The organism is Rugamonas sp. FW305-51 (genome assembly GCF_058786935.1).
Genome location: NZ_JBYSZG010000012.1, coordinates 1 through 57671, shown reverse-complemented (window position 1 = coordinate 57671; position 57671 = coordinate 1). Strand labels below are relative to the sequence as shown.

Below are 57671 nucleotides of genomic sequence, written 5' to 3'. Positions count from 1 at the left end.
GAGGTGCACAGCGAGGTGGGCAAAGGCTCCGTGTTCCGGGTGGTGCTGCCGCTGGTGCGGGCCGCGGAGCCGGAGGATGTGGCGACGGTCCAATGATCCGAGACCGTCCTCCCGCACTGCCGTGCCACGTAGCGGAACATGGCCGGAATTGCTAACATTGCCAGCACCAACGTAACGGCAACGCCCCCGCCACGACCACCATGCTCACCACCACTTGCCACTGCGGCGCCGTCCGCATCGCCATTCCGCACGCGCCGGAGACGGTAATCAACTGCAACTGCTCCATTTGCCGCCGGCTCGGCGCCCTGTGGGCCTACTATCCCGTCGGCACCGTCACCATCAGCGGCCACCCGGAGCATACGACCGGCTATGTCTGGGGCGACCGGACGCTGAGCACGGTGCGCTGCCGCCATTGCGGCTGCGTCACCCACTGGGAACCACTGACGGACGAGGCCAAGGACCGGATGGGCGTCAACATCCGCAATTTCGAACCGGAGCAGATCGGCGACGTGCGCATCCGCCGCTTCGACGGCGCCGACAGCTGGACCTATCTCGACGACTGAGCGCCCGGCGCCGCGCACCACCACTGCCGCGGGCTCGCGTTCCCGTCGCACCGGGCCGCCGCCACGGCACTGGTCCGGCACGACACGCCGCGCACGGCGGCTCGCATTCCAGCGCCCGCCAGCCATTTTCCACCCGCAGAAAATACGTATAATCGGGCTGCCGGTTGAGCCGGCAAGTTATGTACGTCTTCAGGGCGGGGTGCAATTCCCCACCGGCGGTAAGGCCGGCGCATCGTTGCGATGTGTCCGGCCAAGCCCGCGAGCGCTTGCCATCGTTTCGTCAGGAACAACGGCAAGGTCAGCAGATCTGGTGCGATGCCAGGGCCGACGGTAACAGTCCGGATGAAAGACGATGTGCCCAACTTGATATGCCTGCTCCCTGCCGTTCGCGGCGGGCGCCGGGCCGCTGTCGCTTGGCCATGCACTTCTCCCCTGAAACGTCTTTTGCAACTTCACTTTGCGGAGCGTTTCTACATGTTCAATACCACCAACCCGACGATAGATCCCAACCATACCGTTGCGCCGCAGGCGCCGTTCGCCCAGCGCCTGCAACGGGCCCTGGCCGACTTGCGGGCCGGCCGCGCCGTACTGCTGATGGACGATTTCGACCGCGAGAACGAGGCCGACCTGATCGTCGCGGCCGAACACCTCAGCGTCGACGCCATGGCCAGGCTGATCCGTGATGGCAGCGGCATCGTCTGCCTGTGCCTCACGGACGAGCGCCTGCGCCAGCTGGACTTGCCGCCCATGGTGGCGCACAACGGCAGCCGCCACGGCACCGCCTTCACCGTCACCATCGAAGCGCGGCACGGCGTGACGACGGGCGTGTCGGCGGCCGACCGCGTGACGACGATACGGGCCGCCATCGCGCCCGGCGCCACGCCGGACGACCTGGCCCGGCCCGGCCACGTGTTCCCGCTGCGGGCCGTGCCAGGTGGCGTGCTGAGCCGACGGGGCCATACGGAAGGGTCGGTCGACCTGATGCGGCTGGCCGGCCTGCAGCCGGCGGCCGTGCTGTGCGAGCTGATGAACCCTGATGGGACGATGAGCAAGGGCACGCAGGTCGCACAGTATGCCGCCACCCACGACCTGGTGCAGCTGACCATCGCCGAACTGGCCGCCTATCTGCAACAGAGGCAATAAAGACGGCGCGCCGGACCGGGGGCGGCGCCATCCGGCTGGTCCTGTCGCCGGCGGGCCGGTCCTGATGCTGTCAGGCCGGGCGCGGCGCCATCAGCAGGCGCAGCGCGATGACGAGGGCGCAGGCGACGGCGATGCTGCCGCCCAGATAGACGGCCCCGATATCGCCGCCGTTGGCCAGCGCACCGGCCAACGGCCCCGTGACGCCGAGCGAGATGTCGAGGAAGGCCACGTAGGCGCCCATCGCCGCGCCGCGGCTTTGCGGCGGCGCCCGCTTGACGGCCTCCACCCCGAAACCGGGAAAGGCCAGCGAATAGCCAAAGCCGGTCAGCGCGGCGCCCACATACACCAGCGGCGGCGCCCCCGCCTGCCAGATGCACAGCTGGCCGGCGATTTCGATCAGCACGCACACCAGGGCCACTTTCGCGCCGCCGATCTGGTCGGGCAAGTAGCCGAACAGCAGGCGCGCGCCGATGAAGGCGGCGCCGAACGCGGTAAAGGCCAGCGCCGGGTTGCCCCACTGGCGCGCCGCGAACAGCAGCGAAATGAAGCCGGTGATGACGCCGAAGCCGACGCTGGACAAGGCCAACCCCATGCCGGGCCACCAGACGGCGCCCAGCACCTTGTAGAACGGCATGCGGCGTGTGCTGGCAGGCACCGGGCCGGCCCTGCCCAGCAACACCAGCATGGCGCACAGCGGCGCCGCCATGCCGGCCACGGCGATGCCTAGCAGACCGTAGCCGCCGTAGATGGCCACGCCGGCCGGCGCGCCGGCCGCGTAGGCGCCGTACATGGCGATGCCGACCCAGGCCATCACCTTGCCCGCGTGTTGCGGACCGACCAGGCCCACACCCCAGCTCAAGGCGCCCGTCACGATCAGGCTCTCGGCGCAGCCGAGCAGCAGGCGGCCGGCCAGCAGCACGCCCACCGACAACGCCGGCTGGCGCAGCAGCGCCAGCGAGACGGCGTAAATGAGGGCGGAAACGGCGGCCAGCGCGAAGCCGGTCACCACGGTGCGCCTGGCGCCGCGCGTATCGGCCATGGCGCCGGCCCAGGCACGGGTCAGCAATGCCGCCACGAACTGTGCGCCGGCCACCACGCCGACCAGCACGGTGCTCAGGCCCAGACGGTCATGCACGTGCAAGGGCAGCACGGGCAACGCCAGGCCGATGGTCATGAAACTGAGCAGCACCGCCGCCACGATGGGCAGGATGCGCGCCAGCACGCTGTGCGCGGCAGGCGGGGCCATGCCGGGCCCGCTGGCCGGGGCCGGGTGGGCAGGTTTTTTTTGCGGAATCATATTGCGTCTTTCGTCGATGGATGGGAAGCGCCGGCCGCCATCGTCAGTAACGGAACGGCCGGCCTCAAAATGCGAGCAATTGCTCACATATAGGCCATATTGTAAAATTAACATCCCGCCACGAAAACTCGCATCCGCCCGCCGCCATGCCCACCATCCCGCAGCCCCGCAAAGCGCCACGCCAGGCCCGTTCCCGGCATACCGTCGACACCATCCTGGAGGCGACGGCTCGCGTTTTCGCCGTCCACGGCTATGCCGGCACCAATACCAACCTGATCGCCGAGCGGGCCGGCATCAGCGTCGGCTCGCTGTACCAGTACTTCGACAACAAGGATGCCCTGATCGCGGCCCTGCACCAGCGCCATGGCGAGCACATGCGGCAAACGGTGGCAACCGTACTGGCGCACGCGGCCGCAACGACGCTCGAAGGACAGATCCAGGCCCTGATACGGGCCCTGCTGGCCGCGCACATGGTCGAACCGGCCCTGCACAAGATGCTGGAACGGGAGTTTCCCTATTTCGACGCGCCACAGGCGGACAACGCGGCCGACCAGGACATCTTCCTGCGGGTGCGGGCGCTGCTCGACGCGTGGCAGGACGCCATCGCGCCGCGCGACCTGGACCTGGCGACCTGGGTCATCCTGCACATCATGGAGTCGATGGTGCATGCGGCCGTGATCGACGCCCCCGGTTATCCGCTGGCCGACATCGAGCACGCCATCGTGGCCGCCGTCATGGGCTACCTGACGTTCGGGCGCGCGCGGCCCGCGTGAGCGCGACGCCGAACCTCCCCTGGCGGCGCCCCCGGCCGCGGGCGCGCACCGGCCCGGACGGGCGCCGCCGCCCCGCCGGCAAGCTCGCGCCATCTGCTGGCAAAACGGGCAAACTTGCATCGATGTCGCCCTTGCCTTAGAATCCAGAACTCTGTGGCCGCCGTGCGGGCCATCCCGTTCTGGCTCCGTGCCGTTGTTGGCCGGCCAGTTTCCCATGCAAGATTCTTTACGGTGACCCTTGGATACCGTGCCGTTCTGGGTGCAACTGCTTGCGCTCGCCCTCCTGATATTGTGCTCGGCCTTCTTCGCGATGGCGGAAACCGCCCTGATGGCGGCCAACCGCCACCGGCTGCGCCATTTGGCCAAGCGCGGCAGCCGCAGCGCCATCACCACCCTGTGGCTGCTCGACCGCACCGACAAGCTGCTGTCGCTGGTGCTGATCGCCAACACCCTGATCAACGCCATGGCCACGGCGCTGGTGACGGCGATCGCCATCGACACCTTCGGCCATGACGACAACGTGATCACCATCTCCACCAGCGTGGTGGCGTTCCTGCTGATCGTGTTCGCGGAAATCTCGCCCAAGGTGATCGGCGCCACCTATCCGGAAAAGATCGCACTGCCCACCAGCATGGTGCTCAAGCCGCTGATGGCCGTGGCCAAGCCCCTGATCTGGTTCGTCAACCTGTTCGTCAACCTGGTGCTCAAGCCGCTGCGCATCAAGGATGGCACCCACCAGCACGACGCCCGCCTGTCGCCCGAGGAGCTGCGCTCCATCGTGCTCGAAGGGGGCAACTTCATCCCGCAAAAGCACAAGAGCATCCTGCTCAACCTGTTCGACCTGGAAACCATCTCGGTCGAGGACATCATGACGCCGCGCTCGCAGATCGAGGCGCTGGACCTGGCCTTGCCGGTGGACGAGATCAAGCACGAGCTGACCACCTGCTACCACAACAAGCTGCCCGTCTACGAGGGCGAGATCAACCAGATCGTCGGCATCCTGCACGTGCGCAAGGCCGTGGCCCTGCTCAACCAGGAGGAAGAGTTGACCGTGGAGCACTTCCGCGCCCTGCTGACGACGCCCTACTTCATTCCCCAGGACACGGGCGTGTTCACCCAGCTGCAATACTTCCAGGAAAACCGCGAGCGGCTGGGCATCATCGTCGACGAGTACGGCGAAGTGCAGGGCCTGGTCACGCTGGACGACATCATCGAGGAAATGATAGGCGAGTTCACCACCTCCATGCCGGGCGCGGCCCGGGCCGACAGCTTCGGCTGGAACGAGCAGGGCGAATGCCTGCTCGAAGGGGCCACGGCATTGCGTGACATTAATAAGCGTCTGGGATTAAACTTCCCCCTGGACGGGCCGAAAACCCTGAATGGGATGATGCTGGAATTGTTGCAGGAAATTCCGGAAGCGCCCATCAGCGTCAAGATCGGCCAGTGCGTGATCGAGGTGGTGCAAGTGCAGCACCAGTCGATCAAAGTGGTGAAATTGATACGGCCGGGCAGCAAGCGCGCTTCCTGAGCAGATTCGCGGCAACCCCGCCGTTGCTGGCGTCCTGCCGCGCGGGGCGCACGGGTGCCGGTTGTGCGGAGACACATTGTTGCCGCACGGCAACGAATTGCTTTACAAACTTGATTCCTAAGGGCATTATCCGATGGCTAGTCGCGCGGCAGGCCACTGCTGTCCGCTCCACTTTCCCGATTGATTTCCTCACAGCGCGCTCCTATGGCAGCAGTCCTCCCCAACACGGCGCCCACGCCCCCCTTGCCGGGGCTGGCGCGGGCTTTGATGCAAGCCGGACGCCTGAACGCCCAGCAGGCGGAGGCGCTGCAAAAGAAGGCGGCCAACGACAAGCTGCCCTTCATCGACACGCTGCTGGCCAGCGGCACCATCGACGCCGCCGCACTGGCCACATTTTGCTCGGAAACCTATGCCTACCCCCAGGTCGACCTGGCCAGCCTGAACCTGGACGTGCTGCCGCCCAAGAGCATAGACAGCAAACTGATGTACGGCCAGCGCGTGCTGGCCCTGGCCAAGCGCGGCAACAAGATGTCGGTCGCCATTTCGGACCCGACCAACCTGCAGGCCCTGGACCAGATCAAGTTCCAGACCGAATCGACGGTCGAACCGGTGATCGTGGCCCACGACGCCCTGCTCAAGCTGCTGGCCGCGCTCAGCAAGAGCACCGAACAGAGCATCAACGACATGGTGGGCGAGGAACAGGATATCCAGTTCGCCGAGGACGACAGTCCCGTCACCACGGCCGCGGCCGACCAGGCCGCCAGCGAAGTGGAAGACGCGCCCATCGTGCGCTTCCTCAACAAGATGCTGATGGACGCCGTCAACATGGGCGCCTCCGACCTGCATTTCGAACCGTTCGAAAAGTTCTACCGGATCCGCTTCCGGGTCGACGGCGTGCTGATCGAGCACGCCCAGCCGCCCATTTCGATCAAGGAAAAGCTGGTATCGCGCATCAAGGTGCTGGCCAAGCTCGACATATCGGAAAAGCGCGTCCCGCAGGATGGCCGCATGCGCCTGATCGTGTCGCCCACCAAGACCATCGACCTGCGCATCTCGACCCTGCCCACGCTGTTCGGCGAGAAGACGGTGATGCGTATCCTGGACGCCACCCAGGCCCAGATGGGCATCGACGCCCTCGGCTACGACCCGGACCAGAAGGCCCTGCTGCTTGACGCCATCCACCGTCCCTACGGCATGGTGCTGGTGACGGGGCCGACCGGCTCGGGCAAGACGGTCTCGCTGTACACCTGTCTGAACGTGATCAACAAGCCCGGCATCAACATCTCGACGGCCGAAGACCCGGCCGAGATCAACCTGCCCGGTGTGAACCAGGTCAACGTCAACGACAAGGCCGGCCTGACCTTCCCGGTGGCCCTCAAGTCGTTCCTGCGGCAAGACCCGGACATCATCATGGTGGGCGAGATCCGCGACCTGGAGACGGCCGACATCGCCATCAAGGCGGCCCAGACCGGCCACATGGTGTTCTCCACCCTGCACACCAACGACGCCCCGTCGACCCTGACGCGGCTGATGAACATGGGGGTGGCGCCGTTCAACATCGCCTCGTCCGTGATCCTGATCACGGCCCAGCGCCTGGCGCGCCGGCTGTGCACCTGCAAGCAGCCGGTCGACATTTCCGACGAACTGCTCATCAAGGCCGGCTTCGGGCCCGAGGAGCTCGATGGCAGCTGGAAGCCGTACGGCCCGGTCGGCTGCGAACGATGCAACGGCGGCGGCTACAAGGGCCGGGTCGGCATCTACCAGATCATGCCGATCTCGCCGGCCATCGAAGCGTTGATCCTGGCCAGCGGCAACGCCATGCAAATTGCGGCCCAGTCCGAGGCCGAGGGCGTCAAATCGCTGCGCCAGTCGGGCCTGGTCAAGGTCAAGAACGGCCTGACCAGCCTGGAAGAAGTCCTCGGCTGCACCAACGAATAGGAAAGTGACCATGGCCACATCGAGCGGTACCCCGATCAAGGAATCCGTCTTTGCCTGGGAGGGCAAGGACAAGACCGGCAAGACCGTGCGCGGCGAACTGCGCGCCGGCGGCGAGGCCGTCGTCAACGTGACGCTGCGCCGCCAGGGCATCATGGTGACCAAGGTCAAGAAAAAGGTCTACCGCAGCGGCAAGAAAGTGACGGACAAGGACATTTCCCTGTTCACGCGCCAGCTGGCCACCATGATGAAGGCCGGCGTGCCCCTGCTGCAATCGTTCGACATCGTCGGCAAGGGCCACAGCAACCCGTCCGTGTCCAAGCTGGTGCTGGACTTGCGGGCCGACATCGAGACCGGTACCAGCCTGAACCAGGCGTTCCGCAAGTTCCCCCTGTATTTCGACCCCCTGTTCTGCAACCTGGTGGGGGCCGGCGAACAGGCCGGTATCCTGGAAGACCTGCTGACCCGGCTGGCGATCTACAAGGAAAAGACGCTGGCCATGAAGGCCAAGATCAAGTCGGCCCTGATGTATCCGGTCTCCATCCTGGCCGTGGCCTTCATCGTCACGGCCGTCATCATGATCTGGGTGGTGCCGGCCTTCAAGGAAGTGTTCAAGAGCTTTGGCGCCGACCTGCCGGCCCCCACCCTGGCCGTGATGGCGATCTCGGAATTTTTCGTCAAGTGGTGGTACGTGATCTTCGGCGGCCTGTTCGGCGGCATCTATTTCTTCTTCCGGGCCTGGCAGCGCTCGCTCAAGGTGCAGCGCTTCATGGACGTGGCCCTGCTCAAGGCGCCCATCTTCGGCGACGTGATCCGCAAGGCCACCATCGCCCGCTGGACCCGCACCCTGGCCACCATGTTCGCGGCCGGCGTGCCGCTGGTCGAGTCGCTCGACTCGGTGGGCGGGGCGGCCGGCAACGCCGTCTACCTGGACGCCACGCGCCGCATCCAGAGCGAAGTGAGCACCGGCACCAGCCTGACGGTAGCCATGCAGAACGCCGACGTGTTCCCCAACATGGTGACGCAGATGGTGGCCATCGGCGAGGAATCCGGTTCGCTCGACGCCATGCTGGGCAAGGTGGCCGATTTCTACGAGGAAGAAGTGGACGACGCCGTCGCTTCCCTGTCGAGCCTGATGGAACCGCTGATCATGGTGATCCTGGGCGTGATCATCGGCGGCCTGGTGATCGCCATGTACCTGCCCATCTTCAAGCTCGGCTCCGTGGTGTAACGCCGGGGGGGGCCGCGCGCCGGCCCCCGCCACTCAAAAAGCGCCGCAACGGCGCACCGGAATGCTTTAAACTCGACCCGTGACAATAACGACGCCCCCAGGGCGCATCACTCCATGCTGCAATCTACCCTGTTCTTCGCTGCGCCTTTCGACCTCCCCATCAGCCTGATCGCCGGCCTGTTCGGTCTCATGTTCGGCAGTTTCCTCAACGTCGTCATCTACCGCCTGCCGAAAATGATGCAGCGCGAGTCCGACAACTACGTGGCCACGGAAAGCGGCAAGGAGCCGCCCCACACGGACCGCTACAGCCTGGTCGTGCCCCGGTCGGCCTGCCCCCACTGCGGACACCAGATCACGGCCATGGAAAACGTGCCCGTGCTCAGTTACCTGGTGCAGGGCGGCAAGTGCCGGGCCTGCAAGGCGCCCATCTCGGCCCGCTATCCGGCCGTGGAATTGCTGACGGGCGCGCTGGCGGCCCTCATGGTGTGGCACTTCGGCAGCGGTTGGGCCGGGCTGGCGGCGATCGGCTTCGTGTGCGCGCTGGTGGCCATGACCTTCATCGACTACGACACCCAGATGCTGCCGGACGACCTCACGCTGCCCCTGCTGTGGGCCGGTTTGCTGCTCAACATCAACGCCACTTTCGTGCCGCTGCAGGACGCCGTGATCGGCGCCGCGGCCGGCTACCTGGCCCTGTGGTCGATCTACTGGCTGTTCAAGCTGGCCACGGGCAAGGAGGGCATGGGCTACGGCGACTTCAAGCTGCTGGCCGCGCTGGGCGCGTGGATGGGCTGGGCCATCCTGCCGGCCATCATCCTGCTGTCGTCCGTGGTGGGGGCCGTGGTCGGCATCTGCCTGATCGTGTTCGCTCGCCACGGCCGCCACAACCCCATCCCGTTCGGCCCCTACCTGGCCGCCGCCGGCCTGATCGCCCTGCTGTACGGCAAGCAACTGTCGGGCTTCACGTCCGGCCTGCTGGGCTGACATGGGCGGGCAGCCACGTTTCACGGTGGGCCTGACGGGCGGCATCGGCAGCGGCAAGAGCACGGTGGCCGACCTGTTCGCCGCGCGCGGCGTGTCCGTGATCGACACCGACCAGATCGCCCACCGGCTGACGGCGCCGGACGGCGCGGCCATGCCGGCCATCGTGGCCGCGTTCGGGCCCGCGTTCGCCGACGCCGCCGGCGCCCTGGACCGGACCCGCATGCGCCAGCTGGTGTTCGCCGACGCGGGCGCCAAGGCCAGGCTGGAAGCGATTTTGCACCCCCGCATCCGGGCCGAGACGGAGGCGGCCACGGCCGCCGCCACCGGCTGCTATGTGATGCTGGCCATCCCCCTGCTGGTGGAATCGGGCACATGGCGTGCGCGAGTGTCGCGCGTGCTTGCGGTAGACTGCGCGGAATCGGTACAGATCGCCCGGGTGATGGCGCGCAACCACTTGCCAGAAGCGCAAGTGCGGGCCATCATGGCGGCACAGGCCACGCGCCAGGCCCGGCTGGCCGCGGCCGACGACGTGATCGTCAACGACGCCGGGCTGGACGCGCTGGCGCCCCAAATCGAGCGTCTGCACCAGTTATATCTGGCATTTTCGGACAGAACGGCGTCAAACCCCGCACAACGTTTGTAATTTTGCTTCGCTTGCTTCAAAATCACGGGATTACCAGCGGGTCCACACATAAAGGGATGTTATTTTGATCGTCTACGAATATCCTTTCAACGAGCGCATACGTACGTTGTTGCGGTTGGAGGACCTGTACGAGAAATTCAAGTTCTTTGTACATCAAGAACATCCGATGCAGCACCATGTCGCCCTGGCCACCATCTTCGACATGCTGGAAGTGGCCGGACGGGCCGACCTCAAATCCGATTTACTGCAAGAGCTGGAACGCCAGCGCCAGAGCCTGCTGGGCTACCGCATGAACCCCAACGTCCAGGCCGAGACGCTGGACGCCATCCTGGGCGAACTGGACACCGTCAGCAGCGCGCTGGTGGCGGCCCAGGGCAAGACGGGCCAGAACGTGCGCGACAACGAATGGCTGATGTCGATCCGGGGCCGCACCATCATCCCCGGCGGCGCCTGCGAGTTCGACTTGCCGTCCTACTATGCGTGGCAGCAGCGCAGCGCCGAACAGCGCTTCAACGACATCGCCAACTGGTTCGCCCCGCTGGCGCCCCTGTTCGACGCGCTGGCCCTGGTGCTGCGCCTGCTGCGCGACTCGGGCGGCCCGGTCAAGATGATCGCCGTCGGCGGCAGCTACCAGCAAATGCTGCAAGGCAAGGTGTACCAGATGCTGCGCCTGACGCTCGATGAAACGCTGGGCGCCATCCCCGAAATTTCAGCCAACAAATACATGCTGTGGGTACGCTTTACCACCCAGGGCGGCGACCTCAAGCCCAAGCCGCTGGAAGACGATGTCCCCTTCGAGCTCACGCTCTGTAACTTTTGAAGTGAATGCCATGACCGTAGTCGATTGCCCCACCTGCTCCGCCAAAGTGGAGTGGAAGCCGGAAAACAAATACCGCCCGTTCTGCTCGGAACGCTGCAAACAGATCGACCTGGGCGCCTGGGCCGAAGAAAAATACGCCATCCCCGCCGCGCCGCCTGTCGATCCGCTGGACGAGGAATAAACTGCGCGCCCAGCGTCAGCCTGAGTCTCAGGCTCAGGCTCAGTCTCAGCCGTAACGCACCTGCTCCAGCCACTCCAGCAACGGTATGGTGGCCGGCAACAGCGGTTCCACTCCCACTGTCCCCTGCCAGGCAAAGGCCTGGCCTTCCAGCCCTTGCGGCTCGCCTTCCCAGTCGCGGCTGATGAAGAAATGCAGCCGCACGTGGGCGTGCGGATAGACGTGCTCGATGCCGCACCACTCCTGCGCGCTGCGGATGGTCAAGCCCAATTCCTCGACGAATTCGCGCTTGAGCGCCTCCAGCACCGTCTCGCCCGGATCGACTTTGCCGCCGGGGAATTCCCAGTAGCCGTCGTAAGGTTTGCCCACCGGACGCTGGCCCAGCAGCACGTCGCCGTTGGGCTGGATCAGGATGCCGACGGCCACGTCGATGGGGCGCGCTGCCACGCCGCTCATGCCGCCCCATCCTGCGGCAGCTTGCCCGCGTAATCCTTGGCGAACTGCCAGGCCACCCGGCCCGAGCGGGAACCCCGTTGCAGGGCCCAGCGCAGCGCGTCGGCGCGGGCGGCCGCGATGTGGGCCGCGTCGCAGCCGAAGGAGCCCAGCCAGTGGGCCACGATGTCGAGGTAGTCGTCCTGCTTGAACGGGTAGAACGACAGCCACAGGCCGAAGCGCTCGGACAGCGAGATCTTTTCCTCCACCGTCTCGCCCGGATGCAGATCGCCATCCTCGTCATGCTGGTAGCTGGCGTTGTCGGACATGCGCTCGGGCATCAGGTGGCGCCGGTTGGAGGTGGCGTAGATCAGCACGTTGTCGGACTGGGCCGCCACGCTGCCGTCCAGCGCCACCTTGAGCGCCTTGTAGCCGCTCTCGCCTTCCTCGAACGACAGGTCGTCGCAGAAGATGATGAAACGCTCGGGCCGGCCCGCCACCAGGTCGACGATGTCGGGCAGCTCGGCCAAGTCGGCCTTGTCCACTTCGATCAGGCGCAGGCCGTCGGCGGCGAACTGGTTCAGGCATGCCTTGATCAGCGACGACTTGCCGGTGCCGCGCGCGCCCGTCAGCAGCACGTTGTTGGCCGGACGGCCGGCCACGAACTGGCGCGTGTTCTGTTCGATCTGGGCCTTTTGCGGACCGATGTTGTGCAGGTCGGTCAGGGCGATGGACGAGGCGTGGGCCACGGCTTGCAGGTAGCTGGCGCCGCTGTGGTGGCGGCGCCAGCGGTAGGCATAGCCGAGCCGCCAGTCCGGCTGGCGCGGCGCTTGCGGCAGGATCGCTTCCACCCGCTGCAGCAGCGCCTCGGCCCGCACCAGGAACTGTTCCAGGGGCGTACTCATGTCAGGAACGGTAGTCGGCGTTGATGGTCACGTACTCATGCGACAGGTCGCAGGTGTAGACGGTGGCGGCGGCCGTGCCGCGCGCCAGCTTGACGCGCACCGTGATCTCGCTTTGCGCCATCACGCGCTGGCCATCCTCTTCCTTGTAGTCGGGATTGCGGCCGCCGTCCTTGGCCACCCACACGTCGTCCAGGTACAGGTTCAGGCGGCTCACGTCCAGGTCGTCCACGCCGGCGTAGCCGATGGCGGCCAGGATGCGGCCCAGGTTGGGGTCGGAGGCGAAGAAGGCCGTCTTGACCAGCGGCGAATGGCCGATCGAGTAGGCGATCTTGCGGCATTCGGCCACGTCCTTGCCGTCCTCCACCGTGACGGTGATGAACTTGGTGGCGCCTTCGCCGTCGCGCACGATGGCCTGGGCCAGGAACAGGGCCAGTTCCGTCACGGCCGCGGCCAGGGCGGCGTATTCGGGGCTGTCTACGGACGTCACTTCCAGCGTGCCGGCGCCGGTGGCGATCAGCATGAAGGCGTCGTTGGTCGAGGTGTCGCCGTCGATGGTGATGCAGTTGAAGCTGCGGTCGGCCACCTGCTTGACCAGCACGTCCAGCACGGGCTGGGCCACCTTGGCGTCCAGCGCCAGGAAGCCGAGCATGGTGGCCATGTTGGGCTTGATCATGCCGGCGCCCTTGCTGATGCCCGTCAGCGTGACGCTGTGGCCGGCGATGGTGACGCGGCGCGAAGCGGCCTTGGGCTGGGTGTCGGTGGTCATGATGGCTTCGGCCGCGTTAAACCAGTTGTCGGCCTGCAGGCCGGCCACCGCTTGCGGCAGGCCGGCCACGATCTTGGCGACTGGCAGCTGCTCGAGAATGACGCCGGTCGAGAATGGCAGGATCTGCTGGGCTTCGCAGCCGAGCAGGCCGGCCAGGGCGGCGCAGCTGGCGTTGGCGGCGGCCAGGCCGGCCTCGCCCGTGCCGGCGTTGGCGTTGCCCGTGTTGACCACCAGCGCGCGGATAGCCTTGCCGCCGGCCTGCACGGCCGCCAGGTGGGCCTTGGCCACCTGCACCGGCGCGGCGCAGAAGCGGTTCAGCGTGAACACCCCGGCCACCGTGGCGCCCGGCGCCACCTGCAACACCAGCACATCCTTGCGGTTCGGCTTCTTGATGCCGGCTTCGGCATAGCCGATGGCGACGCCGGCGACGGGCTGGAGGTCTGCTGCATGGGGCTTGGGGGAGTTGACGGCCATAGTATGTTCTCGTGCTAGGGATGGAAGGGAAAAAGGTAGCCGCTATTGTAATGCCTGGCGCGGGAAAGGGTACGGCCGGCGGGCAGGGCCGGCGTGCGCCGGGCCGGCAGGCAAGCACCAAAAGTTACAGACCGACAGCCGGCGGTTGGTGGTTGCGGCGATCACCGGCCCAGACCAGCAATGCTGTCAAAAAGACATTCAATAACAATAACTTATCGGATTGATATCGCTACCATTGTTGCGTTTTGGTCGCAAAACTACATTAATATTAGAACACTCGTTCTATTTCCTTTCCCGGCAATAGATGCCACCTGGAAATTCGTCTAAGGTGACGGCAGTGCGCCAAACGGGCGTGCCAAACAGACAGGCGTGCTGCGCCAACCGACAGAGCGCCGACAAAAATAAAGACTTGAACGGAATCCTACGAATGAAAAAACAACTGTTAGTAGCAAGCATCCTGGCCGCCTTCGGCGTGCTGCACGCGCAAGCTGGCACGCTGGACGACGGCAATCTGAGCATCAGCGGCTTCGGCACGCTGGGTGTGGCCAAGAGCAACACGGACCAGGCCCAGTTCGCCCGTTACAACCAGGCCGAAGGCATCTCCGACAAGGCGCGCATCGGCCTGGACAGCAACCTGGGCCTGCAAGGCACCTATAAATTCAACGAGCAGCTGTCGGCCACGGCGCAAGTGCTGACCCGCAAGAACACCAGCCCCACCTTCACCACGGACCTGACCTGGGCCTTTTTGAAGTACAAGCTCAACGATGAAGTGAACGTGCGCGTGGGCCGCGTCGTGCTGCCGACCTTCCTGATCTCGGACTACCAGAACGTGGGCTATGCCAACACGATGATGCGTCCGCCGATCGAGCTGTACGGCCAGTGCCCGATCGAGAACGTGGACGGCGCCGACGTCAACTACCAGCATGCCTTCGGCGACTTCAACTTCACCACCCAGGCCTTCGCCGGCGTGAGCCGCGGCAAGCTGTTCATCCCCACCGGCGCCGGTTCCGTGGCGACCTACCGCGCCCCTGCGGCCGGCGTCAGCTTCACCGGTGAATACGGCCCCTTCCTGGTGCGCCTGGGCCATGCCCGCGCCAAGCTCACCACCAATGACCTGACCCCGATCAACAACCTGACCAATATCCTGGCGCGCAGCGGCTTCCCCGACCTGGCCAACGACCTGAGCCTGACACCGGGCAAGAAGATCGCCTTCACCTCGGTCGGTGTGACGATGGACTGGAACAACATCCTGCTGCAATCGGAATATGCCCAGCGCCGCGCCAAGGAAGCCGTGTACGTACCCGACACCAACGCCTGGTACGCGCTGGCCGGCTACCGCTTCGGCAAGGTGCTGCCGTACTACGCCCACGCCGCCAACACCTACGCCGGCACGTCCGTCACCGTGCCGGCCACGCTGCCGGCCGCCCACCCGCTGGGCGCGGCCGTGCGCGGCCTGCTGCCGGCCACCGAGCAGAGCTCGGACCTGATCGGCGTGCGCTGGGACTTCGCCAAGTCGCTGGCCCTGAAGGTGCAAGTGGACCGCGTCAAACCCAAGTCGAAGTCCGGTTCGCTGATCTTCGTCCAGCCGGCCGCCGGCATCACCAACAGCGTGACCGTGGTTGCGGCAGCGCTTGACTTCGTATTCTGATCGGGAGCCCCTCAATGAAATCCAAGATGACTTCTTTGCTGCTGGCCGCCGCCCTGGCTGCTGCTGCGCTGCCGGCGTCGGCTGAAACCGTCGTAATCGTGAGCAAGCAGAACCCGGCCACCCGCATGTTCTCGGAACAGGCGGCCCAGTTCTTCCTCGGCAAGTCGGCCATGTTCACCCCGATCGACCAAGCCGAAGGCTCGCCCATCCGCGCCGAGTTCTACCACAAGGTGGCCGACAAGGATCCGGCCCAGGTCAAGGCCATCTGGTCCAAGCTGGTGTTTACCGGCAAGGGCACGCCACCGAAGGAGTACAACTCCGACGCCGAAGTGCGCAAGGCCGTGGCGGCCGATCCCAAGGCCATCGGCTACATCAGCAAGGCCGCGGTGGATGACAGCGTCAAGGTGATCCTGACGCTGCCGTAAGCACCGTCCGCCTCCCCTCAACAGCGCCCGGCCCCGTGCCGGGCGTTGTCATTTCCTGCCATTTGCGCGACGTTGTCACCTGTTTGTCCTGAACGTCGGTGAAAAAACCACAGTTTTCACCGCAGCAACTCAATTCTGGCCATTCTAGTTTTATGCCTCCAGGAAATTCGACTAAGGTTATGGCTAAGCGCGCATGGCTGCGGCAGCGATCCTGACCGCTACATGCCTGCAAGCACCGAATTTCTCGCAGGACAACAAGAGGGGACTATGAAAAAAATTATATTGGCAAGTGCAATCTTCGCAGCCTTCGGCGGCGCCCACGCGGGCGTGATGGACGATGGCAATCTCAGCATCAGCGGCTTCGGCACCCTCGGTGTGGCCAAGACGGATACGGACAAGGCCGAGTTCACGCGCTACAACCAGGCCGAAGGTGTCAAGGACAAAGCCAGGATAGGCCTGGACACCAACCTGGGCCTGCAGGCCAGCTACAAGGTCAACGAGCAGGTGTCGGGCACGGTGCAAGTGCTGACCCGCAAGAATACCAGCCCCACCTTCACCACGGACCTGACCTGGGCCTTCCTCAAGTACAAGATCAACGATGAGCTGAACGTGCGCGTGGGCCGGGTCGTGATTCCCACCTTCCTGATCTCGGATTACCAGAACGTGGGCTACGCCAACACGATGATGCGTCCTCCCGTCGAGATGTACGCCCAGGACCCGATCGAAAGCGCTGACGGCGCCGACTTCAATTACCAGCACGCCTTTGGCGACACCAACTTCACGGCCCAGGGCGTCGTCGGCGTCAGCCGCGGCAAGCTGGTGCTGGCCGGCGCTACCGCCGTGGCCACTTACCGCGCACCGATGGTGGCCCTGAGCATGTCCGTCGAGCACGGCCCCGTCACGCTGCGCGCGTCCTACCTCGAAGCCAGGCTGAGCAGCAACGACGTGGCCCCGCTCAACCAGTTGCAAGGCGTGCTGACCAAGGTCGGCTTCCCCACGCTGGCCGATGAGCTGGGCGTCAACCACACCAAGAAAGTGGCGTTCTCGGCCGTCGGTGCGCTGCTGGACTGGAACAACATCATCGGCCAGGCCGAATATGGCATGCGTCGCGCCAAGGATCCCGTCTACATCCCGGACAACAACGCCTGGTACGCCATGGTCGGCTACCGCATGGGCAAGGTGCTGCCTTACTACGCCCACTCGGCCGTCACTCAGCACGGCCGTTCGGTGACGCTGCCGGCCGGCTTCCCGCCCGCCGGCGCCCTGTTCAACAGTGTCAACGGCCTGCTGACGTCGTCCGAGCAGAGCACCGACCTGATCGGCGTGCGCTGGGACTTCGCCAAGAACGTGGACTTGAAGGTGCAGCTCGACCGCGTCAAGCCCAAGACCAAGACCGGCACCCTGATCAACGGCCCGGCGACGGGATTGACGGACACGGTCAACGTGGTGGCCGCCTCGCTCGACTTCGTATTCTGACCGGGAGGACGACATGAAACTGATCATCCAAGCCTCCCTGCTGTGCGCCCTGTCCGCCACCGCCTTCTCGGCCAGCGCCGAAACGGTCGTCATCGTCAACAAGGCCAATCCCGCCACGCGCATGTTCTCGGAACAGGCGTCCCAGTTCTTCCTGGGCAAATCGACCATGTTCACGCCCGTCGACCAGGCCGAAGGTTCGCCCATCCGCGCTGACTTCTACCACAAGGCGGCCGACAAGGATCCGGCCCAGGTGAAGGCGATCTGGTCCAAGATCGTGTTCACGGGCAAGGGCACGCCGCCCAAGGAATACTCCTCCAACGCCGAGGTCAAGAAAGCCGTTGCTGCCGATCCCAAGGCAATCGGTTATATTGACAAGTCGGCAGTGGACGATACCGTCAAGGTCATCCTGACCCTGCCGTAACGCTGGCGTTCCCCGCGCCCGCGGCCTGTTCCGGGTCGCGGGCGCTGTCTCGTCCGGCTCCGTCATGCTGGCATGGGAGACTAGTCTTGAGTTTATCGCTGCGCGCGAAATTTCTGCTGCTGAGCGCCCTGGTGCAGGCGCTGGTGGTCGGCTTGCTGATCTGGAACAGCCTGCGGCTGATGGACAGCGCCGTCAACAAGAATGCGCAACGGGTGGCCCATGAATACGCCGTCACCCTCAATCTTTCCCTCAGCCCCTACGCCACCCACGGCAAGCTGGCCGAGCTGAGCAACTACCTGGCCGAAATGCTGGCCGACCCCAACGACAGCTACCTGCGCTACATCGTCATCCTCGATGCCGAGCGCCACCCCATCATCGAAGTGGGCACGCGCGCCACCACCCTGCCGTTCGCGCTGGCGGCCGGCACCGACCTGGCCGGCCAGGCCGTACGCACCTACGACGACGGCCGCACGCTGCACGCGCGCACCCCGCTGCTGCTGCAGGATAACAAGGTCGGCTCGCTCAACTTCGGCCTGTCCACGCGCGACCTGCAGCAGGCGCGCGACGAAGTGATGTGGCAAGGCGGCTTCATTTCGCTGGCCGGCCTGGTGCTGGGCGTGGCCCTGTTCTACCTGTTCACGCATGGCATCGGCCGGCGGCTGCAGGCGTTGACGGGCCAGACCCGCCAACTGGCGCCGGGGCTGGACGTGGCCGAGCTGCCGGCGCCGCGCCGGGTGGGCGACGAGATCGACCAGTTCTCGCGTTCGCTCAACGCCATGAGCGCCGCGCTGCGCCAGCGGGTGGCCCAGCTGGAACAGTCGCAGCAGCGCCTGTCCGAATCGGAGGCCCGCTTCAAGACCCTGTTCGACATGGCACCGCTGCCGCTGAGCGTGACCGATTTCGACGGCCACATCATCGGCGCCAACCAGGCCCTGGCCCGCACCTTCGGCCACCCCGTCAACGAACTGGTGGGCCTGCGCTCGGACCAGGTGTCGTTCTGGGCCAGCACGCGCGAGCGCGACCGCATGTGGGACATCTTCCTGCGCGACGGCGCCGTGCAGGGCGACGTGGCCGGCGTGCTGCTGCCCGACGGCAGCGTGGGCAGCGTGGCCATCTGGTCCTCGACGCTGGTGCTGGACGGGCGCCAGGCCATCATCTGGGCCCTGCTGGACCTGACGGAGGAACTGAACGCCAAGCGCGAGCTGAAGGACTTGAACGTGTCGCTCGAGAGCCGGGTCAAGGAACGTTCGGCCGCGCTCGAGCGCGCCAACGCCGATCTGAGCGCCGCGCTCGACACCTTGCGGCGCACCCAGCACGAACTGCTGGCGGCGGAAAAGATGGCATCGCTGGGCTCGCTCGTGGCCGGCATCGCGCACGAGCTCAACACGCCGATCGGCAACAGCCTGCTGGCCTCGACGGCGCTGGGCGACCGGGTCCACGCCTTCGATGCGCTGGTGGCCGGCGGCAACCTGCGCCGCTCCGAGCTGCAGCGCTACCTGGAAGAGGTGCGGCTGGCCAGCGAACTGATTTCCGGTTCGCTGCGCAAGGCGGCCGACCTGATCTCGTCGTTCAAGCAGATCGCCGTCGACCAGACCAACGACCAGCGGCGCCAGTTCGACCTGGCCACGGCCGTGCACGACACGGTGGCCACCTACATGCCGCGGCTGCGGCGCAGCAACTGCGCGGTGCAGGTGGACATAGCCGACGGCATCAAGCTGGACTCCTACCCCGGCGGCCTGTACCAGATCCTCAACAACCTGTTCAACAACGCCCTGGCCCACGCCTTCGAGCAGCGCGCCAGCGGCACCGTGACGATAGGGGCCGCCGCCGCGGCCGACGACATGGTGGAGCTGGTATTTGCCGACGACGGCGCCGGCATGACGGAAGAAGTGCTGCGCCACGTGTTCGATCCCTTCTTCACCACCAAGATGGGCCAGGGCGGCACGGGGCTGGGCATGAACATCGTCTACAACATCGTCACGGGTGTGCTGGGCGGGCGCATCGCCATCGACTCGGCGCCCGATGCGGGCACCACGGTGCGCATCACCATCCCCCGCGTGGCCCCCCAGCGCGACCCGGCCCGCTAGCGCAGGCCCCGGGAAAGGGACGAGCAGGACGCGAAGAAAATGGGGACGGAAAATGGGGACGTACCCCTTTTCGAAAAATGGGGACGTACCCCTTTTTGGGCCCGCTAGCGCCAGCCCGGGAAAGGGACAGACCAGGACACGGAGAAAATGGGGACGTACCCCTTTTTTCAGGAAATGGGGTACGTCCCCATTTCCCCCATTGTTCGAAAAAAAAGCGGAAGCGCCGGGGCGCTTCCGCTTTTTTTGTCGCAGCCTGAGGAGAATCAGGCCAGCTTGCCGTGGCAAGCCTTGTACTTCTTGCCGCTGCCGCAAGGGCATGGGTCGTTGCGGCCCACTTTCAGGCCCATGTTGAGCAGGGGCTCGCCCGTGGCCGGTTCGGCGTTGGCCGTCGGCGCCAGCAAGTCTTCCGGCGCCGCGTTCGGGTTGAAGTCGGCATGCTGGTAGTGCACATTGCCCACATGCGGCTGCTGCATGGCCGCTTCGGCCGCGTCGATCTCTTCACGCGACTGGATGCGCACCGTCATGATCAGGCGTACCACTTCGTTCTTGATCATGTCCAGCATCTGGCCGAACAGCTCGAACGCTTCGCGCTTGTACTCCTGCTTGGGGTTCTTCTGCGCATAGCCGCGCAGGTGGATGCCCTGGCGCAGGTGGTCCAGCGCGGCCAGGTGCTCGCGCCAGTGGCTGTCCACGCTTTGCAGCATGACGTTGCGCTCGAAGCCGCCGAACGATTCCTTGCCCACGATGTCGATCTTGGACTGGTACAGCGCATCGGCCGCGGCCAGCACGCGCTCGAGAATGTCCTCGTCCGTCAGGTTCTGCTCGGACTCGAGCATGGCGCCCAGCGGCAGTTCGATCTGCCATTCGGCCGCCAGCGCCGCTTCCAGGCCCTTGATGTTCCACTGCTCTTCCACCGATTCGGCCGGCACGTATTCGCGCACCATGTCGGTGAAGGCGCCGTGGCGCAGCGACTGGATCAGCTCGGAGATGTCCACGCTTTCCAGCAACTCGTTGCGCTGCTGGTAGATCACCTTGCGCTGGTCGTTGGCCACGTCGTCGTATTCCAGCAATTGCTTGCGGATGTCGAAGTTGCGTGCTTCCACCTTGCGCTGGGCCGATTCGATCGAACGCGACACGATGCCCGCTTCGATCGGTTCGCCTTCCGGCATCTTCAGGCGATCCATGATGGCGCGCACGCGGTCGCCGGCGAAGATGCGCAGCAACTGGTCGTCCAGCGACAGGAAGAAGCGCGAGGAACCGGGGTCGCCCTGGCGCGCGGCACGGCCGCGCAGCTGGTTGTCGACCCGGCGCGATTCGTGGCGCTCGGTACCGACGATGTGCAGGCCGCCGGCCGCCACCACCTGGTTGTGCAGCGCCTGCCAGCCGTCGCGCAGTGCCTGCGCCTGGGCGGCCTTGTCGGCATCGCTCAGCTCGGCGTTCGCTTCGATGACCCGGATCTGACCTTCCACGTTGCCGCCCAACACGATGTCGGTACCGCGACCGGCCATGTTGGTGGCGATAGTGATGGCCTTGGGGCTGCCGGCCTGGGCGATGATTTCCGCTTCACGGGCGTGCTGCTTGGCGTTCAGCACGTTGTGCGGCAGGTCGCCCTTGGTCAGGATGGCCGACAGCAGTTCCGAGTTCTCGATCGAGGTGGTACCCACCAGCACCGGTTGGCCGCGGTCGTAGCATTCGCGGATTTCCAGCATCATGGCGTTGTACTTCTCGGCCGACGACTTGTACACCTGGTCGTGGCGGTCCTTGCGCTGGGATGGACGGTTGGGCGGAATGACGACCGTTTCCAGGCCGTAGATTTCCTGGAATTCGTACGCTTCCGTATCGGCCGTACCGGTCATGCCGGCCAGTTTGCCGTACATGCGGAAATAGTTCTGGAACGTGATCGAGGCCAGGGTCTGGTTCTCGTTCTGGATCTTGACGCCTTCCTTCGCTTCCACGGCCTGGTGCAGGCCATCGGACCAGCGGCGGCCCGTCATCAGACGGCCCGTGAATTCGTCGACGATGATCACTTCATTGTTCTGCACCACGTAGTGCTGGTCCTTGAAGTACAGGGCGTGCGCGCGCAGGGCCGCGTACAGGTGGTGCACCAGCGTGATGTTGGCCGAGTCGTACAGCGAGGCGCCTTCGGGCAGCAGGCCCATCTTGGTCAGGATGGCTTCGGCCTTTTCGTGGCCCGCTTCCGTCAGCAGCACCTGGTGCGCTTTTTCATCCTTGGTGTAGTCGCCGGGGACTTCGACCTTGCCCTTGCCGTCCGGGGTTTCCTCGCCGATCTGCTGGGTCAGCAGGCGCGGCACTTCATTGATCTTGTAGTACAGGTCAGTGTGGTTCTCGGCCTGGCCGGAGATGATCAGCGGGGTGCGGGCCTCGTCGATCAGGATCGAGTCCACCTCGTCGACGATACCGAAGTTCAGCACGCGCTGCACCCGGTCGCGCGACTCGAACACCATGTTGTCGCGCAGGTAGTCGAAACCGAATTCGTTGTTGGTGCCGTAGGTGATGTCGGCGTTGTAGGCAGCCTGCTTGGCGGCGTGCTCCATCTGCGACAGGTTAATGCCCGTCGTCAAGCCCAGCCAGCCGTACAGCTTGCCCATGGTGTCGGCGTCGCGCTGGGCCAGGTAGTCGTTGACCGTGACGATATGCACACCCTTGCCGGCCAGCGCATTGAGGTAGGCCGGCAGGGTTGCCGTCAGCGTCTTGCCCTCGCCCGTGCCCATCTCCGCGATTTTGCCGTAGTGCAGAACCATGCCGCCGATCAGCTGCACGTCGAAGTGGCGCATCTTGAACACGCGCTTGCTCGCTTCGCGGCAGACGGCGAACGCTTCCGGCAGGATCGCGTCGAGCGATTCACCGGCGGCGATGCGTTCCTTGAAGGCGGGCGTCTTCGCTTGCAGCTCGGCATCCGACAGCTTTTCAATGACAGGCTCGAGCGCATTGATCTCGCGTACCGTTTTTTGGTATTGCTTGAGCAGCCGCTGGTTGCGGCTACCGAAAATCTGGGTCAGTAATGACATGCTTGAATTCTTGAAAAAACGCCGTTAAAAAAAGCTCTGTTGGTGAAAGTTGCTTTACCGCACGGAGTTCGACTATGGCAAAAGACGATGATTTTATCATGCGCCGTCGCCAACATTGGGGTATTGGCCTATATAACAATAGCCCAAGGCAGAACAATGTCACAAAATCAATACATTTTACACGTGCGTAGCGGAATGCAGCGCGAAATTGCTGCGGGGCTGTGACAGCGACCGGCACGGATGGGCCGGCTTGTGCTATGTTTCGCCCATGCGATTCAACTCCTCCAACCTGTCCCTGAAGCGGCCGACGGCCGTCGTCGCCACCGATTTCCTGCGGCGTGACGACAAGATGGCCGCCCTGCTGCCGGCCATCGAACGCATGGCCTCGCTGCAGCGCGATTGCGCGGCGGCCCTGCCGGCCATGTTCAAGTTCGTGGAGATATTGTCGTTCGAGGATGGCCAGCTGCTGCTGGCCACGCCCAATGCGGCGCTGGCGGCCAAGCTCAAGCAGCAAGTGCCCAAGCTGCAGGAAACGCTGGCCCGGCGCGGCTGGCAGGTCACGGGCGTGAAGCTGCGGGTGCAGATGGTCAAGCCGGCCGCAATCAAGGAACAGATGCGGGCCTTGTCGCTGCCGGAAGCGGCCGTCGCCGCCTTCGACGAGCTGGGCCACACGCTCGAGCAGACGCCCCAGAACGCCATCCTGATCGAAGCCCTGCAGCGCATGGTCGCGCGCCGGCGCCAGGGCGGCGGCTAAAAAATGGGGACGTACCCCATTTTCTAGAAAATGGGGTACGTCCCCATTTTTGTTAAGTCAGTGCCCACTCTCGCGCCATCTGGCGCAGATACGAGGGCGGCGCCGCTTCGTTGGTGTCGAACGAGACGATTTCGTACGCTTCCGGATGCTTGAGCAACTCCAGCAGCAGCTGGTTGTTGAGCGCGTGGCCGGACTTGTGCGCCTCGTAGCTGGCCAGCAAGGGATGGCCTACCAGGTACAAATCGCCGATGGCGTCCAAAATCTTGTGGCGCACGAATTCGTCGTCGTAGCGCAGCCCGTCCGAGTTGAGGATGCGATATTCGTCCATCACGATGGCGTTTTCCAGCGAGCCACCACGGGCCAGGCCTATGCCGCGCAGCATTTCCACGTCCTGCATGAAGCCGAAGGTGCGGGCCCGCGCCACGTCGTGCACGTAGGACACGTCGCCGAAATCGACCTGGGCCCGCTGGCTGGTGCCATCGACGGCCGGATGGTTAAATTCGATGAAAAAGTCTAATTTGAAGCCGTTGTATGGCGACAACCTGGCCCATTTTTCCTTGTCGCCCACGCCGTCGCGGATTTCGACCGGTGCCAGCACGCGGATGAATTTCTTGGCCGCCGGCTGTTCCTCTACGCCCGCCTGTTGCAAAAGAAATACGAACGACGAGGCCGAACCATCCATGATGGGGATTTCCTCGGCGCTCACGTCGATGTACAGGTTGTCGATGCCCAGGCCGGCGCAGGCCGACATCAGGTGCTCGACCGTGGAGACGCGGGCGCCATCCTTGACCAGCACGGAGGCCATGCGGGTGTCGCCCACGGCCATGGCGCTGGCCGGGAAGTCGACGATGGGATTGAGGTCCACCCGGCGAAACACGATGCCCGTATCGGGCGCGGCCGGCCGCAAGGTCAGTTCGACCTTGGTGCCGGAATGCAGGCCCACTCCCGTGGTGCGGACCAGTTGTTTGATGGTGCGTTGTTTAAGCATGCCCCGATTATAGCGAAGTTAGCCCAGCCACGTTTCCGCACCGTTGCCTGCAGTTCAAGGATGTTCCGCCTCGGCATGCACGGCCTCGTGCCGCACCAGGTAGATGCCGCTGGCCACGATGATGGCCGCGCCCAGCACCGTGTAGCCGTCCGGCAGGGTGTGCCACAGCAGCCAGTCGATGGCCACGCCCCAGGCCAGGGCCGAGTATTCGAACGAGGCCACGGTCGACGCCTTGCCCTTGCTGAACGCTTCCGTGATGGCCAGCTGGCCGAAAAAGCCGCTCAGCGCCAGGCCCACCAGCACCGTCCAGTCTTCGCGCCGTACGGGCACCCAGCCGCTGGCGGACATGGCCAGGCCGCCGCCGGCCATCATCAGGAGGTACCAGAACATCATCGATTCGCTGTTGTCGGTGCGGCTCAGGATGCGGCTGGCGATGGCCGACACGGCGTAGGCGCCGGCCGCGCCCAGGATGGCCAGGCCGCCGATGGACAAAAAGCCCGTCCCTTCCGGGCGCAGCACGACCAGCACGCCCACCATGCCCGCGACGATGGCGGCCCACTGGGCCCGGCCCACTTTTTCCTTCAGCACGAACACGGACAGGGCGGCGATCAGCGAGGGCGCGATGAAGAAGATGGAATACGCTTCGGCCAGCGACAGGTCGCGCAGGCCGAAGGCGAACATGGTCAGCATGGCGATACCGAGCGCACCGCGCAAGATGTGCATGGGCCAGCGCACCTTGAGGATGCGCGCGAACGCACCCCGGTAAGCCATGTAGGCGCACAACAGCGGCAGCGAGCACAGCGCGCGCAGGGCCGTCACCTGCATGGCGGGATAGTGGGCCGACAGTACTTTCATGGCCGTGTCCATCAGCGAGAACATGGCGACGGCGATCAGCATGGCGTAGATGCTGTGCAGGTTTTCCCTGCGGGAGATGATGATGGCAGACAGAGCGTACCCCTGGGATAACGGTGGCCGCCAAGGTGGTGGGATGCGGCCGCATGGAACGTCATCATGGCGACGTCCAGAGCCAGCAGCGCCGGCGGTTGGCCGGTGCTCGGGGAAATTATAGCAAGATGGAAATATTTATGCTGGGCAGGCCAGCGCCTCGCCTGGCCCAGCCCGATATCACGCCACCGGCAACAACATCACCAGCTTCAAGTCCGGCCGTTTGGCCAGCTGCAAGGTGACCTGGCTGAAGGTGCGCTCGCCGCCAGCGGCATCGCGGAAGCGGCGCGCGCCCCCTTCCCGCCCGACCACGTCCTGCAAGGTCCACAGCTGACGGAATGGCTCGCTGGCGGCCACCAGTTCCGCGATCAGGCCGGCCAGCGGTTCCTGGGCCGCGTGCCGGCCGATGTCGGCCCGGAACTCGGCCACCAGGCGGCGCGCCCGTTCCGGCCAGTCCACCGTCAGGCTGCGCGCTTCCGGCCGCAGGAACATGAAGCGCAGCAGATTGGGCGCGTCCGCGCCTGGCCCATCGAGCCAGCCCCGCAGCAGGGCCGCCGCGTCGTCGTTCCAGGCGAGCGCATCCCACTGGCGATCCAGGATGTAGGCCGGGGCGTTGATGGCGCGCACCAGCGCGTCGAGTCCCTGCTCGTCCGATCCCGCATCAAGATCGTGCTGGGGATCGAGCCGGCCGGCCAGGCTGAAGAGATAGGCCCGCTCCGCCACGGACAGGCGCAGCACGTCGGCCAGCCGGGCCAGCAGGCGGGCCGAGGCCGCCACGGGGCGGCCCTGCTCCAGCCACGTCAGCCAGGTGGGACTGACGTCGCACAGCTGGGCCAGCTCTTCGCGCCGCAAGCCGGGCGTGCGGCGCCGTCCACCGCCGGGCAGGCCGGCGCTGGCGGGCGTGACGCGCTCGCGGTGGGCGCGGATGTAGTCGCCAAGAGTCGTTTGCATGGTAGTTGTTATACCAGGATAAGTGCTTGTCTTGTTACAGGATAGAAAATTGCCTATTCTGACGCATCCCCACCACCAGAGGAAGCCACCATGAAACAGCAAGCCGTCGTCGTCGAACAATTCGGCAATACCGCCCAGGCCTACCTGAGCAGCGCCGTCCACGCCCAGGGCGCGGACCTGGCCGCCATGCAGGACGTTGCCCGCCGCATGGCCCTGCCCCGCGTGCTGGACCTGGGCTGCGGCGCCGGCCACGCCAGCTTCGCCGTGGCGCCCGTGGCACAGTCGGTGGTGGCCTACGACCTGTCGGACGCCATGCTGGACGTGGTGACCGAGGCGGCCGCCGCGCGGGGCCTGGACAACATCCGCACCCAGCAGGGCGACGTGGGCCAGCTGCCCTTCCCCGGCGCCGTCTTCGACCTGGTGGTGACGCGCTTTTCCGCCCACCACTGGCTGGACGTGCCGGCCGCCCTGCAGGAAGCGTGGCGCGTGCTGCGTCCGGGCGGCAAGCTGGTGATCGTGGACATCGTGGCGCCCGCACAAGCCCTGTTCGACACCACGCTGCAGGCGGTGGAGTTGCTGCGCGACGGTTCGCACGTGCGCGACTACCGGCTGTGCGAATGGGCCAACAAGCTGGACATGGCCGGCTTTAGCCATCGCCTGGACAGCCAGTGGAAACTGGAGATGCGCTTTGCCGAATGGGTGGCGCGCATGCGCACGCCGGCCCTGCGCGAGCAGGCCATCCGCAGCCTGTTCGATTCGGCCCCGCGCGAGGCGCGCGACTATTTCGCCGTGCAGGCCGACTATTCGTTCTCGATCGACGCGGCCATGTTCGTGGCCTGCAAGCAGGAAGAAGAGATCTATTGAGCGGTCACAGATGGCGGCCAGCCATCGGCCTGGCCGTCGGAGAAAATGGCGAGCGCAACACCCGGAATAATCGTGTTACGTCCCCATTTTTTAAAAACCGTGTTACGTCCCCATTTTTTTCCTGCCCAAACAAAACGGCGCCGCGGCGCCGTCTTGTCTTGCTGCACAGCCAGAACGATTACAGCTGGCCCAGCAGCGTTTCCGCGTTCGACACTTCGAACTTGCCGCCCTGCTCCACGTTGAGCTGGGTGACCACGCCGTTGTCGACCAGCATGGAGTAGCGCTGCGAGCGGGTGCCCATGCCGAACTTGCTGAAGTCGGCGTCCAGGCCCAGCGCCTTGCTGTAGGCGGCGTTGCCGTCAGCCATCATGCGCACGATGCCGGTCGCTTTCTGGTCGCGGCCCCAGGCGCCCATGACGAAGGCGTCGTTGACGGAGATGCACCAGATTTCGTCCACGCCCTTGGCCTTCAGCTCGGCCGCGTGCTTGACGTAGCCCGGCACGTGCTGTGCCGAGCAGGTCGGGGTGTAGGCGCCTGGCAGGCCGAAGATGGCGATCTTCTTGCCCTTGACCAGGTCTTGCACGTTGAAAGTGTTGGGGCCCAGTGCGCAACCTTCGGTTTCGGTTTCGATGAATTCCGACAGGCTGCCTTCTGGCAGGGTATCGCCGATTTTAATGGTCATGTGTTGACTCCTCTGTTCTGAAGTTGAATGAAAAAAGCCGCGCTGTGCGCGGCTTGCCCCGGCATAGAACGTGCAGTATGCCCGAAGCTGGATGATCCTGCTGAAACCGCAAAAAAACGGCGCCCGCCCGTTGCCGGGCCGGGCGCCGCATCACAGCTCAGTCACCGATCACACCGATCAGTCAGCCTGCTTGCGCAGGAAGGCCGGGATGTCGTACGTTTCCATGCCGTTCTTCTGCAGCGCCTGCACCTGCTCGGACGCCGTTTCGCGGCGCCATACGGCCGGCGCCTTCATGCCGTCGTAAGCTGCATTGCCCAGGCCGCCAGCGGCGCCCATGGACACGGAGGTGGTGGCGGCGCCGCCGCCCAGCGCTGCCGATGGCATCAGCGGGCTGTTGTGGGTACCGGTGCGCAGCATCTGCTGCGGCACCAGCTGCACATGCTTCTTGGTCTTGCCCAGGCCGGTGGCCACCACGGTGACGCGGATGTTGTCGCCCATGTCGTCGTCGTAGGCGATACCCTGGGCGATCGACGCGTCCGGCGCGGCGAAGGCGCGCACGGCGGCCATGACTTCCTTGATTTCCTTACCCTTGAGGCCACGGCTGGCCGTCACGTTGACCAGCACGCCGCGCGCGCCCGACAGGTCCACGCCGTCCAGCAGCGGCGAGGCCACGGCCTGCTCGGCGGCGATGCGGGCGCGGTCCACGCCGGAGGCGGTGGCCGTGCCCATCATGGCCTTGCCCTGCTCGCCCATGATGGTCTTGACGTCGTTGAAGTCGACGTTGATGTGGCCCGGCACGTTGATGATCTCGGCGATGCCGGCCACCGCATTGTTGAGCACATCGTCGGCGTGCTGCAGCCATTCAATCAGCGATTCGTCTTCGTAGATCTCTTCCAGCTTCTCGTTCAGGATCACGATCAGCGAGTCGACGTTGGCCGACAGCTGCTCCAGGCCCTCGTCGGCGATGTCCATGCACTTCTGGCCTTCGTGCGAGAACGGCTTGGAGACCACGGCTACCGTCAGCGCGCCCAGCGACTTGGCCACTTCGGCCACGATAGGCGCGGCGCCGGTGCCGGTGCCGCCGCCCATGCCGGCGGCGATGAACACCATGTGCGCGCCGCGCAGCGAGTCTTCGATGCGCTGGCGCGATTCCTCGGCCAGCTTGCGACCGACTTCAGGCTTCATGCCTGCACCCAGGCCGGTCTCGCCGATCTGGATGATGTTGTCGGCCTTGGAGGTCGACAGGGCCTGGGCATCGGTGTTGGCGGCGATGAATTCCACCCCGACCATGCCCTTGTTGATCATGTGTTGAACTGCATTGCCACCTGCTCCGCCGACGCCGACGACCTTGATGACGGTTCCCAAAGCTGCGTTATCGACCATATCAAACTCCATGATGTGCTCCTATCAGAATGCGGTTTCCAAGCGCCAGGCCTCATATTTGTTAGGAGAACTGGAGATTGAAAACTGCGGTTGAATTATATAAATAGTTTAGTTAAATGTATTGGAATCGCCGTACTAAAACACACATTGCAACAACTCTTACTTCACTTAGAAATTACCGAGGAACCATTCCTTCATGCGCTGCCATACTGCCTTCACAGAACCGTCCTGGCGGGTCACGATGTGGCCGCGCAGGTATTGTTTTTTCGCCTCCAGCAGCAGGCCCAGTACCGTGGCGTAGCGCGGGCTGCGCACCACGTCGGCCAGCTGGCCGCGGTAGTCGGGCGTGCCGAGGCGGGCCGGCTTGAGGAAGATGTCTTCCGCCATCTCCACCATGCCCGGCATGATCGAGGTGCCGCCCGTGAGCACGATGCCCGACGAGAGCACGCCTTCGTAACCCGATTCGCGCACCACCTGGTGCACCATGGCGAACAGTTCTTCCACCCGCGGCTCGATCACGGCCGCCAGCGCCTGACGCGACAGGTTGCGCGGACCGCGGTCGCCCAGGCCCGGCACTTCCAGCGATTCGCCCGGGTCGGCCAGCACCTGCTTGGCCACGCCGTAGCGGATCTTGATCTCTTCGGCTTCCGAAGTCGGGGTGCGCAGCGCCATGGCGATGTCGTTGGTGATCTGGTCGCCGGCGATCGGAATCACGGCCGTGTGGCGGATCGCGCCGTCCGAGAACACGGCCACGTCGGTGGTGCCGCCGCCGATGTCGATCAACACCACGCCCAGTTCCTTCTCGTCGGGCGTGAGCACGGCGTCGGCCGAGGCCATCGGCTGCAGGATCAGGTCCGACACTTCCAGGCCGCAGCGGCGCACGCACTTGACGATGTTCTGCACCGCCGACACGGCGCCGGTGACGATGTGTACCTTTACTTCCAGCCGGATGCCGCTCATGCCGATCGGCTCGCGCACGTCTTCCTGGCTGTCGACGATGAATTCCTGCGGCACCGTGTGCAGCAGCTGCTGGTCGGTGGGGATGTTGACCGCCTTGGCCGTCTCGATCACGCGCGCCACGTCGGTGGCCGTCACTTCCTTGTCCTTGATGGCCACCATGCCGCTGGAATTGAAGCTGCGGATATGGCTGCCGGCGATGCCCGCGTAGACGTTGCGGATCTTGCAGTCGGCCATCAGCTCCGCCTCTTCCAGCGCGCGCTGGATGGACTCCACGGTCGCCTCGATGTTGACGACCACACCCTTCTTCAATCCCTTCGATTCGTGCTGGCCCAGCCCGATCACCTCGTGGCGTCCGTCGGACATCACCTCGGCCACCACCGCCACCACTTTCGAGGTGCCGATGTCGAGGCCGACGATCAGGTTTTTAGCATCTTTTGTCATTTCTCTCGCCTACTGTATGTGCTTGCTGATTGGCTTTAAATTGGTGGTCTGTTTCATTACTGCCGGTCGCGCCTTCGGTCGGGCGCCTTCGGCCGGTATCTTCAGGTCGGCCGCGCTCAGCGCCAGGCCGTTCTGGTACCGCATGTCGATGGTCTCGATATTCTGCAAATGGGTGACCAGCTGCGGGTAGATGCCCAGCAGCCGGTCGACCCTTTCCTTGAGCGTGGTGGCGGTCTGCTCGCGCCCCAGCGCCACGCTCATGCCGTTGTCGAGCTTGACGGTCCACGCATAGCGGCCCGACAGCGACAGCGCCTGCGGCACCAGCTTGAGCGGGGCGAACCACAGCCGCAGCTCCTCAAAGCGCGACAGCACTTCCTTCTCGCTGCCGTTGGGGCCATCGAAGGCCGGCAGTTCATGGTCTTCCTCGGCCTCGGCCAGGTTGGCGGTGAATACGTCGCCCTTGGTCGAGAGCAGGCGGCCATCCTCGCCCCAGGTGCCCAGCGCCTCATGCTCTTCCAGCGCCACGATCAGCTGGTCCGGCCATTCGCGGCGCACGGAGGCGCGCCGCACCCAGGGCACGGACTCGAAGGCCTGTCGCACCGTATCGAGGTTGGTGGTGAAGAAGTTGCCCTTGATCCGGCCCAGCGCGTTGTTGCGCAGCGTGAGCTGGTTCACGTGGCGCAGCTCCTCGTCGCCGGACATGCTCTCGACGCGTATCGTGCGCAGGTTGAACATGGGGCGCTGCGCCAGCCACCAGACGCCGGCGGCCAGGCATGCCAGCAGCACCAGGGCAAAGATGCCGTTGGCGGTAGCATTCAAGGCTTTAGCGTCTTGCCACATACTGCTTACTCCTGTCCCTTGGCCGGTGCGGCCATCTTCAAGCGTGCCGAGCGCAGGATTTCCACGCACAGCTGTTCATAGCTGATGCCCGTCGCGCGGGCCGCCATCGGCACCAGCGAGTGGGTGGTCATGCCGGGCGAGGTGTTCACCTCCAGCAGGAAGGGCTGGTTGTCCCGTTCGCGCAGCAGCACGTCGACCCGGCCCCAGCCTTCGCAGCCGAGCACGCGGTACGCTTGCACGGCGATGCGCTGCATCTCGGCCGTGGTGGCCTCGTCCAGCAGGGCCGGGCAGTAGTACTTGGTGTCGTCCGTGAAGTACTTGTTCTGGTAGTCGTAATTGCCTTGCGGCGCCACGATCTCCACGATCGGCAGCGCGCGGGCCGAGGCGCCCTGCCCCAGCACGGCCACGGTGAACTCGCGGCCGGTGACGAATTCCTCGGCCAGTACCGAGTCGTCCAGCGCGGCGGCGATGTCGTAGGCGGCCTGGAAGTCGGCGGCGGCGCTGACCTTGGTGATGCCGATGGTGGAGCCTTCGTGCGGCGGCTTGACGATCAGCGGCAGGCCCAGCTCGGCCGCCACCTGGTCCAGCCTGGAGGCGCCGTCCAGCACTGCGTATTTCGGCGTCGGCAGGCCGTGCATCAGCCACACGATCTTGGTGTAGATCTTGTCCATGCCCACGGCGCAGGCCATCACGCCGCTGCCCGTGTAGGGGATGCCCAGCTGTTCCAGCGCGCCCTGCATGCTGCCGTCCTCGCCGTAGCGGCCGTGCAGCGCGATGAACACGCGGTCGAATTGCTCGGCCGCCAGCTCGGCCAGCGAGCGCTGGCCGGGGTCGAAGGCGTGGGCGTCCACGCCCTGGCTTTGCAGCGCCTGCAGTACGCCGGTGCCGGACATGATGGAGACGTCGCGCTCGGCGGAGCGGCCGCCGAACAGCACGCCGACCTTGCCCAGTGCCTTCGCTTCGGATGGAGTAATGTGATTCACGTTCAGACCTTCGGGTAGTTAGTCAGTTTGGCCGGGACGCCGCTGATCGAGCCTGCGCCCATGGTGATGACGACGTCGCCGTCGCGCACCACGCCCATGATGGTTTCCGGCATGTCGCCGATGGCTTCCACAAAAATCGGTTCGGTCTTGCCGCGTGCGCGCAGCGCGTGGGCCAGCGCGCGGCCGTCGGCGGCCACGATGGGCGCTTCGCCGGCCGCGTAGACCTCGGCCAGCACCAGTACGTCAACGCTGCCCAGCACCTTGACGAAATCCTCGAACAGGTCGCGGGTGCGGGTGTAGCGGTGCGGCTGGAACGCCAGCACCAGGCGCCGGCCCGGATAGGCGGCGCGCGCGGCGGCCAGCGTCACTTCCGTTTCCACCGGGTGGTGGCCGAAGTCGTCCACCAGTGCGAATGTGCCCATATCCTTGCCGCCGCCCGCAATGGCGACCTCGCCATAGCGGGTGAAGCGGCGGCCCACGCCGGCAAAGCCGGCCAGGCCGGCCTGGGTGTCCTGGTCGGCGATGCCGATTTCGCGCGCGATGGCCACGGCCGAGCAGGCGTTCTGCACGTTGTGCATGCCGGGCTGGTTCAGCACCACGTCCAGGTCGGGATAGCCTTCCTGCAGCACCGTGAAGTGCATCTCCACGCCGACGGCGCGCGCGTTCACGGCGCGCACTTCCGCGTCTTCGTGGAAGCCGTAGGTGGTGACGGGCTTGGTCACGTGCGGCAGGATGGAGCGCACGTGCGGATCGTCGATGCACAGCATGGCGCGGCCGTAGAACGGCAGGCGGTGCGTGAAGTGGACGAAGGCCTGCTTGAGCTTTTCGAAATCGTGCTCGTAGGTTTCCATGTGATCGGCATCGATATTGGTGATGACTTCGATCATGGGGGTCAGGTTCAGGAACGAGGCGTCCGACTCGTCGGCCTCGGCCACCAGGTAGTCGCCCGTGCCCAGCTTGGCATTGGCGCCGGCGCTGGTCAGGCGGCCGCCGATGACGAAGGTGGGATCGAGCCCGCCCTGCGCCAGCACGGACGCCACCAGGCTGGTGGTGGTGGTCTTGCCATGGGTGCCGGCGATGGCGATGCCGCGCTTGAGGCGCATCAGCTCACCGAGCATGACGGCGCGCGGCACGATGGGGATCTTGCGGCTGCGGGCGGCCACCACTTCCGGGTTGTCCTGCTGGACGGCGGTGGAGGTGACGACGGCGTCCGCATTGCCGATATTGCCGGCCGCGTGGCCCTGGAATACGGTGGCGCCCAGGGCGGCCAGGCGCTGGGTGACGGCGTTGCTGCCCAGGTCCGAGCCGGTGACGGTGTAGCCCAGCGTGAGCAGCACTTCGGCGATGCCGCTCATGCCGCTGCCGCCGATGCCGACGAAGTGTATGTTCTGTACTTTATGCTTCATGAGAGTTGTTCCAATACTTGTGCGATCGCGTCGTTGGCGTCGCGCTTGCCGGCCGCGCGGGCCGCCGTGGCCATGGTCTGGCAGGCGGTGCGGGTCAGCGTTTCCAACAGGGTTGCCAGGCTTTGCGGATTCATCTCCGTCTGCGGCATGTGGATGGCCGCGTTCTGTTTCGCCATCCACTTGGCGTTGTCGCGCTGGTGGCTGGTGGTCGAGGCCACCAGCGGCACCAGCACACTGGCCACGCCGGCCGCCGTCAGTTCCGACACGGTGATGGCGCCGGCACGGCAGATCACCAGGTCGGCCTCGGTGTAGGCGTGGGCCATGTCGTCGATGAAGTCGACCACGTTGGCCGCTACGCCGGCCTGCGCGTAGGCGCTGCGCAGCGCGTCGATGTTCTTCTTGCCCGACTGGTGGGTGACCTGGGGCCGCAGTCCGGCCGGGATCAGCGCCAGCGCGGCCGGCAGGTTGTCGTTCAGCGCCTTGGCGCCCAGGCTGCCGCCCACCACCAGGATGCGCAGCGGGCCTTCGCGGCCGGCGAAGCGCTGCTCCGGGCCGGCCATGTCGAGGATTTCCTTGCGCACCGGATTGCCGGTGACGACGGCCTTGCCGGCGGCGCGGCCGAATTCGGCCGGGAAGCCGAAGCACACGCGCTTGGCCAGCGGCGCCAGGGTCTTGTTCGACAGCAGCAGGGCCGCGTCGGCATTGACCAGCACCAGCGGCACGCCGCGCAGGCGCGCCATCATGCCGCCGGGGACGGTGACGTAGCCGCCCATGCCCAGCACCACGTCCGGCCGGCGCTTGCCGATGTAGCCGAAGCAGGCGGCAAAGCCGGCCAGCATCTTGAAGGCGCCCGCCACCGTGTGCCTGAGGCCCTTGCCGCGCATGCCGCTAAAGTCGATGGCGTCCATCTCGATGCCGTGCTTGTGCACGATATCCTGTTCCATGCCGTGGGCCGTGCCCAGCCAGCTTACTTCCCAGCCGCGCGCGCGCATGGTCTGCGCAATCGCCAGGCCGGGGAAAATGTGGCCGCCGGTACCGGCCGCCATGATCATCAGTCGTTTCATAATCTGCCACCACGCATCAGGACCCGGTTCTCGTAGTCGATCCGGAGCAGGATCGCGAGTCCGACGCAGTTAATCACCACACCCGTGCCGCCATAGCTCATCAGCGGCAGGGTCAAACCCTTGGTCGGCAGCAGGCCAAGGTTGACACCCATATTGATAAACGTCTGCACCCCGATCCAGATGCCGATGCCCTTGGCCGTGAGGCCGGCAAAGGTCTGGTCGATGGCGATGGCCTGGCGGCCGATGTCGAACGAGCGCTTGACGATCCAGTAGAACAGCGCGATCACCACCAGCACGCCGGCCAGGCCCAGTTCCTCGCCGATCACGGCCAGCAGGAAGTCGGTATGCGCCTCGGGCAGGTAGTGCAGCTTTTCCACGCTGCCGCCCAGGCCCACGCCGAACAATTCGCCGCGGCCGAAGGCGATCAGCGAGTGCGTCAGCTGGTAGGCCTTGTTGAGCGCATTGTCTTCCTGCCACGGATTGAGGTAGGCGAAGTAGCGCTCGCGGCGGAACTTGGACAGCGCGATGATGGAGATGAAGATCGTTACCAGCACGGCGCCGATGCCGCCGAACCAGATGGCGTTGATCCCGCCCAGGAACAGGATGCCCATGGCGATGCAGACGATCACGCCGAAGGCGCCCAGGTCCGGTTCCAGCAGCAGCAACAGGCCGACAAAGCCGACCGCCGCCGCCATCGGCATGAATCCCTTGGTCAGCTTGTGCATGTATTCCTGCTTGCGCACCGTGTAGTCGGCCGCGTACAGCACGGCCACCACCTTCATCAGCTCCGACGGCTGCAGGTTGACCACCTTGAGCGAGAGCCAGCGGCGGCCGCCGTTGACCACCACGCCCAGGCCGGGAATGAGCACCAGCACCAGCAGCACCAGGGTGCCGATGAACAGGTAGGGCGCGGCCTTCTGCAGGTCGGCGATGCGGATGCGGAACACGAACAGGCCCACCACCAGCGAGACGGCGATGAACAGCATCTGGCGCGTGAGGAAGTAGGTGTTCTGCCAGCGCACGTAGTTGGCGAACTTGGGCGAATCGGGCAGCGAGATAGAGGCCGAGTACACCATCACCATCCCCAGCAGCATCAGCAGCAGGGTGACCCAGACCAGGGGCTGGTCGTATTCCATCATCTTCGACTGCCGCGCGCGACTGTCCATCGGCGTGCGCGCCGACGATCCAGTAAAGCGGAATGGCAGCTGGAAGGCCATCAGATCTCCTGTCCCGCGTCGAGGGCGATGTCGCGCACGGCGTCGACAAACACCTGCGCGCGGTGCGCGTAGTTCTTGAACATGTCCAGGCTGGCGCAGGCGGGCGAGAGCAGCACGGCGTCGCCGGCCACGGCCAGATCGCTGGCGCGCCTGACGGCCTGCGGCAGGTCGGCGCAGTCTTCCATCAGCACGCCGGCAGGTTCGAGCGCTGCGCGCAATGCCGGCGCGTCGCGCCCGATCAGCAGCACGGCGCGCACGTAGCGCGACACCGGCTCGGCCAGCGGCGCGAAGTCCTGGCCCTTGCCGTCGCCGCCGGCGATCAGCACCAGGCGCTGGTTTTCACCCGTGAAGCTCTTGCCCAGGCCGACCAGCGCGGCCACGGTGGCGCCCACGTTGGTGCCCTTGCTGTCGTCGTAGTATTCGACTTCGTTAATGGCCGACACCAGTTCCACCCGGTGCGGCTGGCCGCGGTATTCGCGCAGGCCGTGCAGCAGCGGCGCGAACGGCAGGCCGATGGCGCGGCACAGGGCCAGCGCGGCCAGCGCGTTGGCGGCGTTGTGCTGGCCGCGCACCTGCAGCGCGTCGGCCGGCATCAGGTTCTTGAGCACGCATTCGACCGGCTCGGGGGCGGGGTCGTTCTTGCGGCGCTTCTTGCGTTCCACTTCCTCGCCCGGCACGGCCGTGGCCAGCCAGAAGATGCCGCGCTCATTGTGCAGGCCGAAGCAATCGGCGTGCTGCGGCGTGTCGGTGCCGAAGGTGATGTTCTCGCCCGTGGGGTCCTGCATGCGCATGACGGCCGCGTCGTCGCGGTTGAGCACGCGCACGGTGTCGGCGCCGAAGATGCGCTGCTTGTCGGCGGCGTAGGCGGCCATGTCGCCGTGCCAGTCCAGGTGGTCCTGGGTCACGTTGAGCACGGTGGCGGCGTCGGCCTGCAGGCTGTAGGTGGTGTGCAGCTGGAAGCTTGATAACTCAAGTACCCAGACCTGCGGCAGCGCGCTGTTGTCGAACTTCTGGTCCGATGGCGCGTCCGGCTGCTGATCCGGTTGCAGGTCCGGCTGTCCATTGGCCTGCTGGTCCAGCACTTCGCGCAGCACGTCCAGCGCGGCCGGGCTGATGTTGCCGGCCACGCGCACGGTGTTGCCGGCCCGCTCGCACAGCTGGCCCACCATGCTGGTGACGGTGGTCTTGCCGTTGGTGCCGGTGATGGCGATGACCTTGGGCTGGTAGCCTCGCTCGTCCCTGAGCGCCTTGAGGGCCTGGGCGAACAGCTCGATCTCGCCCCACACGGGGATGTTGCGTCCGGCGGCGGCCGGCACGATGTCGGCCAGTTCGCGGTTCGGCGCCAGCCCGGGGCTGACGGCCACGAAGTCCACGCCGTCGAGCAGCGCGGCGCCGAACGGGCCGGCCACAAAGCCGGCATCGGGCACGGCGGCGCGCAGCGCGGGCAGGCGCTCGGGCGCCTCGCGCGTGTCGGCCACGCGCACGCGCGCGCCGCTGCGGGCCAGCCACAGCGCCATCGCCAGGCCGGATTCCCCCAGCCCCAGTACCAGTGCGGTTTTACCGTCGTAGATCATCAGCGCAGCTTCAGGGTAGTGAGTCCGACCAGGACCAGCATCATCGTAATAATCCAGAACCGTACGACGACCTGGGTCTCTTTCCAGCCTTTTTGTTCGAAGTGGTGGTGCAGCGGCGCCATCAGGAACACGCGCCGGCCCACGCCAAAGCGCTTCTTGGTGATCTTGAACCAGCCCACCTGGATGATGACGGACACGGTTTCGGCCACGAACACGCCGCCCATGATGAACAGCACGATCTCCTGGCGCACGATGACGGCCAGCGTGCCGAGCGCACCGCCCAGCGCCAGCGCACCCACGTCGCCCATGAACACTTGCGCGGGGTGGGTGTTATACCAAAGGAAGGCCAGGCCGGCGCCGGTCAGTGCGCCGGTGAAGATAATCAGCTCGCCCGCGCCGGGAATGTGCGGGATGAACAGGTAGCGCGAATAAGTGGCGCTGCCGGTCAGGTAGGCGAACAGGCCCAGGGCCGCGCCCACCATGATGGTCGGCATGATGGCCAGGCCGTCAAGACCATCGGTGAAGTTGACGGCATTGCTGGTGCCCACGATGACGCAATAGGTCAGCGCGATGAAGCCCCACACGCCCAGCGGATAGCTGATGGTCTTGAAGAACGGGACGATCAGGTCGGCCTTGGGCGGCAGGTCCATCGAGAAGCCCGACTGCACCCAGGCGAAGAACAGCTCGAACACCTTGCCCGCGTTGGGCGCCGACACCGAGAACGCCAGGTACAGCGCGGCGCTGATGCCCACCAGCGACTGCCAGAAGTATTTTTCGGCCGAACGCATGCCTTCCGGGTCCTGGCGCACCACCTTGCGGTAGTCGTCCACCCAGCCCACGGCGCCAAAGCCCAGCGTGACCACCAGCACCGGCCAGATCAGGCGGTTCGACAGGTCGCACCACAGCAGGGTCGAGACGCCGATGGCGATCAGGATCAGCACCCCGCCCATGGTCGGCGTGCCGTGTTTTTTCAGGTGGGTCTGCGGACCGTCGGTACGCACGGCCTGGCCGTATTTCATGGCCGTCAGCTTGCGGATCACGGCCGGGCCGGCGCCCAGGCCGATCACCAGCGCCGTGATGGTCGCGAACACGGCGCGGAAGGTGATGAAGTTAAAGACCCGTAAAGGTCCGAGGTCCTGCTGAAAATATTGCGCGAGCCAAAGCAGCATGATTAGTGACTTTCCTTGTTAGCTTGTTGCGATCCAATCAAATGCTGCACGACCCGTTCCATTTTCATGAAACGGGAGCCCTTGATTAATACGGTTGCATCCGGCGTGATGACGGCGTCCAGCGCCGCCAGCAGATCGCCGAACTGTTCAAAATGGCGAATGGAAGTTTGTTGTAAAGGCATGCCGTGCATATGGCGTGCCAGTTCGCCCGTGACGAGCACCTGTTCGATGCCCTTGCTCTGCGCGTAAGCGCCGATTTCCTCGTGAAACTCGCGGCCCTGCGACCCCACTTCGCCCATGTCGCCCAGCACCAGGATGCGCGGCGCGGCCGCTCTGGCCAGCACGTCGATGGCGGCGCGCACGGAATCGGGATTGGCATTGTAGGTGTCGTCGATGACGACGGCGCCGTTGGCCGCGGCCTTCTTCTGCAGCCGTCCGCTGACGGGCGCGAACGCCTCCAGCCCGAGCCGGATGGCCGTGGCCGAAATGCCGGCCGCGTGGGCGCAGGCGGCGGCGGCCAGCGCGTTGCGCACGTTGTGCTCCCCGGCCGCCTGCAGGCGGACAAAGAACGGCGTGACGGCGCCGTCGCCGCCGATGGTGATGGTCAGTTCGCTGCCGAAGTCGCCGGCGCGATAGGTGCAGCTGACGTCCGCCTGCGGCGCCAGGCCGAAGGTGACGGTGCGGCGGGTGCCGGCCAGTTCCTGCCACACCGGCGTGAACTCGTCGCCATGGGGGAACACGGCCACGCCGTCCTGGCCCAGGCCGGCCAGCGCGGCGCCGTTCTCGCGCGCCACGGCCTCCACCGTGTGCATGAATTCCTGGTGTTCGCGCTGGGCGTTGTTGACCATGGCGATGGTCGGTTCGGCGATGGCGGCAAGGCGGGCGATTTCGCCCGGATGGTTCATGCCCAGTTCCACCACGGCCGCGCGGTGGGCCGCGTCCAGCCGGAACAGCGTGAGCGGCACGCCCACTTCGTTATTGAGGTTGCCGCGCGTGGCCAGGCGCGCATCCTCGCCGCCGCAGGCCGCGGCCAGGATGGACGAGATCATTTCCTTGACGGTGGTCTTGCCGTTGCTGCCGGTGACGCCGATGACGGGAATGGCGAACTGGCGGCGCCAGTAATTGGCGATGCGGCCCAGCGCCAGCAGCGTGTCCGGCACCACGATGGCCGGCAAGGTCCAGCCCGCGGGCAGGCGTTCGGCCACCACGGCGGCCACGCCCTGCCCCGCCACCTGCGGCAGGAAATCATGGGCGTCGAACACTTCGCCGCGCAGGGCGACGAACAGGGCGCCGGCAGCGACGTTGCGGCTATCGGTGGAGACGCCGTCGAACGCCGTCTGCGCGCCGTCGTTGACGAGCGTGGCGCCGGGAATGGCGCTCGCGAGCTGGGCCAGCGTGGCGCGCATCAGTTCGGCCTCATCATGGTCAGGCGGGCCGACAGGGCCAGCTGGGCGTGATCAGCGTCGGAGAACGGCAGCTTCTTGCCCTTGATCTCCTGGTACGGCTCATGGCCCTTGCCGGCCAACAGGATCACGTCCGGCTTGGCCGCGTGCTTGATGGCCAGCAGGATAGCGGCGGCGCGGTCTTCCACCGTCTGCAGCGTGGACGACGGGTGCTGCTGGTCCATGCCGGCCACGATCTGGGCGATGATGGCGTGCGGATCTTCGCTGCGCGGGTTGTCGCTGGTGACCAGCACATGGTCGGCCATCTGGGCGATCTTGCCCATCTGCGGGCGCTTGCCCGGGTCGCGGTCGCCGCCGCAGCCGAACACGCACCACAGCTGGCCGCCCCGCTCGTGGGCCACCTGGCGCAGCGCCAGCAGCGTCTTTTCCAGCGCGTCGGGGGTGTGGGCGTAGTCGATCACCACCATCGGCGCGTCCTGGCCGCCCACCTGCTGCATGCGGCCCGGGGCCGGGCGCAGCGCCTCGATGGCGTCCAGCGCGGGGCGCAAAGCCATGCCCTTGGCCAGCAGCGCGCCCAGCACGCCGAGCGCGTTGCTGATGTTGAAGTGGCCCACCAGCTGGGTCTTGACCTGGGCCGCGCCCAGCGGGCACTCCAGGTGGAATTCGGTGCCGGCCGTGCGGCTGCTGCGGAACTGGCTGGCGCGCAGCATCAACACGCCCGGCAGGTCCGGCACGGCGGCCGCGTCGGCCAGGGTGTAGCCGATGACGGGAATGGCGCCGGCCAGCTTGCCCTGCACGTGGGCCGCCAGGCGCAGGCCCATGGGGTCGTCCAGGTTGATGACGGCCGTCTTCAGGCCGGGCCAGTCGAACAGCCGGGTCTTGGCCGCCTCGTAGGCCGCCATGTCGCCATGGAAGTCCAGGTGGTCGCGCGTGAGGTTGGTGAACATGGCCACGTCGAAGTGCATGCCGGCCGTGCGGCCCTGCACCAGGCCGATGGACGACACTTCGATCGCCAGCGACGCGGCGCCGGCGTCGCGCGCCTCGGCCAGCGTGCGGGCCAGCAGCACCGCGTCCGGCGTGGTGTAGCCGGTGACGTCGTAATCGACTTCGCCGCGCGCCTTGAACAGGCCCACGCCCAGCGTGCCGATGACGGCGGCCGTCTCGCCGCCGCGCGACAGGGCCTGGCCCAGCCACACGGCGCTCGACGTCTTGCCGTTGGTGCCGGTCACGCCGACGGTAAACATGGCGCCGTCGGGCTGGCGGTAGAAGGCGTGCGCGATCAGGCCGGCGCGCGCCTTGAGCTGCTCGACCGTGATGTAGGGCACGGCCCAGGCGGCGTTCCAGGCAAAGCCGGCCGGGTCGAGCACCACCAGCGCGGCGCCCTGCTCGATCGCCGCCTCGATAAAGGTGCGCCCGTCGCCGGCGTCGCCGGGATAGGCAAAGAACACATCGCCCACCTTGATGCGGCGCGAGTCGGACGCCAGCTGCGCCGTGGGCGCCAGCTTGCGGATCGCGTCGGCGATAGTCGACGGGTCGAAGGTAGAAGTCGTCACATTTTCCCCTGTTCGGAATTCTCAGGAATGATGATATGGGTCACGGTCGAATCGGGCGTGATGTTCTTGGCGCGCAGCACGTTGGCCGCCAGCGTCGAAAAGATCGGGCCGGCCACGTCGCCGCCCACGTGCACCGCGCCGCCCGGCTCGTCGATCATGACGGCGATCACGAAGCGCGGATTGGACATGGGCGCCATGCCGACGAAATTGCCGATGTATTTGGACTGCGAATAGCGGCCGTTGATGACCTTTTGCGCGGTGCCGGTCTTGCCGCCCGTGCGGTAGCCGGGCACCTGCGCCTTTTCGGCCGTGCCGCCGGGCTGGGTCACCATTTCGAGCATGTCGCGCATCTCGGCGGCCGTGGTGGGGCTCACCACCTGGGTGCCGACGGGCGGCTCGGTCACTTTCTGGAACGACAGCGGGATAATGTCGCCATTGCGGGCGTAGATCAGGTAGGCGCGCGCCAGCTGGATCAGCGACACGGAAATACCCTGGCCGAAGCTCATGTTGGCCTGCTCGATCGGGCGCCACGACTTGTAGGGACGCACGCGGCCGGCCACGGCGCCGGGGAAGCCCCACTTGGGCTGCTGGCCCAGGCCGACCTTGGTAAACATCTCCCACATTTCCTGCGGCGGCATCTGCAGCGCCAGCTTGGAGGTGCCGATGTTGGACGACTTCTGGATCACCTGCTGGATCGTGATCACGCCGTGCGGGTGGGTGTCGTGCACCACCTTGTCGCCGATGGCGTAGTAACCGGGGCCGGTGTCGATCAGCGACAGCGGCTTGACGCGCTTGCTGTCGAGCGCCAGGCCCACCGTGAACGGCTTGAGCGAGGAACCGGGCTCGAAGGTGTCGGTCATCACGCGGTTGCGCAGCTGCTCGCCGGTCAACACGGAGCGGTCGTTGGGGTTGTAGGACGGCCAGTTGGCCAGCGCCAGCACTTCGCCCGTGTGCACGTCCAGCACCACGGCGGCGCCGGCCTTGGCCTTGAACTTGTCGACCGCGTCCTTCAGCTGGGTGAAGGCGATGTACTGGATCTTGCTGTCGATGGAGAGCGTCAGGTCCTTGCCGTCGTGCGGCTCGCGGATCGATTCGATGTCCTCGACGATGTGGCCGAGCCGGTCCTTGATGACGCGGCGGCTGCCGGGCACGCCCACCAGCGTCTTCTGCTGCGCCAGTTCCATGCTCTCCTGGCCCACGTCCTCGACGTTGGTGAAGCCCACCACGTGGGTCGTCACTTCGCCCTGCGGGTAGAAGCGCTTGTATTCCTTGCGGGTCTGGATGCCGTCGATACCGAGCTTGGTGATCTGGTCGGCCACGTCCTGCTCGACCTGGCGCTTCAGGTAGACGAAGCCGCGGTCGGAATCGAGTTTTTTCTGCAGCTCGGCGTCGCTCATGTCGAGCAGCCTGGCCAGCGCCTTGAGTTTTTCCGGCGGCGCTTCCTGCACGTCGTCCGGGATGGCCCAGATGGCCTTGACGGGAATCGACGAGGCCAGCACCTGGCCGTCGCGGTCGGTGATCTTGCCGCGCGTGGCAGGCAGGTCCAGCGTGCGGGCGTAGCGGATCTCGCCCTGCTTCTGCAGGAACTGGGTCGACAGGCCCTGCAGCCAGACGGCGCGTCCAGCCAGGCCGGCAAAGGCGGAAAACAGCACGAACAGCACCACGCGCGAACGCCACACGGGCAGGCGCACGGCCAGCACGGGATTTTTCGAGAACGGCACTCCCTTGGAGGCCGCTACCCGCGAGACGCTGGCGTTGGAGGCGCGTTTCATTTGCCCTCTTCCGGCGACAGGTATTGGGTACGGGTGGCCGTCAGCGGCACCATGTTCAGGTCACCGCGGGCGATCTGTTCGATACGGGCGTGCTTGCCCAGCGTGGACTGGTCCAGCTGCAGCTGCGCCCATTCGATGTCGAGCTGGCGCGCCTGCGACTGGCTGCGTTCCAGTTCGATGAACAGGTGGCGCGCCTGGTATTGGGCGTTAACGAGCGACAGGCCGCAAGCGACCAGCAATACCGTCAGCACCAGGTTGAGCTTGCCGCTCATGGCCCACCCTCCGGTATCGGCAGGCGGCGCGCCACCCGCATCACGGCCGAACGGGCGCGCGGGTTGGCGTCCACTTCGGCGTCGGACGGCTTGGTCTTGGAGATCAGCTTGAGCAGCGGCTGCGGCAGGTCGACGGCGCGGATCGGCAGCCGGCGGTCCGGCTGCGGCACGTTGGCCTTGGCCGCGAAGAAGCGCTTGACCATGCGGTCTTCCAGCGAATGGAAGCTGATGATGGCCAGGATGGCACCCGGCGCCAGGCAGGCGTAGGCCTGCTCTAGTCCGGCCTCGAGGTCTTCAAGCTCTTTATTGATGAAAATCCGGATAGCTTGAAAAGTACGGGTGGCCGGGTCCTTGCCCTTTTCCCGAGTCTTGACCGCGCCTGCCACGATACCGGCAAGCTGCCGTGTGGTTGAAATTGGCTCGACTGCCCGGCGAGCAACAATCGCCTTTGCAATCTGAAAAGCAAACCGTTCTTCCCCATATTCTCTGATCACCTTTTCCAGTGTCTGTTCGGTTTCTGTGGCGAGCCACTCGGCCGCCGACATGCCGCGCGTGGTATCCATGCGCATGTCGAGCGGGCCGTCGTTGCGGAAGCTGAAGCCGCGCGCCGCGTCGTCCACCTGCGGCGACGAGATGCCCAGGTCGAGCAGGATGCCGTCCACCTGGTCCACGCCCCGTTCGGCCAGCGCCGCGCGCATGGTGGCGAAGCTGTCGTGCACGATGGTGAAGCGGGGGTCGGCCACCTGTTCGGCCGTGGCGATGGCTTGCGGGTCCTTGTCGAAGGCGACCAGGCGGGCGCCCGCGCCCAGGCGCGACAGGATCAGGCGGCTGTGGCCACCACGGCCGAAGGTGCCGTCCACGTAGACCCCATTGGCGCGCGCGCCCGTCAGGTCCAGCGCGTCGACCGCTTCGTCTAGCAGCACCGTACGATGCTGAAATTCCGGCACCGCCGTTATCGTCATTGCGGAGCCTTAGAAAGAGAAGTTGGCGAGGACATCGGGAGTGCCGGCTTCGATCGCCTGCTGCTCTTTTTCCGCCAGTTTGGCGGCATCCCAGATTTCAAAATGGCTGCCCATGCCGATCATCATGATCTCGCGCGACAGCCCCACGGCGTTGCGCAGTTCGGGCGAAATGAGCACACGGCCGGCGCTGTCGAGTTCGACGTCGCAGGCGTTGCCGAGGAAGATGCGTTGCCAGGCCCGGGCCGACATGGGCCAGGCGGCGATCTGTTCGCGGTGGTTTTCCCACACGGGGCGGGGAAAGAACAGCAGGCAGCCGTCCGGGTGTTTGGTCAGCGTGAGGCGGCCTTCGCACTGGATGGCCAGCGCGTCACGGTGCTTGGCAGGGATGGACATCCTGCCTTTGGCATCGAGACTGATTGCGGACGCGCCTTGAAACACGGGGGTTACCTTTTGACCTCTGATTGATTAGCGGAGCGGAAAACGCCGTCCTTCGCCGCATCTCCCCCCGCCGCTAAGTCGGGTGGAAAATCCCACAAAAAGACACTTTTTCACACAGATGCCCACTTTAGAGGATGGAAGATGGGTGGTCAAGCGCTTTCGCCCAAGCGAAACAGGGATTTTATTAATGAAATTAAGGACTTAGCGTACTTCCTTGAAGCGAGCTCGCATAAAAATGTATTGAGAAATTAGATACTTATAGAAGATTGTGAATGTGCTACCTCATCTGCGCACGGGTTTTTCCCCCTGCCCGAGGGCAGGAAATGTTGGATGAAAATAATTAAATGAAATGCATACAGTTGCCAAACGCCAACATACTAGTAGCGATCCGGCAACAGGCCGGATGGCTGACTGGGGCTGGCTGCAAGCCGGGGAAATAAAGTGTGGATTTTGGAGAGAATGACCAGCCTGTCGCGCCTGGAGCGCAATTACGCGGATTGGGAGACCTTCAACACTGCACTATCGATACCACGGTTTGTTGCCCATTATTTAAGCAGATGACATGGCGGCAGTCACTGACTTGTATAGACAACATTGTCATGCAAGCCAGGCGCCGTGGGCACGCCACCCACGCTACAAACGCCATTATACGGAATCCGTAAACGGCCCCGCGCACAGCTGCGCGCGCGGGGCCGGCGCCGCCTCAATCGTAGGTGGCGCTCAGGCTCACGCCGCTGAACGGCTGCCTGGCCTTGAGCAGCACGTAGTACCAGTGGCCGCTGACGGGCGGCGCCAGCGTCACGCTTTCCGCGTTGCCGCTGCCGGCCGAGGCCACGTCATACGAGGTGGCCGTCGGGTAGCGGTCCAGCGCCACGTACAGGTCGACGTCGCCGCTGCCGCCGCTGGTGGCCAGGTGCACGTTGGTGGCGCCGGCCGGCAGCATGATGTAGGCGTAGGCCTGGCTGGAGGCGGCCAGGTTGACGATGGCGCAGTTCTGGCCCAGGTAGACGGGCGAGGCGCACACGGGCAGCGCCGGCTGCGGCATGGGCGGTTCGCCGGCCGTGCTGGCGGTGGCGCTCCAGGCGGCGAATTCGTCGTCGTAGCCGGCGCCGATGCCGGCCATCATCTGCTGGTAGCCGTCGTAGTCGCCCACGCGGAACTTGCCCAGCATGGTGTCGATGACGGGACGGTGGCGTTCAACCATGAAGCGGGTCGCCATGTAGCCCCAGCGGTAGGCGCGGTTGACGTAGTCGTTCATGTCGTAGGTGTTGCCGAAGATGGTGCTGAGGCGGTAGCTGCCGCTGCGGGCCATGTCGATGGCGGCCTGGTTGTTATTCTTGAGCGACAGGTATTCGGCGATGCCCTCTATCCACCAGACGGTGGGCCTGGTGGTGGCGGCGCCGAAATCGCCCCCCATGTCGAAGCGGCCGTCAAGGTAATGCACGTACTCGTGCTCCAGGTTCCAGACCTGGAACACGGGCCGCAGCCAGGACGCTTCATGGGCGATGAAGCGGGCCTGGTTGGACGGATTGGACGGCTCGCCTTCCAGGTACATGCCGCCGTTGTTGGTGCTGATGCCGTAGAGGACGCCGGCGTACTTGCTGTAGTTGGTGTAGTCGTCGAACACCACCAGTTCCAGCGACGTGTTGTAGTCGTTGGCGACGGGGAGGCGTTTGGTCTGCAGCATGGCATGGGCGTAGCCCTCCTCGCGCGCCAGCAGGTCGCACGACTGCCGCATCTGGTCGTCCGTCATGTCCTGGGCCCGGATGTGCAGCGTGGGGCTGCAATCGCGCCGGACCTTGAGCACGGCGTCGGCCAGCTGGCTGGTGTAGTCGCAGGTGCCGTACTGGGCGCAGTTGGCGTTGTCGTAGTACTTGACGGCGCTGGCGGCGGCCAGCCACAGGTCGCTGTCCGGACCCGTCATGCTGCTGCCGGCCAGCGTGGCCTGCACCATGGGTTTGACGCCCGCCTTCAACTCCGGATACTGCATGAAGCGGAACGCTTCGTTGGCCGCGTCGTTGAGCTGGTAGCCGACGGCGCTGCCCAGCAGGTCGGCCTTGTTGCCACTGACGAAGTTGTACAGGGCCGTGGGATAGCTCATGTCGCTTTGCAGCAGCGCCAGGCCGTCCGGGCGGCCGTGGGCGTAGAACAGCACCGTCAGCACGCCCGTGAAGCCGTTGCCGGCCGTCGCGTCGCGCAGGCCGTCGGCCGCCTTGGGCTGGGCCGCCGTGTTGGTATAGCGCTGCACCAGGGCTTTCATGCTGGGCAGGTAGTAAGCCTCGTCATGCATGTTGGTGATCAGCTTGAGCACTTCGGCGGCCGTGCTGGTGGCCACGCTGTTGGGGCGGAACAGGGCGTTGCCGTCCGTGAGCTGGCGCAGCGGCGGACGCAGGGCCGACGTCAGCGTGGCGGCCGGCTCGGCGATGGCGCCGCCGCTGGCCTGGTAGTAGCCGGCCCGCAGGTACAAGGTCAGGTTCACCAGCGCCATGCCGGCCGCGCTGTAATTGGCCGCCTCCTGGGCGAAACGGCTGGCCACGGCGCTGAAGTTGGCGCCGGAATAGATGCGGGCGGCCAGCTCGGGGGCGGCCGAGAACAGGCCGTAGGTGCATTCGTAATTGGGCAGGCCGGCCAGGTAGTCGGCCAGGGCGGCGCCGCTGTAGCCGGCCAGCTTGTTGAGGTCGCTGCAATCGTCGGCCAGGGGCGCGGCCACGCTGTTGCGCTGGTGGCGCGGCAGCAGGTCGTTGCGGGGCCGGCTGGAGGGCGGCAGGTTGTAGCGTGATTGCTCGGCCGAGGGCGGCAGGCTCTGGCGCTGGTGCGGCATGGGTGCCTGCCGGAGACTGTCCTGTTCGTCGGCCGGCGGCGTGGCCGCCTGCGCGTGGAAGGCGGCAAGGCAGGCGGCCGTCACGCTGGCCAGGTACAGGGTTTTACGGGAAAAAGACATGTCTACCACTCCTTTATTCAGGTGATCGCTTATCGTTGGGTGGGAAGGCACCCGCCGGACCGCGGGCGCGGCCGGACTGCGGGGGCAAGGAAATACTATCCTGATAAGGTTGCCTTATTTGCAGCCGCTGGAGCAGGAAGCGACGGTTCGCTCTATTTAGACGGGATGGCTGACGGGAACGGCACAGCCGTTGCGCCGCAGCGGGCGGAAAAACGACAGTCAGCGACGGTCGGCGCCAATCAGGGCGCCAGTCAGGGCGCCAGTCCGGCCAGCAGGCCGGCAGGCGCGGCGGCCGGCGCACCGCCCCCACGCAAGCGGGTCCGGTACTGCACCGGCGTCAGGCCCGTCAACGCCTTGAACTGGCGGCTGAAGGCGCTGTGGTCCGTGTAGCCGCAGGCGCTGGCGATGTCGGCGATGCTGCACGCGTCGTCGGCCGCCAGCAGGGCCAGCGCGCCGTTCAGACGCGATTGCAGCAACAGCTGGCGCGGGCTGTAGTGGAACACGCGCTGGAACAGGCGCTCCACCCGCGCCAGCGACAGGCCCGCGTCACGGGCCAGCTGCTCCAGGCACAGGGGCTGGCGGTAATGCTCGCGGATATGCTGGGCGATGCTGGCGATCTGGCGGTAGACGGGATGCTGTTCGTCGGCCAGGCCCAGGTCGTGCGAGGTGCCCACCAGGCCGACGATGGCGCCGCCGTCGTCGCGCAGCGGGGTCTTGTGGGTCAGGCACCAGCCATGGCGGCGGTTGGGGTAGAGGTGCAGCTCCAGGTGCTGCTTGATGGCGCAGCCGGCCTCGATCACATGCCGGTCCTGCGCCATATAGGTGTGGGCCAGGTGGCGCGGATGCACTTCCAGCACCGTCTTGCCGACCAGTTCCTGCTTGCTGCGCAGGCCGCAGCGCCGCACCAGCGTGTGGTTGACGGCCAGGTAGCGGCCATCGCGATCCTTGACGAAGAACGCGACGTCGCTGAGGGCGTCGAACAGGGTTTCGATCGCGGCCAGTTCCACGCTGCGCCAGCACGCGCCCTGCCCGGCCCCGCCCGTTGCGTTTGCCGTTGCGTTTGCCATTGCCCGCCTCCCCGCCCATGTGCCGGCCGGAGCCGGCGTGCTTTATTTGAAATGTTTCAAATATTACCTCAAGGGGAGACACAATGGTGCGCACCGCAGGCGCCCAGCGCGGCGGTATGCCGCGCGCGCCCACCGCACACCGTTCTTCAGGCCGGCGTTTCCCAGTGGCGCGAACGCTCGACGGCGCGCGCCCACTGGGCCAGCAGCGCGGTTCGCTGGTCGGCGCCCATGCGCGGCAGGAAGCGGCGCTCGCACTGCCACTGGGCCGTGATCTCTTCCTGGGTGTCCCAGAAGCCCACGGCCAGGCCGGCCAGGTAGGCCGCGCCCAGGGCCGTCGTTTCCGTCACCTGGGGCCGCACCACGGGCACGCCCAGCAAATCGGCTTGGAATTGCATCAGCAGGTCGTTGCGGGCGGCGCCGCCATCGGCGCGCAGTTCCGTCAGCGGGATGGCCGCATCCTTCTGCATGGCCGCCAGCAGTTCGGCGCTCTGGAAGGCGATCGCCTCCAGCGCCGCGCGCGCGATGTGGCCCTTGTTGCTGCCGCGCGTGAGGCCGACGACGGTGCCGCGCGCGTACGGGTCCCAGTGCGGCGCGCCCAGGCCGACGAAGGCCGGCACCATGTAGACGCCCCCGCTGTCGGGCACGCTGGCCGCCAGCGCCTCCACTTCATGCGACTGGCCGATGATGCCCAAGCCGTCGCGCAGCCACTGCACGGTGGCGCCGCCCATGAAGACGCTGCCTTCGAGCAGGTAGTCGGTGCGGCCGTCGAGCCGCCAGCCCACCGTCGACAGCAGCCGGTTGTGCGACACGACGGGGTGGCGGCCCGCATGCATCAGCATGAAGCATCCGGTGCCGTAGGTGTTCTTGACCATGCCCGGCTGGTGGCAGGCCTGGCCGAAGGTGGCGGCCTGCTGGTCGCCGGCGATGCCGGCCACGGGGATGGCGCCGCCGAACAGGGACGCGCGCGTGCTGCCGATCTCCTCGCTGGACGACACCACCTGCGGCAGCATCTGCTCGGGAATGTCGAACAGGTCCAGCATGTCCTGGTCCCAGCGCATCAGGTGGATGTTGAACAGCATGGTGCGGGCGGCGTTGCTGACGTCCGTCACGTGGCGCCCCGTCAGCTTGTAGGCCAGCCAGCTGTCGATGGTGCCGAAGGCGAGCGCGCCGTGGCGGGCCCGCTCGCGCGCGCCGGGCACGTGGTCGAGCAGCCATTTGAGCTTGGTGGCGGAAAAATAGGCGTCCAGCTCCAGGCCCGTGACGTCGGCCACCAGCCCGGCCTTGCCGGCCGCGCGCAGCTGGGCGCAGTAGTCGGCCGTGCGGCGGTCCTGCCAGACGATGGCCGGCGCGATCGGCTCGCCCGACTTGCGGTCCCATACGACGGTGGTCTCGCGCTGGTTGGCGATGCCGATGGCGCGCACGTGGGCACTGTCGACCTGCAGCTCGTGCAGCACCTTGCGGGCCACGGTCAGCTGGCTGTTCCAGATTTCGTTGGGATCGTGTTCGACCCAGCCAGGCTGGGGATAGTGCTGGGGGAATTCCTGGGCCGCGCTGGCGCAGATCTGGCCGCGATGGTCGAACAGGATGGCGCGCGAACTGGTGGTGCCCTGGTCCAGGGCCAGTATGTATTGAGTCATCGGCAAATCCCCTGGCGTCGCCGCATCGGGCATGCGTATGAACCAGCGGGCGGCCGCAGTGTTAAACAACAGAATTCAGTTGAAGCAAGCCGATAGGCCGGATTTTGTTACGGCGCAGGCGAACCTGCGCTATGACAGCCATTCCTCTAGGCGCCGGATTACTCCGGCGCTCAAGCTTCCTACCCGCACGCTCCGCGAGCAGCATCATCGCGTGCCTATTTGGAATTGCACCAGGTGGAGGTTACCGCGTTTCACCGTAACTTAATACGCTCGTCTCTGTGGCCCTATTCCTCGCCTTATACCTTGGGCTTGCGCTTGCGGCTTTCAGCGGACGGCCGTTAACCGTCACCCCGCTCTATGGAGTCCGGACCTTCCTCCCGCCGGGCATTACGCACCGGCCAGCGGCTGTCTGGCTTGCTTCAGCGCGTATTGTACCGCGCCCGGCCCTGCGCAGGGTAGCGCCGGCCGCCAAATCTGAAATTTGGTGTCGCCATTAGAAAAGCCGGCCCCTGCGCAGCGTCTTAGAATGGGGCTGCCGGCGACCATCCCGCTCGCCCCCAAGTGAAGGTTATACCATGACCCATCCCTCCCGCACCGGCGGCCAGATCCTGGTCGACGCCCTGAAGATCCACGGTGTCGACACCGCTTTTGGCGTGCCCGGTGAAAGCTATCTGGACGTACTGGACGCACTGCACGACTCCGACATCCGCTTCATCATCGCCCGCCAGGAAGGCGGCGCCGCCTTCATGGCCGACGCCTACGGCAAGCTGACCGGCAAGCCCGGCATCTGCTTCGTCACGCGCGGGCCGGGCGCCACCAATGCCTCGATCGGCGTGCATACGGCCTACCAGGATTCGTCGCCCATGATCCTGTTCATCGGCCAGGTCGGCAACGACTTCACCGACCGCGAAGCGTTCCAGGAGATCGACTACCGCCGCATGTACGGCCAGATGGCCAAGTGGGTGGCCCAGATCGACCGCGCCGACCGCATTCCCGAATACCTGGCGCGCGCCTTCCAGGTAGCCACCAGCGGCCGCCCGGGCCCGGTGGTGCTGGCCCTGCCGGAAGACATGCTGACCAGCGTGGCGGCCGTGGCCGACACGGCCCGCTACCGGCCGGTGCAGGCCTCGCCGTCGGCCGGCCAGATCGGGCAGGTACGCGCCATGCTGGCCGCGGCCAAACGGCCGCTGGTGCTGCTGGGCGGCGGCGGCTGGGACGCCCAGGCCTGCGCCGACCTGCGCGCCTTTGCCGAAGCCAACGCGCTGCCCGTGGCCTGCGCCTTCCGCTTCCAGGACCTGCTCGACAACGCCCACCCCAACTACGTGGGCGACGTCGGCATCGGCATCAACCCCAAGCTGGCCGCGCGCGTGCGCGAGGCGGACGTGATTGTGGCCATCGGCCCGCGCCTGGGCGAGATGACCACCAGCGGCTATACCCTGCTGGCATCGCCCGTGCCGACGCAGCAGCTGATCCACATCCATGCCGACACCGAGGAGCTGGGCAGCGTGTACCAGGCCGCGCTGATGATCAACAGCGGCATGCCGCAGGCGTGCGCCATGCTGGCGGCCATGGCGCCGGTGGACGCGGGCGCCTGGCGCGCCGGCGTGGCCGAAGCCAGGGCCGAACTGCTGGCCTACCAGGAGCAGCCGCCCATCTTCAAGGACGGCCAGGCGCCGCTCGACCTGTGGCAGGTGGTGCAGCAGATCCGCGCCATCGCCCCGGCCGACACCATCATCACCAACGGCGCGGGCAATTACGCCACCTGGGCCCACCGCTTCTACCGCTACGGCGGCATGCGCACCCAGCTCGCGCCCACCAGCGGCGCCATGGGCTACAGCGTGCCGTCGGGCGTGGCGGCCAAGATCGTGGCGCCCGAACGCACCGTGATCACCTTCGCCGGCGACGGCGAGTACATGATGAACGGGCAGGAGCTGGCCACGGCCGTGCAGTACAAGGCCGGGGTAGTGATCATCGTGTTCAACAACGGCATGTTCGGCACCATCCGCATGCACCAGGAGCGCAGCTATCCGGGCCGCGTGTCGGGCACGGTGCTGCACAATCCGGACTTCGCGGCCCTGGCCAGGGCCTACGGCGCGCACGGCGAGACGGTGACGGAGACGGCCCAGTTCGGGCCCGCCCTGGAACGGGCGCTCGAGCATACGCGCGGCAAGCGGCTGCCGGCCGTGATCGAGCTGCGCTACGACGGCGACCTGATCACGCCGGGCGCGACGCTGGCCGCCATCCGCGCCGGGGCGCTGGCCGCGCGGGCGGCCAAGTAACTGGCGGGTCGAGGGCGCCGCGTTTGATGCGGCCCTCGGCTCAAGCCTGGGTGCCCGGCAACGGCTCGGCGGCGCCGGGCTGGCGCTTGGGCGCGCCCTTCTGGTCCGGGTTCTCGAGCATGGGCGCCGTGCCGTCTTCCGGCTCGGGGGCGGACTGCGGCGCGGCCGGCTTGCCCTTGGGCGCGGGACAGCGATGGCAAGCGCCCGGCTTGCGGCCGAAATCGACCACCTTGGGCAGGCGCATCGGCACCGAACCATCCTCGCAGTAGGCGCTGTCGAGCACCAGGGCCGTGCCATCGTCGGACAGCTTGCCGCTGATGGTGCGCTCGTCCTCGCCCGGCGGCGTGACGACGAAATAGAGCTGGCGGCCACGGGGATCGATGTTGACGTCGCTGGCCACCACCGGCCAGCTCAGGCCACCGGCCGTGTACTCGTACAGCACCGTATCGACTTCCGCGAAGCGCTGCAGCGTGATGCGCTGGCCGCCGAATTCGCCGCTGTCGGCGTGCAGGCACAGGTCGGAGAACACCACCATGCCATAACGGGGCAAGGTGGCGACCGGACGGCGCGCCACCTTGGGCGCGGCCAGCGCGGCGCAGGAAGCGAGCAGTATCAGACAGGCCAGGGCGGCGCGGCCGGCGGTTCGGGATGGCATCATGGTCGGTATAGGGACGGTCGGGACGGGTCATTCTACCGCCTGGCGGACGCCGGCGGCGATGGGGCCGCGCAAGGGGCCCCGTAAACGCACATCGGCTGCGCGAACGCAGCCGATGTGTTACCTCATATCAAGCCAGGCCTAAGCCTGGAACCCGATTAGAAGTTGTGCTTCAGGCCGATGTTGAAAGCCTTGTCGCCGGTGCCGGTTTCGGTGTTGTTGCCAACAGTGTAGAAGGCGCCGTTCTTGTTCTTGATCTTAGCGTAAGCAACGTAGGTGCTGGTGCGCTTCGACAGAGCGTGCGAGTAGCCGATGGCCCACTGATCTGCATCCTGGTTAGCGGCCAGCTTGTCGTTCTTGCGGATGAACGAAGCCATCAGGGTGCCGGCAGCGCCCACGGGTGCGGTCGCGCCCAGCAGGTATTCGTTGCTGTCGATCGATGGCGCGGTCGCGGTCAGCAGACCCTTGTCACGGCCGTAGGCGAAGAAGGCCTTGGCAACGTGGAAGTCGTAGTTCACGGCCAGCAGGGCGGTGTGGCCCATGTCGGTGCTGGCAACAGGACCGCTCAGGTCGTTATTGCGGCTGTTGTAAGCGAAGCTCGCGTTCAGAGGACCGTTCGAGTAGCCCACCGAGGTACCGATTTGACGGCCAGCGGTGTTGTTGCCATTTTTTTCGCCAGCAGCGTACGACACGGCAGCTTGCACGCCACCCAGCGATGGGGTCTTGTACACGATGGCGTTGCTGTTGCGGGTCTGGTCGCCAGCGGCTGGGAACAGGTTCTTGGCGGTACCGGCCAGGCCCAGGGCGAATGGGTCAGCCACGTCGCGCAGGGTCTCGTAGTACGGGGTGTACTGACGGCCCAGGGTCACGGCGCCGGCTTCTTTCGACACCAGACCAACGTACGATTGACGGTTAGCGATCGAACCGGCCACGTCGGAGGCGCCGGTGTCGGTCTTGAGGCCCGATTCCAGGACGAACACGGCGCTCAGACCGCCGCCCAGATCTTCGGTGCCCTTGAAGCCCAGACGCGAAGCGGAAGCCACGCCCGAGGTCACTTTGGTGACGGAACCAGCCGCACCACCACGCTCACTCACGATGCCGGCATCAACGGTACCGTAGATCGTGACGTTCGACTGTGCGAAGGCAACGTTGCTCATTGCGCCCAGGATTGCGATGGAGATAAGAGATTTTTTCATTACTTGTTTCCTTCAGTTGTGTTGCGGGTAAAAAGGTAAAGCTAGTGCTACGCCTTAAATTCGGTGCTTGTCGGCGCCGGTTGGGGCGTCGGTTTATGCGTGAGGGCATACTCCCCAGCTGCCACGTTGCTGTCCTTGTTGCCGGACGCGTTCACATTTAGTTGCGGCCGATTTAATCGATGCCGGCTTTATCGCGGTGCTTCTGGCACCGGAGGCGGCACTATACTGACGCTTTGACTATCCATCAAGTGTAAAAATTCTCATGCCAGACCCACCCGGAGGGAAAATCCGTCATGTCACTGTCATAAATTTTCAAATCTACAATATTTTACCGCATCGCAATATATTCTGCCGACACAGCCCACTAACTTGTCAAATCCGCACGGATGAACTTGGTGCGGCGCCCTGCAAACCAGGCCGCCTGTTGCTGCCTGCATAAAAAAATGCATCAGTGTCGGACTAAGTAAAAATAGCTACATTGCTATTTCAGACTGTATTTTATACCGAACCCGGACGCGCCACACTTATACCAAGTGCGTAGATGCTGCCCAGCCCGGAGAATGTTTGGCAGTTTCCACAGAAAAACATCGGCTGCGCCGCCTGTATTCATAGTGAAGATAGGCGATAAATGAACTAAATTTTGTGCGGGCGCCCACCTGCTGCGACGCAGCAGCAATTTGTAAGCAATTGCTACTTGTTGTCCGAAGGCGACAGAAACCGGCCGCTCCGGGCCGCACGTCCCCGCTGCCGCCCATCACCAACATGAATCGGCCTCATGCCGGCGCCGGCCCGGACCGGCACGGCAGGCTTGCCCGCCGGCGCGCCAGGCCGGGGCGCAAATTTAACAATTGACGCCACCGGTGGCCGGCGGCCGGCGCGCCACGGCCAAGGTTGCCGGCCCGCCGCGGCGCCCGCAGCGGCCACCCGGCGGGCCGCGCCATGTATGCTTTGCAACAACTTTCTTGATCATTTTTCACCCGCTTGCCATCTTTTTTGTCCATGGCAAATCTGGAGCATTTACAGTATTTTTGAAATTAGTTCTCTATGTCAACAGTGTGTCGTGGACAAGGCCTTATACTGTGGATAAGTGGGGTATGGACATGGGGGGGTTTCGGGCACTTTGTTGCCTGAAACGAGTATAGAATGCAGGTCGCGCCGTACCGGTCAAGCTGCCGGCGGCGCCAACCCGATACCGAACCGATGCCCGTACTCGGCACCCAAACCATGTGCAAACACTCGCGTCTACCCGATTGCCCGTAGCCGCACCAGCTGATGAAAACTAACGCCCCTACTTTGCCCGTTTCGAGCACCATCAGCGACGTCGAGCGCGATACCGGCGTGGCCAAGGAAACCTTGCGGGTGTGGGAACGGCGCTATGACTTTCCGCAACCGGCGCGCGACGCCCACGGCGAGCGGATCTACCCGGTGGAACAGGTGCGCAAGCTGCGCCTGATCAAGCGCCTGATCGACCTGGGCTTCCGGCCCGGCAAGGTGATCGGCTACAGCGCCGAGGAATTGCAGGCCATGGCCGAGCGCGCCATCCATCCGGGCCCCATCCTGGCCCAACCCCACCCCGAGCAGCAACAGTTGCTGGAGCTGTGCAAGGCGCACGACATGGATGCGCTGCGCCGCCGCCTGTCGCAGGCGCTGCTGGTGATGGGCCTGAAGAGCTTCGTGATCGACCTGGTGGCGCCGCTGACCCGGCTGGTGGGCGAGGCGTGGGCCAGGGGCCAGCTGGCCGTGTTCGAGGAACACCTGTACACGGAAACGCTGAAGATGGTGATGCGCAGCGCCATCTTTTCCGTCCCGCAAGCGAACGCGGCCAGTATCGGCGCGCCGCGCATCATCCTGACCACGCTGCCCCAGGACCGCCACAGCCTGGGCTTGCTGATGGCCGAAGCCATGTGCGTGGTCGAGGGCGCCTATTGCGTGTCGCTGGGGGTGCAGACGCCGCTGCTGGAAGTGGTGGACGCCACCCGCGTGCTGCAGGGCGACATCGTGGCCCTGTCGTTCTCCACATCGATGAATCCGCGCCAGGCCTTGGACAGCCTGTCGGAACTGCACCAGCGCCTGCCCGAGACGACGGAACTGTGGGCCGGCGGCAATAACGCGGCCTTGCGGCGGCGCAATCCCAAATTCGTGCGGGTGCTCAACCTGGCCGACATCGGCCACGCCATCGGCGAATGGCGCCAGCGCCACCCCCGCCACAGCGTGCGCGCCGGCTGAGCGCGCTGCGCCGGCCGGCCCCGGTCCACGTCCTGCCGACGCCGGCCGGGCAGTCGCCGCCGCCACCGCCGCCCCAGGCATGGCCACGCCCGGCCATGCCGGCCGCGCCATGCCGCGCTTGCCATTCCGGCACCGCGGGCCGGCCGCCCCGCCCCGCGCTCTGGTAAAATACCGCGATTCCTTGTGTCCGGCGCCGCCGGCCATCCGCTTGAAGCGCCTTCAATCACACATCCATGTTTAGTTTCTTCAAGAAAAAACCCGCCGTTCCCGCCACTCCGCCCGTCACCGCAC

The 57671-nt window shown here is 65.7% G+C and carries 49 protein-coding genes, 1 other RNA gene, 1 pseudogene and 1 riboswitch (1 of these 52 running past the window's edge); of the genes and pseudogenes, 20 read left to right on the top strand and 31 right to left on the bottom strand.

Annotated features, from left to right (window positions below):
- The 3 genes from AC3WOS_RS10885 to ribB form a co-directional block, all read left to right on the top strand.
- Nucleotides 1-96, top strand: the 3' portion of a protein-coding gene (locus AC3WOS_RS10885) for an ATP-binding protein (RefSeq protein ID WP_492715956.1). Its footprint begins 1596 nt before the window's first position; 96 of the gene's 1692 nt are visible here — the last part of the coding sequence; its start codon lies beyond the left edge, outside the window; the stop codon is at nt 94-96.
- A 104-nt stretch (nt 97-200) separates the two neighbouring features.
- Nucleotides 201-563 (top strand): GFA family protein, encoded by a 363-nt coding sequence (locus AC3WOS_RS10880; RefSeq protein WP_492715955.1) that lies wholly within the window; start codon nt 201-203, stop codon nt 561-563.
- Nucleotides 564-744: 181 nt separating this feature from the next.
- A riboswitch (FMN riboswitch) is annotated at nt 745-921 on the top strand.
- A gap of 116 nt (nt 922-1037) precedes the next feature.
- Nucleotides 1038-1706, top strand: a complete 669-nt coding sequence (ribB, locus tag AC3WOS_RS10875) for a 3,4-dihydroxy-2-butanone-4-phosphate synthase (protein ID WP_492715954.1) — start codon at nt 1038-1040, stop codon at nt 1704-1706.
- 70 nt (nt 1707-1776) lie between these two features.
- Here ribB and AC3WOS_RS10870 read toward each other — a convergent pair whose 3' ends face one another.
- Nucleotides 1777-3003, bottom strand: coding sequence for an arabinose transporter (locus tag AC3WOS_RS10870; RefSeq protein WP_492715953.1), 1227 nt, complete (start codon nt 3001-3003; stop codon nt 1777-1779).
- A 146-nt stretch (nt 3004-3149) separates the two neighbouring features.
- Here AC3WOS_RS10870 and AC3WOS_RS10865 point away from each other — a divergent pair, with 146 nt between their 5' ends.
- The 8 genes from AC3WOS_RS10865 to AC3WOS_RS10830 all read left to right on the top strand — a co-directional run bounded on the left by AC3WOS_RS10865 (nt 3150) and on the right by AC3WOS_RS10830 (nt 11098).
- Complete coding sequence (locus tag AC3WOS_RS10865; protein ID WP_492715952.1) at nt 3150-3776, top strand: TetR/AcrR family transcriptional regulator; 627 nt, start codon at nt 3150-3152, stop codon at nt 3774-3776.
- A 238-nt stretch (nt 3777-4014) separates the two neighbouring features.
- Nucleotides 4015-5304, top strand: a complete 1290-nt coding sequence (locus tag AC3WOS_RS10860; protein ID WP_492715951.1) for an HlyC/CorC family transporter — start codon at nt 4015-4017, stop codon at nt 5302-5304.
- 204 nt (nt 5305-5508) lie between these two features.
- Nucleotides 5509-7242, top strand: coding sequence for a type IV-A pilus assembly ATPase PilB (pilB, locus tag AC3WOS_RS10855; RefSeq protein ID WP_492715950.1), 1734 nt, complete (start codon nt 5509-5511; stop codon nt 7240-7242).
- A 10-nt stretch (nt 7243-7252) separates the two neighbouring features.
- On the top strand, nt 7253-8470 hold the full coding sequence (locus tag AC3WOS_RS10850) for a type II secretion system F family protein (RefSeq protein ID WP_492715949.1): 1218 nt from the start codon (nt 7253-7255) through the stop codon (nt 8468-8470).
- A gap of 114 nt (nt 8471-8584) precedes the next feature.
- Nucleotides 8585-9454, top strand: coding sequence for a prepilin peptidase (locus AC3WOS_RS10845; protein ID WP_492715948.1), 870 nt, complete (start codon nt 8585-8587; stop codon nt 9452-9454).
- Between the two features lies 1 nt (nt 9455).
- Nucleotides 9456-10097, top strand: a complete 642-nt coding sequence (coaE, locus tag AC3WOS_RS10840; protein WP_492715947.1) for a dephospho-CoA kinase — start codon at nt 9456-9458, stop codon at nt 10095-10097.
- Between the two features lie 64 nt (nt 10098-10161).
- Entirely contained in the window at nt 10162-10917 is a 756-nt protein-coding gene (zapD, locus tag AC3WOS_RS10835; protein ID WP_492715946.1) for a cell division protein ZapD, read from the top strand.
- Between the two features lie 10 nt (nt 10918-10927).
- Nucleotides 10928-11098 carry a DNA gyrase inhibitor YacG gene (locus AC3WOS_RS10830; RefSeq protein ID WP_492715945.1) on the top strand — a complete coding sequence of 57 codons (171 nt, stop codon included), beginning with the start codon at nt 10928-10930 and terminating at the stop codon, nt 11096-11098.
- A 45-nt stretch (nt 11099-11143) separates the two neighbouring features.
- Here AC3WOS_RS10830 and AC3WOS_RS10825 read toward each other — a convergent pair whose 3' ends face one another.
- The 3 genes from AC3WOS_RS10825 to argJ are packed head-to-tail and all read right to left on the bottom strand — an operon-like array spanning nt 11144 to nt 13672.
- Entirely contained in the window at nt 11144-11551 is a 408-nt protein-coding gene (locus tag AC3WOS_RS10825; protein WP_492715943.1) for an NUDIX domain-containing protein, read from the bottom strand.
- Nucleotides 11548-12432, bottom strand: coding sequence for an ATP-binding protein (locus AC3WOS_RS10820; RefSeq protein ID WP_492715942.1), 885 nt, complete (start codon nt 12430-12432; stop codon nt 11548-11550). Before AC3WOS_RS10820 ends, AC3WOS_RS10825 begins: the two co-directional genes overlap by 4 nt.
- A gap of 1 nt (nt 12433) precedes the next feature.
- The gene (gene argJ / locus AC3WOS_RS10815) at nt 12434-13672 is read right to left on the bottom strand and encodes a bifunctional glutamate N-acetyltransferase/amino-acid acetyltransferase ArgJ (RefSeq protein WP_492715941.1); all 1239 of its coding nucleotides are present in this window, start codon (nt 13670-13672) and stop codon (nt 12434-12436) included.
- A gap of 427 nt (nt 13673-14099) precedes the next feature.
- On the opposite strand from argJ, the gene AC3WOS_RS10810 reads away from it, so the two are divergent.
- From AC3WOS_RS10810 to AC3WOS_RS10790, 5 genes are all read left to right on the top strand, one after another.
- Entirely contained in the window at nt 14100-15320 is a 1221-nt protein-coding gene (locus tag AC3WOS_RS10810; RefSeq protein WP_492715940.1) for a porin, read from the top strand.
- Nucleotides 15321-15346: 26 nt separating this feature from the next.
- A complete protein-coding gene (locus tag AC3WOS_RS10805; RefSeq protein WP_492715939.1) occupies nt 15347-15745 on the top strand; it encodes a type 2 periplasmic-binding domain-containing protein in 399 nt (132 codons plus the stop codon).
- A 267-nt stretch (nt 15746-16012) separates the two neighbouring features.
- Entirely contained in the window at nt 16013-17221 is a 1209-nt protein-coding gene (locus AC3WOS_RS10800) for a porin (RefSeq protein WP_492715938.1), read from the top strand.
- Nucleotides 17222-17234: 13 nt separating this feature from the next.
- Nucleotides 17235-17642, top strand: coding sequence for a type 2 periplasmic-binding domain-containing protein (locus AC3WOS_RS10795; protein ID WP_492715937.1), 408 nt, complete (start codon nt 17235-17237; stop codon nt 17640-17642).
- Between the two features lie 86 nt (nt 17643-17728).
- A complete protein-coding gene (locus tag AC3WOS_RS10790) occupies nt 17729-19729 on the top strand; it encodes an ATP-binding protein (protein ID WP_492715936.1) in 2001 nt (666 codons plus the stop codon).
- Nucleotides 19730-19992: 263 nt separating this feature from the next.
- Here AC3WOS_RS10790 and secA read toward each other — a convergent pair whose 3' ends face one another.
- Nucleotides 19993-22758: a preprotein translocase subunit SecA gene (gene secA / locus AC3WOS_RS10785; RefSeq protein WP_492715935.1), complete on the bottom strand. Its 2766-nt coding sequence runs from the start codon at nt 22756-22758 to the stop codon at nt 19993-19995.
- A gap of 268 nt (nt 22759-23026) precedes the next feature.
- On the opposite strand from secA, the gene AC3WOS_RS10780 reads away from it, so the two are divergent.
- Nucleotides 23027-23512 (top strand): hypothetical protein, encoded by a 486-nt coding sequence (locus AC3WOS_RS10780; protein ID WP_492715934.1) that lies wholly within the window; start codon nt 23027-23029, stop codon nt 23510-23512.
- Nucleotides 23513-23564: 52 nt separating this feature from the next.
- On the opposite strand, the gene lpxC is transcribed toward AC3WOS_RS10780, so the two are convergent.
- The 3 genes from lpxC to AC3WOS_RS10765 form a co-directional block, all read right to left on the bottom strand.
- The gene (lpxC, locus tag AC3WOS_RS10775) at nt 23565-24500 is read right to left on the bottom strand and encodes a UDP-3-O-acyl-N-acetylglucosamine deacetylase (RefSeq protein ID WP_492715933.1); all 936 of its coding nucleotides are present in this window, start codon (nt 24498-24500) and stop codon (nt 23565-23567) included.
- 54 nt (nt 24501-24554) lie between these two features.
- Nucleotides 24555-25397, bottom strand: a complete 843-nt coding sequence (locus AC3WOS_RS10770; RefSeq protein ID WP_492715932.1) for a DMT family transporter — start codon at nt 25395-25397, stop codon at nt 24555-24557.
- Nucleotides 25398-25625: 228 nt separating this feature from the next.
- A complete protein-coding gene (locus AC3WOS_RS10765; RefSeq protein WP_492715931.1) occupies nt 25626-26396 on the bottom strand; it encodes a helix-turn-helix transcriptional regulator in 771 nt (256 codons plus the stop codon).
- A gap of 90 nt (nt 26397-26486) precedes the next feature.
- Here AC3WOS_RS10765 and AC3WOS_RS10760 point away from each other — a divergent pair, with 90 nt between their 5' ends.
- Complete coding sequence (locus AC3WOS_RS10760; protein WP_492715930.1) at nt 26487-27260, top strand: class I SAM-dependent methyltransferase; 774 nt, start codon at nt 26487-26489, stop codon at nt 27258-27260.
- A 178-nt stretch (nt 27261-27438) separates the two neighbouring features.
- On the opposite strand, the gene AC3WOS_RS10755 is transcribed toward AC3WOS_RS10760, so the two are convergent.
- The 21 genes and pseudogenes from AC3WOS_RS10755 to rnpB all read right to left on the bottom strand — a co-directional run bounded on the left by AC3WOS_RS10755 (nt 27439) and on the right by rnpB (nt 51445).
- Nucleotides 27439-27942, bottom strand: coding sequence for a peroxiredoxin (locus AC3WOS_RS10755; RefSeq protein WP_492715929.1), 504 nt, complete (start codon nt 27940-27942; stop codon nt 27439-27441).
- 177 nt (nt 27943-28119) lie between these two features.
- A complete protein-coding gene (gene ftsZ, locus AC3WOS_RS10750) occupies nt 28120-29337 on the bottom strand; it encodes a cell division protein FtsZ (protein ID WP_492715928.1) in 1218 nt (405 codons plus the stop codon).
- Between the two features lie 156 nt (nt 29338-29493).
- Entirely contained in the window at nt 29494-30726 is a 1233-nt protein-coding gene (gene ftsA / locus AC3WOS_RS10745; protein ID WP_173593949.1) for a cell division protein FtsA, read from the bottom strand.
- Between the two features lie 9 nt (nt 30727-30735).
- Nucleotides 30736-31566, bottom strand: coding sequence for a cell division protein FtsQ/DivIB (locus AC3WOS_RS10740; RefSeq protein ID WP_492715927.1), 831 nt, complete (start codon nt 31564-31566; stop codon nt 30736-30738).
- A gap of 5 nt (nt 31567-31571) precedes the next feature.
- Nucleotides 31572-32549, bottom strand: a complete 978-nt coding sequence (locus AC3WOS_RS10735; RefSeq protein ID WP_492715926.1) for a D-alanine--D-alanine ligase — start codon at nt 32547-32549, stop codon at nt 31572-31574.
- A 2-nt stretch (nt 32550-32551) separates the two neighbouring features.
- Nucleotides 32552-33955, bottom strand: coding sequence for a UDP-N-acetylmuramate--L-alanine ligase (gene murC / locus AC3WOS_RS10730; protein WP_492715925.1), 1404 nt, complete (start codon nt 33953-33955; stop codon nt 32552-32554).
- Nucleotides 33952-35019, bottom strand: coding sequence for an undecaprenyldiphospho-muramoylpentapeptide beta-N-acetylglucosaminyltransferase (gene murG / locus AC3WOS_RS10725; RefSeq protein WP_492715924.1), 1068 nt, complete (start codon nt 35017-35019; stop codon nt 33952-33954). Before murG ends, murC begins: the two co-directional genes overlap by 4 nt.
- Nucleotides 35016-36236: a putative lipid II flippase FtsW gene (gene ftsW, locus AC3WOS_RS10720; RefSeq protein ID WP_492715923.1), complete on the bottom strand. Its 1221-nt coding sequence runs from the start codon at nt 36234-36236 to the stop codon at nt 35016-35018. The genes murG and ftsW overlap by 4 nt, the downstream gene beginning before the upstream one ends.
- Nucleotides 36236-37810 carry a UDP-N-acetylmuramoyl-L-alanine--D-glutamate ligase gene (murD, locus tag AC3WOS_RS10715; protein ID WP_492715922.1) on the bottom strand — a complete coding sequence of 525 codons (1575 nt, stop codon included), beginning with the start codon at nt 37808-37810 and terminating at the stop codon, nt 36236-36238. The genes ftsW and murD overlap by 1 nt, the downstream gene beginning before the upstream one ends.
- Nucleotides 37810-38979: a phospho-N-acetylmuramoyl-pentapeptide-transferase gene (gene mraY / locus AC3WOS_RS10710; protein ID WP_492715921.1), complete on the bottom strand. Its 1170-nt coding sequence runs from the start codon at nt 38977-38979 to the stop codon at nt 37810-37812. Before mraY ends, murD begins: the two co-directional genes overlap by 1 nt.
- 2 nt (nt 38980-38981) lie before the next feature.
- Nucleotides 38982-40385 (bottom strand): UDP-N-acetylmuramoyl-tripeptide--D-alanyl-D-alanine ligase, encoded by a 1404-nt coding sequence (locus AC3WOS_RS10705; RefSeq protein WP_492715920.1) that lies wholly within the window; start codon nt 40383-40385, stop codon nt 38982-38984.
- Nucleotides 40385-41935 (bottom strand): UDP-N-acetylmuramoyl-L-alanyl-D-glutamate--2,6-diaminopimelate ligase, encoded by a 1551-nt coding sequence (locus AC3WOS_RS10700; protein ID WP_492715919.1) that lies wholly within the window; start codon nt 41933-41935, stop codon nt 40385-40387. The genes AC3WOS_RS10705 and AC3WOS_RS10700 overlap by 1 nt, the downstream gene beginning before the upstream one ends.
- The gene (locus tag AC3WOS_RS10695) at nt 41932-43707 is read right to left on the bottom strand and encodes a peptidoglycan D,D-transpeptidase FtsI family protein (protein WP_492715918.1); all 1776 of its coding nucleotides are present in this window, start codon (nt 43705-43707) and stop codon (nt 41932-41934) included. The genes AC3WOS_RS10700 and AC3WOS_RS10695 overlap by 4 nt, the downstream gene beginning before the upstream one ends.
- Complete coding sequence (gene ftsL, locus AC3WOS_RS10690) at nt 43704-43979, bottom strand: cell division protein FtsL (RefSeq protein WP_492715917.1); 276 nt, start codon at nt 43977-43979, stop codon at nt 43704-43706. Before ftsL ends, AC3WOS_RS10695 begins: the two co-directional genes overlap by 4 nt.
- Entirely contained in the window at nt 43976-44941 is a 966-nt protein-coding gene (gene rsmH, locus AC3WOS_RS10685) for a 16S rRNA (cytosine(1402)-N(4))-methyltransferase RsmH (protein WP_492715916.1), read from the bottom strand. Before rsmH ends, ftsL begins: the two co-directional genes overlap by 4 nt.
- A gap of 9 nt (nt 44942-44950) precedes the next feature.
- Entirely contained in the window at nt 44951-45379 is a 429-nt protein-coding gene (mraZ, locus tag AC3WOS_RS10680; RefSeq protein ID WP_182154269.1) for a division/cell wall cluster transcriptional repressor MraZ, read from the bottom strand.
- A gap of 703 nt (nt 45380-46082) precedes the next feature.
- Complete coding sequence (locus tag AC3WOS_RS10675) at nt 46083-46322, bottom strand: PPC domain-containing protein (RefSeq protein WP_492716023.1); 240 nt, start codon at nt 46320-46322, stop codon at nt 46083-46085.
- 96 nt (nt 46323-46418) lie between these two features.
- Nucleotides 46419-48320: pseudogene (locus AC3WOS_RS10670) on the bottom strand (collagenase); the annotation flags it as partial.
- A 251-nt stretch (nt 48321-48571) separates the two neighbouring features.
- Nucleotides 48572-49387, bottom strand: coding sequence for a PAS domain-containing protein (locus tag AC3WOS_RS10665; protein ID WP_492715915.1), 816 nt, complete (start codon nt 49385-49387; stop codon nt 48572-48574).
- 146 nt (nt 49388-49533) lie between these two features.
- Nucleotides 49534-51024: a glycerol kinase GlpK gene (gene glpK, locus AC3WOS_RS10660; RefSeq protein ID WP_492715914.1), complete on the bottom strand. Its 1491-nt coding sequence runs from the start codon at nt 51022-51024 to the stop codon at nt 49534-49536.
- A gap of 77 nt (nt 51025-51101) precedes the next feature.
- An RNA gene (rnpB, locus tag AC3WOS_RS10655) (RNase P RNA component class A) lies at nt 51102-51445 on the bottom strand.
- A gap of 154 nt (nt 51446-51599) precedes the next feature.
- Between rnpB and AC3WOS_RS10650 the strand changes: the two genes are divergently transcribed.
- On the top strand, nt 51600-53303 hold the full coding sequence (locus AC3WOS_RS10650) for a thiamine pyrophosphate-binding protein (protein WP_492715913.1): 1704 nt from the start codon (nt 51600-51602) through the stop codon (nt 53301-53303).
- 40 nt (nt 53304-53343) lie between these two features.
- On the opposite strand, the gene AC3WOS_RS10645 is transcribed toward AC3WOS_RS10650, so the two are convergent.
- Both AC3WOS_RS10645 and AC3WOS_RS10640 read right to left on the bottom strand, forming a co-directional pair.
- Nucleotides 53344-53961: a hypothetical protein gene (locus AC3WOS_RS10645; protein ID WP_492715912.1), complete on the bottom strand. Its 618-nt coding sequence runs from the start codon at nt 53959-53961 to the stop codon at nt 53344-53346.
- Between the two features lie 155 nt (nt 53962-54116).
- Nucleotides 54117-55154: a porin gene (locus AC3WOS_RS10640; protein ID WP_492715911.1), complete on the bottom strand. Its 1038-nt coding sequence runs from the start codon at nt 55152-55154 to the stop codon at nt 54117-54119.
- 1272 nt (nt 55155-56426) lie between these two features.
- On the opposite strand from AC3WOS_RS10640, the gene AC3WOS_RS10635 reads away from it, so the two are divergent.
- Entirely contained in the window at nt 56427-57380 is a 954-nt protein-coding gene (locus tag AC3WOS_RS10635; RefSeq protein ID WP_492715910.1) for a MerR family transcriptional regulator, read from the top strand.
- Nucleotides 57381-57671: the final 291 nt, after the last annotated feature.

Excerpts from the sequence above, each read along its gene's own strand:
- AC3WOS_RS10765 (WP_492715931.1), bottom strand. The coding sequence starts at position 26,396 with ATGCAAACGACTCTTGGCGACTACATCCGCGCCCACCGCGAGCGCGTC.
- AC3WOS_RS10705 (WP_492715920.1), bottom strand. The coding sequence starts at position 40,385 with ATGCGCGCCACGCTGGCCCAGCTCGCGAGCGCCATTCCCGGCGCCACG.
- rsmH (WP_492715916.1), bottom strand. The coding sequence starts at position 44,941 with ATGACGATAACGGCGGTGCCGGAATTTCAGCATCGTACGGTGCTGCTA.
- AC3WOS_RS10675 (WP_492716023.1), bottom strand. The coding sequence starts at position 46,322 with ATGCTGCCGGCCGGCGCCACCAACGTGCACCTGGCCACCAGCGGCGGC.
- glpK (WP_492715914.1), bottom strand. The coding sequence starts at position 51,024 with ATGACTCAATACATACTGGCCCTGGACCAGGGCACCACCAGTTCGCGC.
- AC3WOS_RS10760 (WP_492715930.1), top strand. The coding sequence starts at position 26,487 with ATGAAACAGCAAGCCGTCGTCGTCGAACAATTCGGCAATACCGCCCAG.
- AC3WOS_RS10880 (WP_492715955.1), top strand. The coding sequence starts at position 201 with ATGCTCACCACCACTTGCCACTGCGGCGCCGTCCGCATCGCCATTCCG.
- ftsA (WP_173593949.1), bottom strand. The coding sequence starts at position 30,726 with ATGACAAAAGATGCTAAAAACCTGATCGTCGGCCTCGACATCGGCACC.
- pilB (WP_492715950.1), top strand. The coding sequence starts at position 5,509 with ATGGCAGCAGTCCTCCCCAACACGGCGCCCACGCCCCCCTTGCCGGGG.
- ribB (WP_492715954.1), top strand. The coding sequence starts at position 1,038 with ATGTTCAATACCACCAACCCGACGATAGATCCCAACCATACCGTTGCG.
- lpxC (WP_492715933.1), bottom strand. The coding sequence starts at position 24,500 with ATGCTTAAACAACGCACCATCAAACAACTGGTCCGCACCACGGGAGTG.
- AC3WOS_RS10650 (WP_492715913.1), top strand. The coding sequence starts at position 51,600 with ATGACCCATCCCTCCCGCACCGGCGGCCAGATCCTGGTCGACGCCCTG.
- ftsW (WP_492715923.1), bottom strand. The coding sequence starts at position 36,236 with ATGGCCTTCCAGCTGCCATTCCGCTTTACTGGATCGTCGGCGCGCACG.
- murG (WP_492715924.1), bottom strand. The coding sequence starts at position 35,019 with ATGAAACGACTGATGATCATGGCGGCCGGTACCGGCGGCCACATTTTC.
- AC3WOS_RS10805 (WP_492715939.1), top strand. The coding sequence starts at position 15,347 with ATGACTTCTTTGCTGCTGGCCGCCGCCCTGGCTGCTGCTGCGCTGCCG.
- murD (WP_492715922.1), bottom strand. The coding sequence starts at position 37,810 with ATGATCTACGACGGTAAAACCGCACTGGTACTGGGGCTGGGGGAATCC.
- AC3WOS_RS10830 (WP_492715945.1), top strand. The coding sequence starts at position 10,928 with ATGACCGTAGTCGATTGCCCCACCTGCTCCGCCAAAGTGGAGTGGAAG.
- AC3WOS_RS10870 (WP_492715953.1), bottom strand. The coding sequence starts at position 3,003 with ATGATTCCGCAAAAAAAACCTGCCCACCCGGCCCCGGCCAGCGGGCCC.
- ftsL (WP_492715917.1), bottom strand. The coding sequence starts at position 43,979 with ATGAGCGGCAAGCTCAACCTGGTGCTGACGGTATTGCTGGTCGCTTGC.
- AC3WOS_RS10645 (WP_492715912.1), bottom strand. The coding sequence starts at position 53,961 with ATGATGCCATCCCGAACCGCCGGCCGCGCCGCCCTGGCCTGTCTGATA.
- AC3WOS_RS10755 (WP_492715929.1), bottom strand. The coding sequence starts at position 27,942 with ATGACCATTAAAATCGGCGATACCCTGCCAGAAGGCAGCCTGTCGGAA.
- AC3WOS_RS10865 (WP_492715952.1), top strand. The coding sequence starts at position 3,150 with ATGCCCACCATCCCGCAGCCCCGCAAAGCGCCACGCCAGGCCCGTTCC.
- ftsZ (WP_492715928.1), bottom strand. The coding sequence starts at position 29,337 with ATGGAGTTTGATATGGTCGATAACGCAGCTTTGGGAACCGTCATCAAG.
- AC3WOS_RS10850 (WP_492715949.1), top strand. The coding sequence starts at position 7,253 with ATGGCCACATCGAGCGGTACCCCGATCAAGGAATCCGTCTTTGCCTGG.
- AC3WOS_RS10810 (WP_492715940.1), top strand. The coding sequence starts at position 14,100 with ATGAAAAAACAACTGTTAGTAGCAAGCATCCTGGCCGCCTTCGGCGTG.
- coaE (WP_492715947.1), top strand. The coding sequence starts at position 9,456 with ATGGGCGGGCAGCCACGTTTCACGGTGGGCCTGACGGGCGGCATCGGC.
- argJ (WP_492715941.1), bottom strand. The coding sequence starts at position 13,672 with ATGGCCGTCAACTCCCCCAAGCCCCATGCAGCAGACCTCCAGCCCGTC.
- AC3WOS_RS10795 (WP_492715937.1), top strand. The coding sequence starts at position 17,235 with ATGAAACTGATCATCCAAGCCTCCCTGCTGTGCGCCCTGTCCGCCACC.
- AC3WOS_RS10770 (WP_492715932.1), bottom strand. The coding sequence starts at position 25,397 with ATGCTGATCGCCGTCGCCATGTTCTCGCTGATGGACACGGCCATGAAA.
- AC3WOS_RS10740 (WP_492715927.1), bottom strand. The coding sequence starts at position 31,566 with ATGTGGCAAGACGCTAAAGCCTTGAATGCTACCGCCAACGGCATCTTT.
- AC3WOS_RS10820 (WP_492715942.1), bottom strand. The coding sequence starts at position 12,432 with ATGAGTACGCCCCTGGAACAGTTCCTGGTGCGGGCCGAGGCGCTGCTG.
- mraY (WP_492715921.1), bottom strand. The coding sequence starts at position 38,979 with ATGCTGCTTTGGCTCGCGCAATATTTTCAGCAGGACCTCGGACCTTTA.
- AC3WOS_RS10825 (WP_492715943.1), bottom strand. The coding sequence starts at position 11,551 with ATGAGCGGCGTGGCAGCGCGCCCCATCGACGTGGCCGTCGGCATCCTG.
- AC3WOS_RS10695 (WP_492715918.1), bottom strand. The coding sequence starts at position 43,707 with ATGAAACGCGCCTCCAACGCCAGCGTCTCGCGGGTAGCGGCCTCCAAG.
- murC (WP_492715925.1), bottom strand. The coding sequence starts at position 33,955 with ATGAAGCATAAAGTACAGAACATACACTTCGTCGGCATCGGCGGCAGC.
- AC3WOS_RS10635 (WP_492715910.1), top strand. The coding sequence starts at position 56,427 with ATGAAAACTAACGCCCCTACTTTGCCCGTTTCGAGCACCATCAGCGAC.
- AC3WOS_RS10640 (WP_492715911.1), bottom strand. The coding sequence starts at position 55,154 with ATGAAAAAATCTCTTATCTCCATCGCAATCCTGGGCGCAATGAGCAAC.
- AC3WOS_RS10665 (WP_492715915.1), bottom strand. The coding sequence starts at position 49,387 with ATGGCAAACGCAACGGCAAACGCAACGGGCGGGGCCGGGCAGGGCGCG.
- AC3WOS_RS10800 (WP_492715938.1), top strand. The coding sequence starts at position 16,013 with ATGAAAAAAATTATATTGGCAAGTGCAATCTTCGCAGCCTTCGGCGGC.
- AC3WOS_RS10780 (WP_492715934.1), top strand. The coding sequence starts at position 23,027 with ATGCGATTCAACTCCTCCAACCTGTCCCTGAAGCGGCCGACGGCCGTC.
- secA (WP_492715935.1), bottom strand. The coding sequence starts at position 22,758 with ATGTCATTACTGACCCAGATTTTCGGTAGCCGCAACCAGCGGCTGCTC.
- AC3WOS_RS10845 (WP_492715948.1), top strand. The coding sequence starts at position 8,585 with ATGCTGCAATCTACCCTGTTCTTCGCTGCGCCTTTCGACCTCCCCATC.